Origin of the sequence: Acinetobacter sp. CIP 102637, from assembly GCF_000368425.1 — a bacterium.
Classification (GTDB): Bacteria; Pseudomonadota; Gammaproteobacteria; order Pseudomonadales; family Moraxellaceae; genus Acinetobacter; species Acinetobacter parvus.
In genome coordinates this window covers 878,774-936,444 of record NZ_KB849435.1, presented here as the reverse complement: position 1 = coordinate 936,444, position 57,671 = coordinate 878,774, and the positions used below count along the sequence as shown (strand labels likewise).

At 39.8% G+C, this 57,671-nt stretch carries 57 protein-coding genes, 1 tRNA gene and 5 pseudogenes (1 of these 63 cut by a window edge); 41 read left to right on the top strand and 22 right to left on the bottom strand.

Annotation, left to right across the window (positions count from 1 at the left end):
* The 5 genes and pseudogenes from F967_RS07510 to F967_RS14180 all read left to right on the top strand — a co-directional run.
* A protein-coding gene (locus F967_RS07510) for an AAA family ATPase (RefSeq protein WP_004799136.1) crosses the window boundary here: on the top strand, positions 1–803 show its 3' portion. The gene continues 157 nt to the left of window position 1, outside the view; the window shows 803 of its 960 coding nt (coding positions 158–960); its start codon lies beyond the left edge, outside the window; its stop codon occupies positions 801–803.
* A gap of 13 nt (positions 804–816) precedes the next feature.
* Positions 817–1,734, top strand: coding sequence for a DUF58 domain-containing protein (locus F967_RS07505; protein ID WP_004799135.1), 918 nt, complete (start codon positions 817–819; stop codon positions 1,732–1,734).
* Positions 1,735–1,736: 2 nt separating this feature from the next.
* Positions 1,737–3,740, top strand: coding sequence for a transglutaminase TgpA family protein (locus F967_RS07500; RefSeq protein WP_004799134.1), 2,004 nt, complete (start codon positions 1,737–1,739; stop codon positions 3,738–3,740).
* Positions 3,741–3,759: 19 nt separating this feature from the next.
* Positions 3,760–3,836, top strand: a tRNA-Val gene (locus F967_RS07495).
* Between the two features lie 286 nt (positions 3,837–4,122).
* Positions 4,123–4,248: pseudogene (locus tag F967_RS14180) on the top strand (IS4 family transposase); the annotation flags it as partial.
* An 83-nt stretch (positions 4,249–4,331) separates the two neighbouring features.
* On the opposite strand, the gene bioB reads toward F967_RS14180, so the two are convergent.
* Complete coding sequence (bioB, locus tag F967_RS07485; RefSeq protein WP_004799133.1) at positions 4,332–5,321, bottom strand: biotin synthase BioB; 990 nt, start codon at positions 5,319–5,321, stop codon at positions 4,332–4,334.
* Between the two features lie 87 nt (positions 5,322–5,408).
* Positions 5,409–6,524 (bottom strand): tRNA epoxyqueuosine(34) reductase QueG, encoded by a 1,116-nt coding sequence (gene queG, locus F967_RS07480; protein ID WP_004799132.1) that lies wholly within the window; start codon positions 6,522–6,524, stop codon positions 5,409–5,411.
* Between the two features lie 22 nt (positions 6,525–6,546).
* Between queG and F967_RS07475 the strand changes: the two genes are divergently transcribed.
* On the top strand, positions 6,547–8,037 hold the full coding sequence (locus tag F967_RS07475) for a bifunctional ADP-dependent NAD(P)H-hydrate dehydratase/NAD(P)H-hydrate epimerase (RefSeq protein WP_004769363.1): 1,491 nt from the start codon (positions 6,547–6,549) through the stop codon (positions 8,035–8,037).
* 87 nt (positions 8,038–8,124) lie between these two features.
* Here the strand turns inward: F967_RS07475 and F967_RS07470 are convergent.
* A pseudogene (locus tag F967_RS07470) lies at positions 8,125–8,376 on the bottom strand (transposase); the annotation flags it as partial.
* A gap of 220 nt (positions 8,377–8,596) precedes the next feature.
* Between F967_RS07470 and F967_RS07465 the strand changes: the two are divergent.
* From F967_RS07465 to F967_RS07455, 3 genes are all read left to right on the top strand, one after another.
* Complete coding sequence (locus F967_RS07465) at positions 8,597–9,589, top strand: DUF1852 domain-containing protein (protein ID WP_004799130.1); 993 nt, start codon at positions 8,597–8,599, stop codon at positions 9,587–9,589.
* A 31-nt stretch (positions 9,590–9,620) separates the two neighbouring features.
* The gene (locus tag F967_RS07460; protein WP_004682099.1) at positions 9,621–10,655 is read left to right on the top strand and encodes a methionine synthase; all 1,035 of its coding nucleotides are present in this window, start codon (positions 9,621–9,623) and stop codon (positions 10,653–10,655) included.
* A gap of 84 nt (positions 10,656–10,739) precedes the next feature.
* Positions 10,740–11,246: a flavin reductase family protein gene (locus tag F967_RS07455; protein WP_010589514.1), complete on the top strand. Its 507-nt coding sequence runs from the start codon at positions 10,740–10,742 to the stop codon at positions 11,244–11,246.
* A gap of 39 nt (positions 11,247–11,285) precedes the next feature.
* On the opposite strand, the pseudogene F967_RS14175 reads toward F967_RS07455, so the two are convergent.
* Positions 11,286–11,999, bottom strand: a pseudogene (locus F967_RS14175) (integrase core domain-containing protein); the annotation flags it as partial.
* Between the two features lie 173 nt (positions 12,000–12,172).
* Here F967_RS14175 and F967_RS07445 point away from each other — a divergent pair.
* The 3 genes from F967_RS07445 (at position 12,173) to F967_RS07435 (ending at position 14,252) form a co-directional block, all read left to right on the top strand.
* Positions 12,173–12,769, top strand: a complete 597-nt coding sequence (locus tag F967_RS07445) for a nitroreductase family protein (protein WP_004682094.1) — start codon at positions 12,173–12,175, stop codon at positions 12,767–12,769.
* Between the two features lie 222 nt (positions 12,770–12,991).
* The gene (locus tag F967_RS07440; RefSeq protein ID WP_004682093.1) at positions 12,992–13,669 is read left to right on the top strand and encodes a YccT family protein; all 678 of its coding nucleotides are present in this window, start codon (positions 12,992–12,994) and stop codon (positions 13,667–13,669) included.
* A 118-nt stretch (positions 13,670–13,787) separates the two neighbouring features.
* Complete coding sequence (locus F967_RS07435) at positions 13,788–14,252, top strand: GNAT family N-acetyltransferase (RefSeq protein WP_228127279.1); 465 nt, start codon at positions 13,788–13,790, stop codon at positions 14,250–14,252.
* A 140-nt stretch (positions 14,253–14,392) separates the two neighbouring features.
* Here the strand turns inward: F967_RS07435 and F967_RS07430 are convergent, their stop codons facing one another.
* From F967_RS07430 to F967_RS07395, 8 genes are all read right to left on the bottom strand, one after another.
* The gene (locus F967_RS07430) at positions 14,393–14,689 is read right to left on the bottom strand and encodes a cyd operon YbgE family protein (RefSeq protein WP_004799128.1); all 297 of its coding nucleotides are present in this window, start codon (positions 14,687–14,689) and stop codon (positions 14,393–14,395) included.
* 3 nt (positions 14,690–14,692) lie between these two features.
* Positions 14,693–14,794 carry a cytochrome bd-I oxidase subunit CydX gene (gene cydX, locus F967_RS13765; RefSeq protein ID WP_004653762.1) on the bottom strand — a complete coding sequence of 34 codons (102 nt, stop codon included), beginning with the start codon at positions 14,792–14,794 and terminating at the stop codon, positions 14,693–14,695.
* 14 nt (positions 14,795–14,808) lie between these two features.
* Positions 14,809–15,954, bottom strand: coding sequence for a cytochrome d ubiquinol oxidase subunit II (cydB, locus tag F967_RS07420; protein WP_004799127.1), 1,146 nt, complete (start codon positions 15,952–15,954; stop codon positions 14,809–14,811).
* The gene (locus F967_RS07415; protein ID WP_004799126.1) at positions 15,951–17,528 is read right to left on the bottom strand and encodes a cytochrome ubiquinol oxidase subunit I; all 1,578 of its coding nucleotides are present in this window, start codon (positions 17,526–17,528) and stop codon (positions 15,951–15,953) included. The genes cydB and F967_RS07415 overlap by 4 nt, the downstream gene beginning before the upstream one ends.
* Complete coding sequence (cydP, locus tag F967_RS07410) at positions 17,528–17,719, bottom strand: cytochrome oxidase putative small subunit CydP (protein ID WP_004799125.1); 192 nt, start codon at positions 17,717–17,719, stop codon at positions 17,528–17,530. Before cydP ends, F967_RS07415 begins: the two co-directional genes overlap by 1 nt.
* 544 nt (positions 17,720–18,263) lie before the next feature.
* The gene (locus F967_RS07405) at positions 18,264–18,875 is read right to left on the bottom strand and encodes an OB-fold-containig protein (protein ID WP_171062621.1); all 612 of its coding nucleotides are present in this window, start codon (positions 18,873–18,875) and stop codon (positions 18,264–18,266) included.
* Positions 18,876–18,897: 22 nt separating this feature from the next.
* On the bottom strand, positions 18,898–19,203 hold the full coding sequence (locus tag F967_RS07400; protein WP_155756419.1) for a Rieske (2Fe-2S) protein: 306 nt from the start codon (positions 19,201–19,203) through the stop codon (positions 18,898–18,900).
* 16 nt (positions 19,204–19,219) lie between these two features.
* Positions 19,220–20,233, bottom strand: coding sequence for an adenosine kinase (locus tag F967_RS07395; RefSeq protein ID WP_004799123.1), 1,014 nt, complete (start codon positions 20,231–20,233; stop codon positions 19,220–19,222).
* 176 nt (positions 20,234–20,409) lie between these two features.
* Between F967_RS07395 and F967_RS07390 the strand changes: the two genes are divergently transcribed.
* Genes F967_RS07390 through F967_RS07380 form a run of 3 tightly spaced genes read left to right on the top strand, consistent with a single transcriptional unit; the run spans position 20,410 to position 25,061 of the window.
* Entirely contained in the window at positions 20,410–23,349 is a 2,940-nt protein-coding gene (locus F967_RS07390) for an insulinase family protein (RefSeq protein ID WP_004799122.1), read from the top strand.
* Between the two features lie 20 nt (positions 23,350–23,369).
* Entirely contained in the window at positions 23,370–24,539 is a 1,170-nt protein-coding gene (locus F967_RS07385) for a phospholipase A (protein ID WP_004799121.1), read from the top strand.
* Entirely contained in the window at positions 24,540–25,061 is a 522-nt protein-coding gene (locus F967_RS07380; protein ID WP_004799120.1) for a cysteine peptidase family C39 domain-containing protein, read from the top strand.
* Between the two features lie 22 nt (positions 25,062–25,083).
* Here F967_RS07380 and F967_RS07375 read toward each other — a convergent pair whose 3' ends face one another.
* The 3 genes from F967_RS07375 to ilvA form a co-directional block, all read right to left on the bottom strand.
* A complete protein-coding gene (locus F967_RS07375) occupies positions 25,084–26,421 on the bottom strand; it encodes a TrkH family potassium uptake protein (protein WP_004799118.1) in 1,338 nt (445 codons plus the stop codon).
* A gap of 1 nt (position 26,422) precedes the next feature.
* On the bottom strand, positions 26,423–27,073 hold the full coding sequence (locus tag F967_RS07370) for a potassium channel family protein (protein ID WP_004799117.1): 651 nt from the start codon (positions 27,071–27,073) through the stop codon (positions 26,423–26,425).
* A 165-nt stretch (positions 27,074–27,238) separates the two neighbouring features.
* A complete protein-coding gene (ilvA, locus tag F967_RS07365) occupies positions 27,239–28,783 on the bottom strand; it encodes a threonine ammonia-lyase, biosynthetic (RefSeq protein ID WP_171062102.1) in 1,545 nt (514 codons plus the stop codon).
* A gap of 98 nt (positions 28,784–28,881) precedes the next feature.
* On the opposite strand from ilvA, the gene rpiA reads away from it, so the two are divergent.
* Positions 28,882–29,553 carry a ribose-5-phosphate isomerase RpiA gene (gene rpiA, locus F967_RS07360; protein ID WP_004799115.1) on the top strand — a complete coding sequence of 224 codons (672 nt, stop codon included), beginning with the start codon at positions 28,882–28,884 and terminating at the stop codon, positions 29,551–29,553.
* On the top strand, positions 29,553–30,242 hold the full coding sequence (locus tag F967_RS07355) for a YgjP family zinc-dependent metalloprotease (protein WP_004799113.1): 690 nt from the start codon (positions 29,553–29,555) through the stop codon (positions 30,240–30,242). The genes rpiA and F967_RS07355 overlap by 1 nt, the downstream gene beginning before the upstream one ends.
* Here the strand turns inward: F967_RS07355 and F967_RS07350 are convergent.
* The gene (locus F967_RS07350) at positions 30,239–31,768 is read right to left on the bottom strand and encodes a hypothetical protein (protein ID WP_004799111.1); all 1,530 of its coding nucleotides are present in this window, start codon (positions 31,766–31,768) and stop codon (positions 30,239–30,241) included. The two genes, F967_RS07355 and F967_RS07350, sit on opposite strands and share 4 nt — an antisense overlap.
* 333 nt (positions 31,769–32,101) lie before the next feature.
* On the opposite strand from F967_RS07350, the gene argC reads away from it, so the two are divergent.
* From argC to F967_RS07320, 6 genes are all read left to right on the top strand, one after another.
* The gene (gene argC / locus F967_RS07345; RefSeq protein ID WP_004799110.1) at positions 32,102–33,151 is read left to right on the top strand and encodes an N-acetyl-gamma-glutamyl-phosphate reductase; all 1,050 of its coding nucleotides are present in this window, start codon (positions 32,102–32,104) and stop codon (positions 33,149–33,151) included.
* 81 nt (positions 33,152–33,232) lie between these two features.
* Positions 33,233–33,982: a DUF6776 family protein gene (locus tag F967_RS07340; protein ID WP_004677325.1), complete on the top strand. Its 750-nt coding sequence runs from the start codon at positions 33,233–33,235 to the stop codon at positions 33,980–33,982.
* A 22-nt stretch (positions 33,983–34,004) separates the two neighbouring features.
* Positions 34,005–34,418, top strand: a complete 414-nt coding sequence (clpS, locus tag F967_RS07335; protein WP_171062104.1) for an ATP-dependent Clp protease adapter ClpS — start codon at positions 34,005–34,007, stop codon at positions 34,416–34,418.
* A 558-nt stretch (positions 34,419–34,976) separates the two neighbouring features.
* Positions 34,977–37,262 carry an ATP-dependent Clp protease ATP-binding subunit ClpA gene (gene clpA / locus F967_RS07330; protein ID WP_004799109.1) on the top strand — a complete coding sequence of 762 codons (2,286 nt, stop codon included), beginning with the start codon at positions 34,977–34,979 and terminating at the stop codon, positions 37,260–37,262.
* Positions 37,262–37,624 (top strand): YnfA family protein, encoded by a 363-nt coding sequence (locus F967_RS07325; RefSeq protein ID WP_004761131.1) that lies wholly within the window; start codon positions 37,262–37,264, stop codon positions 37,622–37,624. Before clpA ends, F967_RS07325 begins: the two co-directional genes overlap by 1 nt.
* A gap of 470 nt (positions 37,625–38,094) precedes the next feature.
* Positions 38,095–39,135, top strand: coding sequence for a 3-deoxy-7-phosphoheptulonate synthase (locus F967_RS07320; RefSeq protein ID WP_004761128.1), 1,041 nt, complete (start codon positions 38,095–38,097; stop codon positions 39,133–39,135).
* Between the two features lie 24 nt (positions 39,136–39,159).
* Here the strand turns inward: F967_RS07320 and F967_RS07315 are convergent, their stop codons facing one another.
* From F967_RS07315 to F967_RS07300, 4 genes are all read right to left on the bottom strand, one after another.
* On the bottom strand, positions 39,160–39,654 hold the full coding sequence (locus F967_RS07315) for an IS630 family transposase (RefSeq protein ID WP_004760103.1): 495 nt from the start codon (positions 39,652–39,654) through the stop codon (positions 39,160–39,162).
* 47 nt (positions 39,655–39,701) lie between these two features.
* Positions 39,702–40,007, bottom strand: coding sequence for an IS630 transposase-related protein (locus F967_RS07310; RefSeq protein ID WP_000122230.1), 306 nt, complete (start codon positions 40,005–40,007; stop codon positions 39,702–39,704).
* A 217-nt stretch (positions 40,008–40,224) separates the two neighbouring features.
* On the bottom strand, positions 40,225–41,118 hold the full coding sequence (locus tag F967_RS07305; RefSeq protein WP_004799108.1) for an alpha/beta fold hydrolase: 894 nt from the start codon (positions 41,116–41,118) through the stop codon (positions 40,225–40,227).
* On the bottom strand, positions 41,118–41,678 hold the full coding sequence (locus F967_RS07300) for a PadR family transcriptional regulator (RefSeq protein ID WP_004760145.1): 561 nt from the start codon (positions 41,676–41,678) through the stop codon (positions 41,118–41,120). The genes F967_RS07305 and F967_RS07300 overlap by 1 nt, the downstream gene beginning before the upstream one ends.
* Positions 41,679–41,802: 124 nt before the next feature.
* Here F967_RS07300 and F967_RS07295 point away from each other — a divergent pair, with 124 nt between their 5' ends.
* The 4 genes from F967_RS07295 (at position 41,803) to F967_RS07280 (ending at position 46,172) form a co-directional block, all read left to right on the top strand.
* Positions 41,803–43,827, top strand: a complete 2,025-nt coding sequence (locus tag F967_RS07295; RefSeq protein WP_004799107.1) for an NADPH-dependent 2,4-dienoyl-CoA reductase — start codon at positions 41,803–41,805, stop codon at positions 43,825–43,827.
* Between the two features lie 73 nt (positions 43,828–43,900).
* The gene (locus F967_RS07290) at positions 43,901–44,308 is read left to right on the top strand and encodes a nuclear transport factor 2 family protein (RefSeq protein WP_004799106.1); all 408 of its coding nucleotides are present in this window, start codon (positions 43,901–43,903) and stop codon (positions 44,306–44,308) included.
* A gap of 39 nt (positions 44,309–44,347) precedes the next feature.
* On the top strand, positions 44,348–45,064 hold the full coding sequence (locus F967_RS07285) for an SGNH/GDSL hydrolase family protein (protein ID WP_004760142.1): 717 nt from the start codon (positions 44,348–44,350) through the stop codon (positions 45,062–45,064).
* Between the two features lie 19 nt (positions 45,065–45,083).
* Positions 45,084–46,172: a YheT family hydrolase gene (locus F967_RS07280; protein ID WP_004799105.1), complete on the top strand. Its 1,089-nt coding sequence runs from the start codon at positions 45,084–45,086 to the stop codon at positions 46,170–46,172.
* Positions 46,173–46,225: 53 nt separating this feature from the next.
* Here F967_RS07280 and F967_RS07275 read toward each other — a convergent pair whose 3' ends face one another.
* Positions 46,226–46,696 (bottom strand): hypothetical protein, encoded by a 471-nt coding sequence (locus F967_RS07275; protein WP_004677340.1) that lies wholly within the window; start codon positions 46,694–46,696, stop codon positions 46,226–46,228.
* 368 nt (positions 46,697–47,064) lie between these two features.
* Here F967_RS07275 and F967_RS07270 point away from each other — a divergent pair, with 368 nt between their 5' ends.
* The 14 genes and pseudogenes from F967_RS07270 to F967_RS07205 all read left to right on the top strand — a co-directional run.
* Positions 47,065–48,702 (top strand): CTP synthase, encoded by a 1,638-nt coding sequence (locus F967_RS07270; RefSeq protein ID WP_004799104.1) that lies wholly within the window; start codon positions 47,065–47,067, stop codon positions 48,700–48,702.
* Positions 48,703–48,732: 30 nt separating this feature from the next.
* On the top strand, positions 48,733–49,590 hold the full coding sequence (kdsA, locus tag F967_RS07265; protein ID WP_004677343.1) for a 3-deoxy-8-phosphooctulonate synthase: 858 nt from the start codon (positions 48,733–48,735) through the stop codon (positions 49,588–49,590).
* 45 nt (positions 49,591–49,635) lie between these two features.
* Positions 49,636–50,925 carry a phosphopyruvate hydratase gene (gene eno / locus F967_RS07260; RefSeq protein WP_004760137.1) on the top strand — a complete coding sequence of 430 codons (1,290 nt, stop codon included), beginning with the start codon at positions 49,636–49,638 and terminating at the stop codon, positions 50,923–50,925.
* Positions 50,926–51,053: 128 nt separating this feature from the next.
* On the top strand, positions 51,054–51,425 hold the full coding sequence (gene ftsB, locus F967_RS07255) for a cell division protein FtsB (RefSeq protein WP_004799103.1): 372 nt from the start codon (positions 51,054–51,056) through the stop codon (positions 51,423–51,425).
* A complete protein-coding gene (ispD, locus tag F967_RS07250; protein ID WP_004799102.1) occupies positions 51,409–52,113 on the top strand; it encodes a 2-C-methyl-D-erythritol 4-phosphate cytidylyltransferase in 705 nt (234 codons plus the stop codon). The genes ftsB and ispD overlap by 17 nt, the downstream gene beginning before the upstream one ends.
* A gap of 144 nt (positions 52,114–52,257) precedes the next feature.
* Positions 52,258–52,734, top strand: coding sequence for a DUF6438 domain-containing protein (locus tag F967_RS07245; RefSeq protein WP_004799101.1), 477 nt, complete (start codon positions 52,258–52,260; stop codon positions 52,732–52,734).
* Between the two features lie 77 nt (positions 52,735–52,811).
* Entirely contained in the window at positions 52,812–53,066 is a 255-nt protein-coding gene (locus tag F967_RS07240; protein WP_004760131.1) for a hypothetical protein, read from the top strand.
* 4 nt (positions 53,067–53,070) lie between these two features.
* Positions 53,071–53,814: an ATPase gene (locus F967_RS07235; RefSeq protein WP_004682029.1), complete on the top strand. Its 744-nt coding sequence runs from the start codon at positions 53,071–53,073 to the stop codon at positions 53,812–53,814.
* A 103-nt stretch (positions 53,815–53,917) separates the two neighbouring features.
* The gene (locus F967_RS07230; protein ID WP_004760129.1) at positions 53,918–54,337 is read left to right on the top strand and encodes a YeeE/YedE family protein; all 420 of its coding nucleotides are present in this window, start codon (positions 53,918–53,920) and stop codon (positions 54,335–54,337) included.
* Positions 54,334–54,744, top strand: coding sequence for a YeeE/YedE family protein (locus F967_RS07225; RefSeq protein ID WP_004799099.1), 411 nt, complete (start codon positions 54,334–54,336; stop codon positions 54,742–54,744). Before F967_RS07230 ends, F967_RS07225 begins: the two co-directional genes overlap by 4 nt.
* A gap of 11 nt (positions 54,745–54,755) precedes the next feature.
* Positions 54,756–55,628 carry an MBL fold metallo-hydrolase gene (locus F967_RS07220; RefSeq protein ID WP_004799098.1) on the top strand — a complete coding sequence of 291 codons (873 nt, stop codon included), beginning with the start codon at positions 54,756–54,758 and terminating at the stop codon, positions 55,626–55,628.
* 132 nt (positions 55,629–55,760) lie between these two features.
* Positions 55,761–56,105 carry a transposase gene (locus F967_RS07215; RefSeq protein WP_034431090.1) on the top strand — a complete coding sequence of 115 codons (345 nt, stop codon included), beginning with the start codon at positions 55,761–55,763 and terminating at the stop codon, positions 56,103–56,105.
* Between the two features lie 189 nt (positions 56,106–56,294).
* Positions 56,295–56,879, top strand: coding sequence for a uracil-DNA glycosylase family protein (locus tag F967_RS07210; protein ID WP_004758015.1), 585 nt, complete (start codon positions 56,295–56,297; stop codon positions 56,877–56,879).
* 104 nt (positions 56,880–56,983) lie between these two features.
* Positions 56,984–57,205: pseudogene (locus F967_RS07205) on the top strand (winged helix-turn-helix domain-containing protein); the annotation flags it as partial.
* Between the two features lie 105 nt (positions 57,206–57,310).
* On the opposite strand, the pseudogene F967_RS07200 reads toward F967_RS07205, so the two are convergent.
* A pseudogene (locus F967_RS07200) lies at positions 57,311–57,592 on the bottom strand (hypothetical protein); the annotation flags it as partial.
* Positions 57,593–57,671 lie beyond the last annotated feature (79 nt).

The window sequence follows — 57,671 nt, the reverse complement described above, 5'->3', positions numbered from 1 at the left end:
CCTGTTTATTGGCAGGAGGCCATGTATTGTTTGAAGACTTACCAGGTCTGGGAAAAACCACGTTGGCCAGTGCACTGGCGCGTTTAGCTGGACTGCATTTTCAGCGTATTCAGTTTACCAATGACATGCTGGCAAGTGATGTCATCGGGATCAATATCTTTAATCAAAAAGAACATTTATTTGAATTTAAGAAAGGTCCTATTTTTACCCAAATTTTGCTGGCTGATGAAATTAACCGTTGTAGCCCCAAAACACAGAGTGCCTTGCTTGAGGCAATGGAAGAGGGGGCAGTCACGGTAGATGGGATTCATTATGAATTGCCACAGCCATTCTGGGTGTTGGCGACCCAAAATCCGCTGTTTCAAAGTGGAACCTATGCCTTGCCTGAGTCGCAGCTTGACCGTTTCCTCATGCGTTTATCCTTGGGTTATCCATCACGGCAGGCAGAAAAATTACTATTACAACAAAGCTCACGTCAGGTTTTAATTCATCAGTTGGATGCTGTATTTAATCAGGCTGATATTCTGCATTTACGTGAATTGGCAAAACAGGTTTTTCTCAGTGATGCAGTGTTAAATTATATTCTTGATTTAGCGGCTGAAACCCGTAAGCAACGGCATGGACTTTCTACCCGTGGCGTATTGGCGCTCAAGGCGGCAGCCCAAGCCTATGCACTGGTTGAGGGGCGAAGCTTCGTCACAACCGATGATGTGCAAACGGTTTTTGTGGCGGTGGTTGCGCATCGTTTAAGTCTGGGAGAGGTTGAGGTGAGACAGCTTTTGCAGTCAGTTGATACCTTATAGTTGAGAGTGACTTATGCAGAATGGACTTAGGCAGCGAGTACAGCAGTGGATTGCAAAACGCTTTCAGGTGGATGGTACTAAAATACTGTTGCAGAAAGATGTTTTGGTTTTCATTTATAAACAGGGTTTTTTATATCTCATTCTGATCCTGATTACCTTCATTGCTGGGATTAACTATGCCAATAACCTGATTTTAGGATTCTGCTTTTTAATCAGTGCCATTTTATGTATTAGTTTTTACCTGACTTTTAAGCAGTTGCATGGCTTACACATTGAGGTTGTAACCCCAGAAATTGGACAGGTTGAACAGGCTTTAATGCTCAAGCTGCTGTTTAAACAGCCAGTAAATCATAGCCGATATTTGCGTGTGCAATGGCAGCAACAGGAACAGATTTTTTTTCTTGAGCAGGCTCAACAAACTTTAGAATTACCAGTTATTCCGCAAAAACGGGGTATCTACGATGTAGACTCAGTAAAAATCTATTCCACCTATCCTTTAGGGCTGGTACGCGCCTGGACTTACCTATATCCCAAACAAAAAGTCTGGATTGCACCCAAAGCCCATGACTGGCAGAAAGAGCATAAACACCAAACCACAAATGTGAATGACAGTCTGGATGAGTTTAAGGAATTGAGGGCTTTTCAGCAGGGCGATTCCTATCAAAATGTTGCATGGAAGCAGGTTGCACGTGGGCAGGGATTTTTTATCAAGATGTTTGAAGCCCAGGCCAACCATCAACATCTGGAAATTGATTATCAACAGATTCCAGCACAGGGGCATGAAGAAAAGCTCAGTTTCATGATGGGCTTGATTGAGCAATGTGAACAGTTGGGTGATGACTACGCGGTGATTTTGCCACATGCGCGATTGGAAAGTGGACAAGGGCAATCACAGCTCATCAAGGCTAAACTTTTACTGGCGCAGGCTTAATGATGACCAAGCAAATCTATTTCTGTATTTTGGCTGCACTGGCATTTGTCTTGATGGGGCAAGTCGCCTTTATTCCAGTCACCCTAAGTGGATTATGGGGTGTGGTTTGGTTAACACTGGTCTGGCGATATAGAAAACAAAAAATTTCACCATTTCCACGCTTATTTTTAGTTTTTTTCTCTTTATTGTCTTTAGGTCTTATTTATTTAAATTATCAAACTTTACTGGGAGTAGAAGCAGGAGTCGCATTTTTAAGCACCTGTTTATTTGCCAAAAGTCTGGAGGCTAAAAATACCCGTGATCTGCTGATCGTGTTCAACTTTGCCTTATTCGTCAGTGCGAGCTTACTGTTGCACAGTCAGGCATTCTGGATGGCGGTACTTGTATTTGCATCATTTGTGATGTGCCTGATGGGATTGTATCGGATTCAGACCAGCTCATTTAACAATAACACAATATCCTCAAACCAGTTGAAACAGGACATTAAACAGATTTTTAAGTTTGTGGGTATTGCAACGCCGTTCTTTATTTTACTGTTTATCTTCTTCCCACGTCTGCCTCCTCTGTGGTCAATTCCAATTCAGAAAGATCGGGCAACCACAGGGATTAGTGACCGCATGTCACCTGGGGATATTGCCGAGCTTTCGCAGTCCTCGGCATTGGCTTTTCGTGTGGTCGCGAATATGTATCAGTTGCCAAGTCGCAATGAATTATATTGGCGTGCTTTGGTGCTGGATGAATATGATGGCACCACCTGGACCAGTAGTTTTTTTAATCAGCAAGTCAAAAATATACAGTCTACCTCCCATAGTGTGCCATACCAATATTTGCCTGCAGATGAACAGGCAAACTGGATTATGGGTTTGGAATATTCAGTTCCTCAGGGACGTTATTTACAGCTTTATCAGGATGATAGTATTCGACCAACCCGATTGATTAAACGTAATCAACCCATTCAAATGCAATGGTTGGGAAGAACCTCAACAGAAGCTGTTTCTTTGTCACCACGTCAACTTGAATTCAGTATCAGGTTTAAAGAGGGCAGTGATAAAAAAGCCCAGCAATTGGCGCATGAGCTGTTTGAGCAGAGTCAGCAGCAATCTGAAAAATACATTGAATCAGTGCTGTCCTGGTATCGTAAAAATGGCTTTGTTTATACCCTGACACCAGGCACTTTAGGTGGTGATCGTATCGATCAATTCCTGTTTTCCAGCCGAAAAGGTTTTTGTGAACATTATGCCTCCAGTTTTGTCATGCTGATGCGTTATGTTGGAATACCTGCACGCGTGGTAACAGGTTATCAGGGTGGGCAACTTGCACCTGATGGTCAAAGCTGGGAGGTTCGTCAACTGGATGCGCATGCCTGGAGTGAGGTTTATCTGAATGGCAAATGGAAAAGAATTGATCCGACTGCAATGATTGCCCCACAACGAATTGATACTGGGATGCAGGATTATCTGGCAGAAGATCAAACAGTTTGGGGCGATAATCAAACACAGGCTTGGCGTGTTCAGCAGTTTAAATTATTAAAAAATATGCGTATCTGGAGCGATTATTTAAGTTATCAATGGCAAAGCAAAGTCGTAGGATATGATGCCGAAAAACAGAAAAACTGGTTGGCTCGACTGGGGCTGGATTCAAGCTATGGCTATGCTGTGGTTCTCATTTTAGGAATCGGTGGTGTTTTAATGCTTTACGTTGGTTTTTATTGGTGGAGACAAAGCAGACGTCAACAGCAATATCAACGTATCATTTTTAAATTTAAAAAACAGTTACCGAAACATTTGCAAAAATATCCTGCTGAAACTTTCCATAGCTGGATCAAACGTTTGTCGTTACTTGTTGAGGATCAACAACCATTTGAAAAAGTAATTGTGTTATATCAAAAAATCGTGTTTTTAGAACAAAAGAATGGTTCCGATATTCATCAATTCAGGAAGTTGCTTAAAGACTGCGCAATTGCACTCAAACAGTCCCAAAAAACTTGTGAACACGCTGAAAAATGAATATTATACTTCTCATTCTAGGTGTATAGCTCAGTTGGTTAGAGCGCTACGTTGACATCGTAGAGGTCTCCAGTTCGAGTCTGGATATACCTACCAAGATAAATCAAAGACTTACAAGCATTTCAAAGACTTGTAGGTCTTTTTTTATGCCTTTCGTTTGCTTTATTTGCTGCATTTAATTCTGCTAATAAAGATATATTTGTGTCAAAAATGGGTCAGAACGCTTTGAATAAAACGTTGTGGTCATTTTAACATAACTTTACAATAATGGTGACAGCAATGAAATTACCAAAACCTAGACAGCGTGGAAATAGTTGGTCCACATCAATTATGATAAATGGTAAAAGAGAGTATTGCACAAGGGATACTGAACAAGAGTGTATTCACTGGGCTAGACTATGTTCAAATGGCGATTCAGCGTTTAATTGGTTTTGGGAAAAAAGAAGAGCTTAAGGAAATTCTGGCAATTTTAAGAAAGCAGAAGCCTGATAGGATAAGGGTTCTGTGAAATTTGTCGTGTACAGAGACAATTTATAAATGCTGAACAAAATTAAAAAAAGCTGTTCCACTTTCATGAAACAGCTTTTTGATCTATGCGCTCATAGCATCTACAGAGAGTTCAGCAACAGTTGGTTTCGGTTTTTCTGCTGTTAAACCCAGTTTGGCAAACAAGACCTGATCTTTTCCTTCACCAGCATTTGGTGTGGTCAGAAGCTTATCGCCAGAGAACAGTGAATTTGCCCCAGCCATAAATGCCAATGCCTGATCAGAATCGCTGAGTGACTCACGACCCGCAGATAAACGAATGTAACTGTGCGGCATAATGATACGCGCAACCGCAATGGTACGAATCCATTCGGTCACATCCAGCTTTTCAACATCGGCAAGTGGTGTGCCTTCAATCGGAACCAGCATATTGATTGGCACAGATTCAGGGTGAACAGGCATGGTTGCAAGCTCATGCAGTAAACCAATACGGTCATTACGGCTTTCGCCTAAACCGACAATCCCGCCACTACAAACTTTCATACCCGCTTGACGTACATGATCTAATGTATCTAAACGATCATCAAAAGTACGCGTACTAATAATATGTGAATAGTATTCACGAGAGGTATCAAGGTTATGGTTATAATAATCTAAACCAGCATCTTTTAAGCGTTCAGCTTGTGACTGATTGAGCATACCTAAAGTCATACAAGTTTCTAAACCGAGTGCTTTTACTTCTCGAACCATTTCTAACACATAAGGCATATCTCGTTCGTGTGGATTGCGCCAAGCAGCGCCCATGCAGAAACGTGAAGAACCAGAATCTTTTGCTGTTTGTGCTTCACGAATGACTTTATCTACTGCAATACGCTTTTCTGCTTCTAGTTTTGAGTCGTAATGTGCAGATTGAGAACAATACTTACAATCTTCTGGGCATTTACCTGTTTTGATTGAAAGCAGTGTACTGACTTGAATGGTATTTGGCTGAAAATGCTCACGATGAACACTTTGTGCTTTGAATACTAAGTCTAGAAAAGGTTGATCATATAAAGCTTGGATTTCATCACGAGTCCAGTCATTACGTAAAGTCATTGTTATATCCATGATGATTGATTACAAACATTGAGATTAATCATACAGAAATCGTGCCAAAGCCAAAGGGCAAAAAACATCATTTTTCTATTCAGGTACGTTTATGTGCTGCAATTGTTGTTGAATTGCCCACTCAATATGTACATTGACAATCTCATCGTGTAGAGCTTTTGCTTCTTGCAATTGGCCCACGATTTCAGCCGAGTATGGAGCATTTCCTAAGCCGATTGCAATATTCCGTTTAAAGGATTGATAGCCTGTGCGGCGAATTGGACTACCTTCTGTTTTTGCAAGAAAAGTCGCTTCATCCCATTGCCAGATCTCTAACAAGCTAATGTCATCTAAACTATGTCTTGGGTCAAAGTCTGGAATTAACGCGGTTTTAGCAAAGCCATTCCACGGGCAAATCAACTGACAATCATCACAACCAAAAATACGATTACCTATACCTGAGCGTAACTCTTCAGGAATGATTCCTTTATATTCAATAGTTAAGTAAGCAATACATTTCCTTGCATCCAACATATAAGGCTCAACAATGGCTTGTGTTGGGCAAATGTCGATGCAAGCAGTACATGAGCCACAATGGGCTGTTGCAGGTTGATCAAAAGGGAGGTCAAGCGAAGTAAATAGCTCACCCAAAACGAAGAATGAACCTGATTTTTTATGAATGAGTAAGGTGTGTTTTCCTGTCCATCCCATGCCTGCACTTTCGGCAAGTGATTTTTCAAAAATAGGTGCTGAGTCCGCAAAAGGGCGTGATTCGAAATCGGCCACTTTTTCTTTAATACGACTGGCTAAGGTTTTAAGTCGACCACGCATGACTTTATGATAGTCACGTCCACGCGCGTAGCGTGCAATAATGGCTGAATTTGGTTCAAATGGTACATAACGGGGCTTAGGTGATGCCACAAGATAGTTCATGCGCACACAAATAATGCTTTTAGTTCCAGGTACAAGCAATGTTGGATCAGCACGTTTTTCTAGATTTTCCTCTAAATAGTGCATATCTGCATGATAACCACGTTTTAAATATTCTTTAAAACGTGGCATTTGATCTTGAGCATCAGGTTTGGCAATGACACAATCAGAAAAGCCCAAGTCTAAAGCTTGAGTTTTTATCCATGTTTTAAGTTCTTGAGGATCAAACTGCTGAAGCTCAATTTTATCAAGTGATTTTCCAGAGGATGTGGTTGAAGCCATAAACCAATAATTAGGGGATAACATGCAACGTTCAGTTTACCATAGCCAAAGCATTCAAGCATGGGAGCAGCGTTGGTTTGCGCAGCAAAATTCATCTTTAGGACTGATGCAACAAGCAGCTTGGACAATCTCACAACAGTTAATTGAACCATTTAATAAAAATAAAATTCAAAAGATCGCAATTTGGTGCGGACAAGGCAATAACGCAGGTGACGGTTACTATATCGCTGCTTTTCTAAAGCAACATGGATTTCACATCACGGTTTATGCAGCTGAACTCGGTCAATCTTTAGATTTAAAACAAGCCGTACAATATGCACTGTTAAATCGAGTTGATATTCAAAGTATCGATTATTTATTGTCGGAAAATGCGAATCACCAAGAAATACCAACTTTTGATTGTCATATTGATGCTCTGTTTGGCATTGGTCTCAATCGAATGCTAGATCAAAAATGGCAATCGATCATCCATTTATTTAACTCACAGATTGGTTTAAAGATTGCTATTGATATTCCGAGCGGACTACATGCCAATACAGGTCGGGCTTTACCCTGTGCAATTCAGGCAGATCAAACCTTTACAATCTTAGGTTATAAGGCAGGGTTGTTTACTGGTCAAGGCAAGGAATATGTGGGAAAGCTGCATTTAGTTAGCTTGATCCCAATTGATACAGAATTAAAACCACTTGCATATCTATCATCTGAAAAAATTGTATTACCGAAACGGCAAGCTTTTGGACATAAAGGAAGTTATGGGCATGTGCTTGTCGTTGGTGGTCATACGGATATGGGCGGAGCGGTGATTATGTCTGCTGAAGCAGCGTTTCATGCTGGAGCAGGGAAAGTCAGTGTGGTCTGTCATGCCAAACATCATCAAGCTATTCTGGCGCGTTCACCGAATATTATGGTGCGAGATATTAATGCCTTAGATGAAAAAACGATCCAACACCTATTAACTCAAATTGATGCCGTATGTTTCGGGATGGGCTTAGGGCGAGATGAATGGGCAGAGCATGTTTATCTAGAGTGGTTCAATTTACTTAATCAAAATTCACATTTAGAAGTGGTATTAGATGCAGATGGGTTGTGGTTTTTGGCAAAACATCCGCAACAATTAAATCCTCATGTTTACGCAACTCCACATTCTGGTGAAGCAGCGACATTATTGGGTTGCAAGCCTGCTGATGTTGAACAAGATCGTATTGTTGCGATTCATAATTTACAACAAAAATATGCAGGGCAATGGGTGCTTAAAGGTGCAGGTAGCCTGATTTTAGAAGATGAATTATTTATCTGTACACAGGGTAATGCAGGGATGGGAACAGGGGGCATGGGTGATGTGCTGGCAGGGATGATTGCCACTTTAAAAGCACAATTTCATGAGCAAGTTGCATTGCATGAAATTGTGAGTTTGCATGCACAAGCAGGGGATTTACTGGCTGAAAATGGTATGAGGGGTTTGCAAGCACACGAAATGGGGAAAATGATTTATAAGGTGGTGAATAAAGAATAGAAAGATTAAGGTCTATTGACATTTCATAAAGATATCCAAATAAATATATAAGCTAGAGGGTGTAAATAATTCTGTGTAAATGCAATTTTAAAAATACTTGGTTACACGCTCTTCAAGCATGATACTAAAGCGATTCATGGCAGTTTTCCAATTCTGCATGGGCATCGTCCATTTTTTGCTTGCTGCCATAATTGCTAAATATACTACCTTTTTCACGGAATCATCGGTTGGGAAGATTTTTCTTTTCCTGGTTGCATGGCGGATAACGCTGTTCAATGATTCAATCGCATTGGTCGTGTAAATCGCTTTGCCAATATCCATAGGATAAGCGAAGAGTGAATATCTTAGCAATTTGGATCAGCCAAAAAGGGTGAATAAGCTGATATTTTCTCAGCCCAAGATGAAGTCATTTCATTTTACAAGGCTGAAAGCTATAGAATGGGTAAACATGAATTAAATTCACTTTTCTATGAAATTAACTCGTTTTTATTCATGTGATGCTTTCGGTATAAATCACATCATTCAAGTTTTATCGTAGAATTTAGAGTGGTGGATCACAATGAGCAATGAGTTTGCATTTTCGATTAAGCGTATTCGTTTCGATGAAAACTACCGTCCCTCAGACAATACACGTATCACAACCAACTTTGCGAATTTAGCTAGAGGCGAGCGTCGTGAGGAGAACTTGCGCAACACGCTAACAATGATTGACAATCGTTTCAATGCCTTGGCACATTGGGATAATCCTAAAGCGGATCGCTATTCGATTGAGCTTGACATCATCTCGGTTGATATTGATGTGGAAGGTAATGGTGAGACTTTCCCAACCATTGAAATATTGAAAACCAATATTGTTGATCATAAAACCAATAAACGTATTGAAGGCATTGTTGGCAACAATTTTTCCTCTTATGTGCGCGATTATGACTTTAGTGTCTTATTGCCAGAACATAACAAGGATCAAGCCAAATTTAGCCTGCCAGAAAACTATGGCGAGCTTCATGGTAAAATCTTTAAGTCTTTTTTAAATTCAAAATCTTATAAAGATAATTTCAGTAAACCACCTGTGATTTGTCTCAGTGTTTCAACCACCAAGACTTATCATCGCACTGCCAATCAGCATCCTATCTTGGGGGTGGAATATCAGCAGAATGATTATTCCTTAACTGATGAATATTTCGCAAAAATGGGCTTGCAGGTTCGCTATTTCATGCCACCGAACAGTGTTGCACCTTTGGCATTTTATCATCATGGTGATTTGCTGAGTGACTACACCGATCTTGAACTGATCGGCACGATTAGCACCATGGAAACCTTTCAGAAGATTTATCGCCCTGAAATTTACAATGCCAATTCGGTAGCAGCACAAAGCTATCAACCAAGCTTGAACTATCAGGATTTTTCACTGACGCAAATTGTCTATGACCGTGAAGAACGTAGCCGATTGGCGATTGAACAAGGCAAATGGACTGAAGAGCATTTTATCAAGCCATACCAAAATATCCTTGAGCAATGGGCTGCGAACTACACCGATAAAACCGAAGCCGCTTAAATTCACCAATTTATAGAAAAGATGATTGATCATGACGAAAATATTATTACCGACTTCAACTGCGGGTAGCTTGCCGAAACCATCTTGGATTGCAGAACCTGAGAAACTTTGGTCGCCTTGGAAATTAGAGGGCGATGACCTGATCCAAGGCAAACGTGATGCGTTGCTGGTATCCTTGCAGGAACAACTCCATGCAGGCATTGATATTGTTAGTGATGGTGAGCAGACCCGCCAGCACTTTGTCACCACCTTTATTGAACATCTGCATGGCGTTGATTTTGAAAAACGAGAAACGGTCAGAATCCGCAATCGTTATGATGCCAGTGTCCCGACTGTATTTGATGCTGTTTCTCGTCAAAAGCCAGTTTTTGTGGAAGATGCCAAGTTTTTACGTCAGCACACCACACAACCAATTAAATGGGCATTGCCAGGTCCAATGACCATGATTGATACGCTGTATGATGCCCATTATAAAAGCCGTGAAAAACTGGCGTGGGAATTTGCCAAAATCCTTAATGAAGAAGCTAAAGAGCTGGAAGCTGCGGGTGTGGATATTATCCAGTTTGATGAACCTGCATTTAATGTGTTCTTTGATGAGGTGAATGACTGGGGTGTTGCGACCCTTGAGCGAGCAATTGAAGGCCTGAAATGTGAAACAGCGGTACATATTTGTTACGGCTATGGCATCAAGGCCAATACCGACTGGAAAAAGACGCTGGGTTCAGAATGGCGACAATATGAAGAAGCTTTTCCAAAGCTGAAACAGTCTAAAATTGATATTGTCTCGCTGGAATGTCAGAACTCACGTGTGCCAATGGATTTAATTGAGCTGATCCGTGGCAAAAAGGTCATGGTCGGGGCCATTGATGTGGCAACCAACAGCATTGAAACACCTGAAGAAGTTGCAGATACCTTGCGTAAAGCACTTCAGTTTATTGATGCAGATAAGCTTTATCCATCAACCAACTGTGGTATGACACCATTATCTCGTGAAGTTGCCAGAGGCAAATTGCATGCGTTAAGCGCAGGTGCGGAAATCGTTCGAAAAGAAATTTTGGGCAAATAATTTAGAATTGAGAACATGATGTAAAAGTGACCTGTTTAATGGCTGGTTAGGATTAAACAGGTCATTTTTATTGGGAATAAAATGATGATTGAAGCAATAGACTTTAGAAATGCAATGTCTTTATTGGCAAGTGCGGTCAATGTCGTGACTACGGCAGGCATGTCTGGTCGTTATGGTTTTACTGCATCTGCGGTGTGTGGTGTATCGGATAGTCCTGCGACTTTATTGGTCTGTATGAATAGAGCTGCGAGTTCGCATATTCATTTTATCGAAAATAAAATCCTAAGTGTCAATGTATTGGCTGAACATCAGCAACATCTTTCTACTGCATTTTCCTCTAAAATTAGTCCAGAAGAGCGCTTTAAACAAGCCATTTGGACAGAACTGGAAACAGGTTCACCGATTTTAACAGATGCTTTAGTTAGCTTTGACTGTGAGATTGAGCAAATTCAGGAAGTGGGCACACATAGTATTTTTATCTGCCGTATTGTTGCAATTCAACAAAGTCAGCAGGAGCAGGGACTGGTTTATTTTAACCGTGTCTATCATCATGTGGGGCAAGTGGAAATAGAGGTGGTCCCACTTGTTTGAACAACTAAAAGCTTATTTATAAGTGATATTTTGCTCTAGTTAAGCTACCTTATTTTGTTGTGGTAGCTGGTCATAGGAAAACTCATCTGGAGTCATTTTGTCCAGACTCGAATGAGGTCGTTTCAAATTATAAAATTCAAAATATGCGTTTAATTGCTTCTTCGCATCCAAAACATTGCTGTAGGCTTTGAGATACACCTCTTCATATTTAACGCTTTTCCATAACCGTTCAACCATCACATTATCAATCCATGAGCAGTATACTGCGCAAGTTTACCATCCATGCTGATTTGGATGTCATTTGATTTCAATGCTTCAATAAATGCATCACTGGTAAATTGACTGCCTTGGTCTGTATTAAAGATTTCAGATCGATACCCTATGCACAAGCACCTTACGGCTGTGCCAATCAATCACAGCACATAAGTAGACAAAGCCTTTTGCCATAGGGATATATGTTATATTCGTTGCCCACACTTGATTACTCCGCTGAATACTCAATCCTTTGAGCAGATATGGATATTTACGCTGAGCTTGATTGGCCTGACTTGGATTTGGTTTACGATATAACGCATTAATGCCCATTTTCTTCATTAAAGTACGTGTATGACGTCGTCCTATAGGATGTCCTTGACGATTCAACAAATCACGCATCATACGGCTACCTGCAAAAGGGTATTGCATATGTAATTCATTCATACAACGCATCAGCTTCAGATCTGATGCACTCACAGGTTTTGGGCGATAGTAATAATGGAGTGAAAGAATATTTAAGTGAAATACTCGGTATATTTTTAGGTGCTGATAAGTGTTTCAAAAATAAAACGATCTGTCATGTTTTTTAGACTATTCCTAAAAAATGCATCGTTATACACTACATTTAATCCAAGATAACGCTTCAAAGAGCATAAAGTAGGAATAACAACATGAGTAACTTCTTAAATAGCATTAAATCGCGTCGTAGCATTTATGCAATTGGTAAAAATCTTACCGTTGACCAAGCAACGATTGAAGAAACAATTCGCGAAGCAGTAAAACACAGCCCATCATCATTCAACTCACAAACTTCACGTGTTGTAACTTTATATGGTGAATCACACCATAAATTTTGGGAAATTGTTCGCGAAACTTTACGTAAAATGGTTCCAGCAGAAGCATTTGCAAATACTAGCGCGAAAATTGATAGTTTCTCAGCAGGTTTTGGTACAGCGTTATTTTATGAAGATCAAGATGTTGTAAAAGGCTTACAAGAGCAATTCGCATTGTATGCGGATAACTTCCCAGTTTGGTCTGAACATTCAAGTGCCATTGCACAGTTCGCAACATGGACAGCATTATCTGAGATTGGTGTTGGTGCATCATTACAGCACTATAATCCCATCGTGGATGCCGAAGTGGCTGAAACTTTTGATATTCCATCAAACTGGAAGCTACGTGCGCAGTTAGTATTCGGTTCTATTGAGGCGGCTGCTGGTGAAAAAACCTATATGGATGACGCTGCACGTTTTAAAACTTTTAACTAAGTAAATATATGTACCATTAAAAAGAGCACTCAATGTGCTCTTTTTTTATTTAAGGTTTATATTCGCCAAAAGAACTATGGCGCTTAGCATTAGAATTGATGTATATATCTTAAAAAAGCCAATTTTTTGGAATAGACAGTTTTGTTTTATGTCATAAAATGGTCATAATCGCAGAGCATAGTGCTTACGATTTCATAAATTGTTTATATCGAGAAGAGTCTAATGTCTTTAAGAGTTGGTGTTGCTGCTTTCGGGTTATTATTGAGTAGTTCAGTTTTTTCAGCAGTCACAATCACTGCACCTGAAGAAATCGTGATTCTTGCGGTAAATGGTCAAGAAGTAAATAATGGTTTAATTCCTTCAAAGAAAAATAACTATCAAGTTGATCCTGGGAACTTAACGGTAAATGTTCGTTACCGTGAATATTTTGAACACTTAAATGGTGAACACGATATTGTGAAATCTGGTGTGGTAACAATTCAAACAACAGATCTTAAAGATAATCAAACTTATAATTTGGCACTCGTAAATGCTCCAAAAGACTTTAGTCAAGCAAAAAAATTTGCTGAACAGCCTACGGTTGCTTTATATGATCAAAGTAAAAAACTTGTAGTCCAGCAAACAGGTGCAAATAATGAAGCTCAACCGTGGTTTTCAGGTAATAGTTTATTAGCTCGTACCTTAGATTTAACCCAAAAAAATAAAAATAATGTTGTGAATCAACCTGCACCCGTCTATGCAGCTTCGACAACAAATGTAGCACCTGTTGCTGTAACAGCAACAACGGTAGTATCTGGCAATATAAAAACCACAGATCAGCAATTAGTAGAGTTGTGGCAAAAAGCATCGAAAGCTGAGCGTCAAAAATTTATGGCGTGGTTAGCAGGGCAAACGAACTAATTGCTCAACTGTAAAAGAACCGATGTTATCATCGGTTTTTTATTGAGCGTATAAAATAGAAATGTCTTTAAACATTAGAACTGCAAAAATTGATCATGTAGCGCAATTGGTTGAATGAATCAATTTGGCTGATCGGGCTCAATCTGAGCGAAGTTGGACCACTGAAAAAGCATTTGTAGATGGAATACGGATTACCAATGAGCAATTGAGTGGAGACTTGAGCCGATCAAATTTTAAACTGTTTATTGGCGAGAATGAACAAGGTTTGTTAGTTGCTTGTATTGGACTAAGTATTGATCATAACTCTGTTGAAATTGGAACTTTTACGATTGATTCATCGGTTCAAAACTTAGGATATGGCAAACAAATGCTCAATTATGTTGAAGCATATGTTGCACAGAGTTGTTCGGAAGTTCGAGATTTAATTATGTATGTCTTGGATGTCCGCTCTGAGTTAATCGCATATTATCAGCGTCGTGGTTATCAAATTACAGGTCATACAGCGCCTTATCCTGTAAATGCAAATGTAGGTCAGCCGTTGGTACCAATTCAGTTAATTGAAATGAAAAAGGCGATCATATAGTCTATTGATTATAAATTAAAAATTTTATTACTCAATATTTTAAATTACATTGTAATTACTTTGTGTATTATTAAATGATCATTCAAAACGACACAAATAAAGAGGAAGCCATGCTTCCTCTTTATTTGATTTGTTAAAGATTAATTACCAATCCAAATATAATAGCCTAAGATCATCAGAGGCCATGCAATATAGGGACTAAATAACCATTTCCATAACCAAAATCTTGGTATAAACCCAACACCATGAATAAAACCGCCAGAAATACCGACCATGACGAGCATCAGCATACTGTGGTTGTAGTGACCATTGGCATCCAGCATCAATGCAGGATGTACCAATAAAATGGCAGCAAGGGGCAATGCCAACAAAAAAGAAACGGTCATTGCAAGCACTTGTGCCTTACTATTCTTCGGTGTTGTCATTGCTTCAGCCATTACTTATTCCTCATCTAAATCTTGATGGTGTTCGATATAGAGCGCACTCAGTACACCTGCGAAGCACGCCATCAAAACGCCTAGAATCCATGCAAAATACCACATTTCACATCTCCTCATTAGTACAAACTATGTGAATTTTCTTCAATGTGTTTGTTAGTGATGACACCCCACATTTTGTAATAAGACCAAGAGGTATAGATCACAATGAGAGGAACAAAAATACAAGCAGCAACAGTCATTACACCAAGAGTTTTGTGACTAGAAACAGCATCCCACATCGTTAAACTTGATGTTGGATCGATACTTGATGGCAATAAGAATGGGAATAATGCAAAACCAGCAGTTAAGATCGCACCCACAATCATCAGACTCGTACCTGTAAAACTTGCAGCTGCCTTACGTTTTCCAGCACTAAGAATAACCAATAATGCACCTAGGATTGCAACAATTGGTGCAGCCATAGTAATTGGATAGGTTGAGTAGTTATTCAACCAACCATGGTTTGCATTTGTTACAACTTCTTTTGCAAGTGGGTTTAATGCAGCATTAGTATTCACAGCAGTAGCGTAACTATAGCCTGAAATATTTCCAAAGAATAACCAAGCGCCAGCTGCTAAGAAACATACAAGGAATACGATTGCCATAATTTGAGTTGCTTTAGCTGAACGGTTATGTAAATCACCATCAGTACGAAGCATTAACCATGCACCACCGTGAGCACATAACATCGACAAACTCACAATACCGCAAATCAGTGCAAACGGATTCAATAATGCAAAGAAGCTGCCTGTGTATTGAGAACGTAAGGTGTCGTCTAAGCTAAATGGTACGCCCAAAAATAAGTTACCAAATGCAACACCGAATACTAGTGCTGGTACAGCACCACCAATGCACAGACCCCAATCCCAAGAAGTACGCCATTGAGTATTTTCTAATTTCGAACGATAGTCAAATCCAACAGGTCTGAGGAATAGCGCAAATAGAACGAGTAGTAATGCCCAATACATTCCAGAGAAAGCGACAGCATAAACCATTGGCCATGCGGCAAAAAGTGCACCACCAGCGGTAATAAACCAGACTTGGTTGCCATCCCAGTGTGGTGCAATCGTATTGATTGCAGCACGTCTTTCAGAATCAGTTTTACCTACAAATGGCATCAGCGCCATTGAGCCCATATCAAAACCATCAGTGAGGGCAAAGCCAATCAGTAATACACCAACCAATACCCACCAAATAATTTTTAGGAGTTCATATTCGATCATGATTGAGCCTCCCCAGTTTTTGCAGCTAGTTTTTCAAAATGATATTTACCAGTGTGCAATGAACTTGGACCTAAACGAGCAAATTTGATCATTAAGTACATCTCAATAATAAGAAGTACGGTATAGAACGCGGCAAGTGCAATGATTGAACCCCATACATCACCCGTACTTACGCTTGAAGCAGATAGATGTGTTGGCAGGATTTCACCGATTGACCAAGGTTGACGACCACCTTCTGCGACATACCAACCCGTTTGTGCTGCAATCCAAGGTAGTGGTAAAGCAAATAATGCAAATTTAAGTAACCAAGGTTTATTCTCTGCATTACGTTTAGCCACAGCCCAAGTTGCAAGAATGAAGAGCAAGAGCATTAGGAAGCCTGAAGCAACCATTGCACGGAATGAGAAGAACAATGCAGCTACGTTTGGAATTGTATCTTTAGTTGCTGCCTGAATGTGTTCTTCAGTTGCATCGACCACATTTGGTGTATATTTTTTCAATAAAAGACCATAACCCAAGTCTTTCTGGTTTTTCTCAAATGAAGCAAGCAATTCAGGAGAACGATCCCCTGCACGAAGCTTTTCTAGCTCACTGTATGCAACCATACCATTACGGATACGAATTTCGTGTTCTTTCATCAAGTCATGGATACCAGTGACCTGTTTATCGGTAGAACGTGTTGCAATGATACCCATAACATATGGAATCTTGATTGCATAGTCGGTACGCATTTCTTTTTGGTTGGGGATACCAAACAGGGTAAATGCGGCTGGGGCAGGTTCTGTATGCCATTCAGCTTCAATTGCAGCAAGTTTGGTTTTTTGAACATCACCTAGCTCATAGCCCGATTCATCACCCAGTAAGATGACGCATAGGGTTGAAGCTAAGCCAAAAATTGCGGCGATTGCGAAAGAACGGCGTGCAAATGGTAAATCACGTTTCTTTAACAGGTAATAACTTGAGATCGCAAGTACAAAGATTGAACCTGTGACATAACCAGCGGAAACGGTATGAACGAATTTAACCTGCGCAACAGGGTTGAAAATCAACGCTCCGAAGTCTACAAGTTCCATACGCATGGTTTCATAGTTAAATGCGGCACCGACAGGGTTTTGCATCCAACCATTTGCGATGAGAATCCACAAGGCAGACATATTGGAGCCAATCGCAACTAGCCAAGTTACAGCTAAGTGTTGAACTTTAGAAAGACGATCCCAGCCAAAGAAGAATAGACCAATAAAAGTCGATTCTAGGAAGAAAGCCATTAAGCCTTCAATTGCAAGCGGTGCACCAAAGATGTCGCCTACATAGTGAGAATAATAAGCCCAATTGGTACCAAACTGGAATTCCATCGTTAGACCAGTAGTTACACCTAAGGCAAAGTTAATCCCGAAGAGTTTCCCCCAAAATTTGGTCATGTCTTTGTAAATTTCTTTACCAGAAATCACATAAGTGGTTTCCATAATGGCAAGTATAAACGCCAGACCTAGAGTGAGAGGAACGAAAAGAAAGTGATACATTGCGGTCATTGCGAATTGGAACCGCGAAAGATCGACCACGCTTTCAGAAATCATCAACGTGTCTCCTGATTGTTGGGTAGGTCACCAGCAATACGCTCGGCAACTTGATTGTTAAAATCTTTTGGAATGGTTGGGGCATCAAACCAGATATGTTTAATCAGCATAAGAATTGCAACTTTAATAATTAGAATAATTGCTATTTCCCAGATTAATCTTCGGTTTGGGTCTTGAGAACTTGTCTTCATCGAGCCAGCCTCATAATTTTAAAGATGTTACACATTATTAATTAAAATTTATTAAAAATAAACCTTTAAGGTCTTTAAAATGAATTAATTTAATATTATTTATAAAAATCAATTAATTATATAAATTTTGATCAAATTTTGAAATATTATTATTACCCAACTAAAATAATATGAATTAATTTAAAAAACTGATTAAAACAGTTGTATTTATATTTTTAAATCTGATTAAAAAGGTTTGGTTTATAATTAATTTAAGAAAATTAAACCAACTAAAATAGTATAGATATAAAAAATATAATATTTACAATCATTTAAGGAGTTGATTGCATAATTAAGTAATTTTTATAATGGATTCTGCACAAAACCTAGTGTATTGGTAGAGTTTGGTTTAAAAAATGTGTGAAATATCATCCTTCATTTTGGTCTCAAAGTTAGATCAATAGATTGATGAAAATGGAAGAGGGAATTGCAATATTTATAAATTTTCTTTTTGTAACATATTGTAATTTTGGGTGGGGTGCTCAAAATTTTAACGATATAGGTCTTACTCTGCGGTGAATAGCTTATTTGATATGGAGATTTTTTTAGCAATATAGTACGAATTAGATTTCTGACTGATTAACAACACTTGGGATTGTAACTCTAATTCACCATATTCTGGCTCTACTTGTACATAATACAGTTGACCAAATTCATTGCGAACACGTGCTTGCGCAGAGAAGCCTGGACGTGCATTTCCCGTTGAGATTGTTGCTAAGCGACCCACTAGATTGATATGTGAATGTGTGACTTTAGGTTTAATCACTTGGTCAAGACAATGAATCATAAACACAGTAAAAAAGATGTCGATAATCAAAGCAGGAACAAATAAGTAGTAAGGTGAGATGAAATAATGCTGTAAGGCAAAAAAAGAAAGCTCTAAGAAATAACCTGCAAAACTGAAATTGATCAGTAAAAAAACAAAGATGAGATACTTGGAGAATTTAACATCGAGTAGCGGTGAATTAAGTAACCATTCAGGTGTCAGCTTTTTAACCAGATGACTTGGGCGCAACCCAATAAAGATGCCAATTGTTTCCGCAATGCTGAGCAAAATCAAAGCCACCACGCTCATGTGAAATGGCATAAGGTAGTAATTTAAAAAAAACTCAGTCATCGCAGAATTCATGATTTAGGCACTAATCAATATAAATACCACCATCAGAGTGTACTTCCAAATTTACTTTTTCAAGGAATTCACCTAGACATGGTCCTGAAACACATTCACCTGTTTCTACAGAGAACAAGGCACCATGTGTAGAACATTGAATATATTCACCGTCCTGATCCAGAAATTGATTCTCCAGATATTCAAGCTCAGTTTGCAAATGCGGACAAAGATTATTGTAGGCATAAAATTGTCCGTCACGCTGGGTGATGAAGATAGTCTTTCCTTTCATGGTGTCATATGCACGTGCTTCACGTTCAGGAACTTCTTCAGTCATGCAAATCTTTTCCATATTATGCACATTCCTGTTGTGTGGATTTGAATTGTTCGAATAGCTTGGCGTAGTTTTCGACGGCCAAACGTGGGCCGAATTGAGCAACAACCTCACTGGAAATTAAAATGGCAAGCTGGGCAGCCGCTTCCAGACTGAGACCTGCATTGATGGCATATAAAAATGCACCCGCAAAGGCATCACCTGCACCATTGGTATCCACAGCATCAACATGCCGTCCAGCCACATGGAACTGTTGGGCTGGATCAATAATCACCGCACCATTGGCGCCTTGCGTGATGACGATATGCTGATTGTTTAATTTTAATGCTGCAATGGCATCATCAAGATTTTCTGTATTGGTAAACATCAACGCTTCCTGCTCATTACAGAACAGTAAGTCAACGCCATCATCCAGTAATTCTTCCAAACCTTGACGGGCATATTGCACCATTGCAGGATCAGACAGTGAGAGGGCGATTTTAACGCCATGTGATTTGGCAAGTTCACGTGCTTGCTTAACCGCGACACGCGCCGTATCACTGGTTGATAAGTAACCCTCGATATAGAGCCATTTTGCAGTTTTTAACGGTTCAAAATCGATTTGTTCAGCAGTTAATTCAGCGGTAATGCCTAAATATGTGTGCATAGTACGTTCTGAATCAGGACTGATCAGTACCATACAAGTTCCTGTTACGCCTTCACTGATTGATTGGGTTGTGGTCTGGATACCAGCATCATTTAAACCATTCAGATAAATTGAACCCAGTTCGTCGTTACCAACACGGCATCCATAAAAAGCTGTACCACCTAAAGCACTGAATGCAACCGTAGTATTCGCTGCTGAACCACCACTGGCTTGACCCTTGTAGCTTTGAGTATCTTGTAATTGCTGATATAAAGCGGCCTGAGTGTCGCCATCAGTCAACTGCATTGTGCCTTTTTGCAAAGCCTGCTGTGTTAAAAACTCATAAGAAACTTTAAATTCTTGGTCAATGAGTGCATTTCCAATTGCAAAAAGATCAACAGTTGCCATGTTTGTCATCACAGTAAAAATCAAAAGCTAAAGTTTACACCAATGCATTGACCATCACACCTTGCTTGCTGAATTTTTCTACAAAAACATACCAATTTACATGGATATCCGTGCATATTCTTCGGTAGACTCTCTATAATCAAGAATGTTAATTAAATAGATAAATTGGAGATCACATGACTGTCGATGTTTCTGAAAGCATTACTCAAACCATTCACCCTGCGTTTCAGCTATTACGTCAACACCATGTAGAAGCACTTGATATTCACGTTTCAGAATATAAACATAAAGTAACTGGTGCTGTTCACTACCATTTGGCCACAAATCACGATGAAAATGTATTTTTGGTGGCATTTAGAACGCAGCCGATGGATTCAAAGGGAACCGCACATATTTTAGAGCATACCGCTTTATGTGGTTCTGAGAAGTTTCCAGTCCGCGATCCATTCTTTTTAATGATTCGCCGTTCATTGAATACCTTTATGAATGCCTTTACCGCGGCAGACTGGACGGCTTATCCATTTGCAACGCAGAACAAGAAAGATTTTCAAAACCTGTTGTCGGTTTATTTAGATGCTGCCTTTGCCGCAAACCTGAATCCTCTGGATTTTGCCCAGGAGGGAATCCGTATTGAGTTAGAGAATGATCAGGCGGTTTATAAAGGTGTTGTATTTAATGAAATGAAAGGGGCTATGAGTTCGCCAACCGATCAGCTTTATCATCAACTAGCCTATCATTTATTCCCTGAAACCACCTATCACTACAACTCTGGCGGTGATCCAAAAGAAATTCCAGATTTAAGCTATGAGCAATTGGTTGAGTTCTATAAAACCCATTACCATCCAAGTAATGCGGTGTTTATGACTTTCGGCAATCAAAATGCTTATGATTTACAGGAACAGTTTGAAACATTGGCTTTACATAAGTTTTCCAAAGGAACGACTTTATATTCCACACCTGAGAAGCGTTTAACCGCTCCCATTGAGGTGACTGAATCCTATGCGGTGGATAGTGAAGACCTGAAAGACAAGACCTTTCATGTGATGTCATGGTTATTGCCTGAAACCAGCGATATTAAGCTGCGTTTAGGCATGCGTCTGGTTGAGGGGATTTTGCTGGAAAATTCAGCTTCGCCGTTGCGTCATTATCTGGAAACCTGTGGCTATGCACAGTCTACAGGGCCATTGATGGGTGTGGATGACAGTAATTTTGAAATGACATTCTATTGTGGCGTACAAGGTTCAAATGCAGAATATGCTGAAAACTTTAAGAATGGCGTATTAAACATTCTACAGGACGTTGCATCCAAGCCTGTTGATACCGATTTGGTCGATGCAATTCTGCATCAGATTGAATTGCATCAGCGTGAAATCAATGGCGATGGCACACCGTATGGCTTAAGCCTGATCCTAAATGGTTTGGGCAGTGCCATTCACCACAATGACCCGATTCATGTCTGGGATGTGGATTCTGCGATTGAACAGGTTAAGGAAGAATTGAAAGACCCAATGTGGTTGTCTAATTTAATTCAAATTCATTTGTTGGATAATCCGCACCGTGTACAAATGACTTTGGTTCCTGATGCAACTAAATCAGTGAAAGAGCAACAGGCTGAACAGGCTCGTTTGGCTGAGATTACCGCAAACCTAACCGAAGCCCAGAAAATCGAGATTCAGGAAAAAACTGAGGCATTGAAAAAGCGTCAAGATACGCCTGATGATCTTGAGCTATTGCCAAAAGTAGGACTGGAAGATGTGCCAGCAGACTTGCATATTGTGCAAGGTCAATTGCGTGAAATTATCTGTAATGGTCTGGATACACCATTAAATCTTTACCATGCAGGGACTAATGGCATTTATTACCAACAGGTCTTGATTCAAATTCCTGACGACATTGTGCAGTCACCGTATTTCAACTTACTTTCAATTTTGATGGGCGAAGTGGGTGCGGGTGAATATGACTATCTTGAATTGCAGCAACTCCAGACCGCAGTCAGTGGTGGACTGGGTATGGGGGCATCGCTACGCAGCAAGGTAGATAATAAGGATCGGATCAGTGCGTGGCTGACGCTAACTACCAAGTCATTAACGCAGAAGCTTGATGCCATTCAGTTATTAAAACTGGCATTTGAACAGCTTCGCTTTGATGAGAAAGACCGTATCATCGAATTATTGCAGCAGCGGAAAACCCGTTGGCAATCACGTTTGTCTGGTTCAGGACATAGCTATGCGATGCAGGCGGCTTCACGTCAAATGAGTGCCTTGGCTCGCCGTGACTATCACAATACAGGTTTGGGTGCGCTGAACTGGCTGAGTGATTTAGTCACTAAGATTGATCAGGATGAAGATGCCTATCATGCATTAATTGCTGAATTACAGGCAATTCATCGTAAACTATTGCAGGCTCCTAAACAGTTCCTATTGGTGTGTGAAGAGCATCACTCTGACCGTTTAGTGGAAGAGGTGCAAAACGTCTGGGATAAGTTACAAGTCAATAGAGAAACTGTCACTTTAACTCAAGTTGAACAAGTCAATACAAAAAATGATGAAGCATGGCTAATCCAGACTAATGTGCAGTTCTGTGCTTCCGCCTATCAGGCAGTTGATGTTGCCCATGCTGACGCTGCACCATTAATGGTGTTGGCTGCCTACCTGCGTAATGGCTTTTTGCATAGTGCCATCCGTGAAAAAGGTGGAGCCTATGGTGGTGGAGCCAGTTATGATGGCAATGCCTGCTCATTCCGTTTCTATAGCTACCGTGATCCACGATTGGCGGAAACATTTAATGATTTTGAAGCCAGCGTGCAATGGTTGCTGAATACAGAACAGCAGCCGCATCAACTTGAAGAGGCGATTTTAGGTCTGGTTGCCAGTATGGATAAGCCTGGTTCACCTGCTGGTGAGGCAATTACAGCGTGTTATGCGTTGCTGCATGCCCGTACACCGAAATTCCGTAAAATGCTACGTGAACGCCTGTTAAATGTGACTCTGGATGATTTAAACCGTGTGGCAAAACAGTATTTGTTGCAACAAAAACCTGTGAAAGCAGTGGTTGCACCATTTGCAAAACGTGAAGAACTACAGCAACTCGGATTTAGTATCCAACAGGTCAATTAAAATAAGAATCGGAGAAAAGTATGGCGTTCAAATCTTTTAATCGGGGTCATTTGGAGCTTAGTGTGGTGGCTATACTAAGCTCTATAACCACGTCATTTACCCATGCACAGGAAACGGCGCCAGCCAGTCCTGCAACAGTTGAAGCCTGTGTGGCATTGGCTTCAAATGCTGAACGTCTGGCTTGTTATGATGCGCTTTTTAAAGCACCGACCATTATTGAGCCACAGGTTCAGGTGGCTGAACCTGTGATTGCTGCCACATCTGTACCTGTTGCTGAAACCAATGAAAAAAACAAGCCTGAATCTTTAAAGGATAAAGTGGTTCAAAAACTCAGTGACCTACATTTGCTGGGTGCTGCGCCTAAGTTTGATCCGAATGTTTCCTTGCTGGATCGCCGTTGGGAGCTGTCAGAAGAAAGTAAGTTGGGCGTATGGAATATTCGTGCCTATCAACCTGTTTATTTACTGCCAGTGTTCTGGACCAGTGATAAGAATGAATTTCCAAGCAGCCCAAACCCACAAAATACCGTCAATGAGAAACAAGAATTAACCTCTAGTGAGGCAAAGTTCCAGATTTCCTTTAAGACCAAGGCGTGGGAAAACATCCTGGGTAATAATGGAGATTTATGGATAGGTTATACTCAGTCTTCGCGTTGGCAGGTTTACAACTCTGAGGAATCACGTCCATTTCGTGAGACCAATTATGAACCTGAAGCAAGTTTAATGTTTAGAACCAATTATGAAATTTTAGGTCTAAACGCACGTTTGCTCGGGGTTACCCTAAACCATCAATCCAATGGTCGTTCTGATCCATTGTCGCGTAGCTGGAACCGTGTAATTTTTAATTTAGGGTTTGAAAAAGATAATTTTGCGTTGATGTTACGCCCTTGGTACCGTGTCGAAGAAAATGCCAAAGATGATAATAATCCTGATATTAAGGATTATATTGGTCGTGGTGATTTAACCGCATTTTATCGCAAGGGAGAAAATGACTTTTCTCTTATGCTGCGTCATTCCCTTAAAGGTGGTGATAAATCACATGGCGCGGTGCAGTTTGACTGGGCATTTCCAATCAAGGGCAAACTGCGTGGTCATTTACAACTCTTTGATGGATATGGTGAAAGCCTGATTGACTATAACCATCGTGCGACCTATGCGGGTTTAGGCGTTTCTTTGATGAATTGGTATTAAATGAGTTTAAATATTCCTGAGTCATTGTTGCAGCTTGAAGCAAATTGTGGGGTGTTTGCGGTCTGGCTGATCTTAAAGCAATATCAAACCCATATTGATATTGCTGACCTGATTCAATTATGTCGCCATGATCAGGAAGAGGGAACATTTACCATTGCCTTGGCTGTGGCCCTGAAAAAATTGGGATTTGAAGTGTCGCTGTATACTGATCCTGACCCAAATATTGATGAGAAAGAACAGCAAAGCTATATTGATGCACGACGCCTACAGATTCCCATTCGGGCTGCCTTGACTTATACAGAGATTCAACAGGCATTTGAAGCGGGTAAATTTGTGATTGTATTTTATGACACTTTGGGCTGCGTTGGAAATCAGTCCTTGATTTATTCCATAGATGAACATGAAATCAGTTTTTGTGATCATTTTGACGTCATGTCTAAAACTGTATTTGAGCAGCAACGCCAAGCCGAGGGGATTTGTAGACAAGCCCTTGTGGTTGAGCAAAATATATCAATTTTCTAGCTCGCCTCAATTTTTGGACAATTTACCCAATCTGAATGTTGGCGATGGCATGTTTTAAACGGCTTTTCTTTGGCGTTGCAATTAAGTAGGCAAGGGTCAGTGGACCCAAACGGCCTGTATACATCAATAAACTTAAGACAAATAAACTGCCATCATGCAGTTCACTTGTTGCGCCACGCGACAGGCCCACAGTACATGCAGCCGAAACCACCTCAAACATCAGGTCAAGTGCATCCAGTTTAGGTTCAAGTAAGAAAATTGTAAAACAGCCGATAAACACTAACATACCTGTAATTGCGGTGACCGCAAGGGCTTTATAGGTAGTTTCCTGTGATACAGAATGGTTGAAAATGCGAATTTCCTCATTGCGTCTTAAAAATGAAATCACACATAACACCAGAATAACGAAAGTGCCCACTTTAATGCCGCCTGCTGTACTCAGGGAACCACCACCAATAAACATGAGCAACATGGTGAGTAAGGCGGTGCTATGCTCCATCGCACCTGTATCAATGGTATTGAAACCAGAAGAGCGGGGAACTGTGGCCTGAAACCAGGCATTCATGGCTTGTTCACCCAGACTCATAGAACCTAAAGTCAGTGGGTTATTGGATTCTAATAGCCAAATTAAAACAAAAGCCACTAGATTCAGGATGGCGATTGTACTGAGAATCAGTTTGCTGTTCGGTGTAAGTTTGCTCCAGCGTTTATTTTGCTTGATGTCAATTAAAACCAGAAAGCCAATTCCACCCAAGGTATATAGTAAACTGATGGTGAGGCAAATGAGGTAATGGCTCTGGAAGCTCATTAAGTTATTGTCAAATAATGAGAAACCCGCGTTGTTAAAAGCGGAAACACTGTAAAAAACTGCATAATATAGTCCACGTGCAAAACCGTAGATGGGCGTAAATGAGGCAGTTAATATAACCACGCCAATTAGTTCAAAAAACAGGGTATAAATCACTACACCTTTGGCGACAAAAGTCACTTTGGAGAGACTGGTTTGTCCTAAACTGTCCTGTGCCATCATTTGCTGTTTTAGACCAAGTTTTGGGGCAAGGCTTAATGCCGCCAAAATTGCAAAGGTCATAAAACCTAAACCACCAGACTGGATTAGTAACAAGATAATAAACTGCCCAAAATGGTTGAATGATTCACTTAGATTCACCACCGATAAACCTGTAATCGTTACCGCAGAAGTGGCAGTAAACAAGGCATCCATCCAGCTGACATTGCCATTATTGGCAAAAGGCAGTTTCAATAATATTGTCCCAAGCACAATAAAACTAAGAAAACCGATTGCCAACAGTGAGGGTGGACTCAGGTTGAATATCTTCTGGGAGTTTATTTTTATTGCCATTTTATAAGAAACATCCTGAGAGTTTTTTAAGATGATGCAGTGAACCCTCTAAAATCAGGATGTCACCTGCCTGTAAAGTAAAATTGCTATCGGTTTCATAAATCACCTGTTGATTCCGTTTCAATAACAATAACTTAATATGTGGCTCCTGTTGCAGAATGCCTGATAGGTTTACATTTTTGAGTTTATCCTGTACATGAAGCTTAACAATATAATGTTCGTCGCCTAAATCCATATAACGGCTGACCATCGGATAATTAAGTGCCTGAGCAACACGGATTCCCATATCTTCTTCAGGATGAATAATTTTACTGACGTGTAAATGTGACAGAATGGTGTGGTGAGCCTTAGTTTTAGCTTTTACCAATATTCTTTCTACGCCTAAATTTTTCAGGTTTAAAACACATAGAATGCTTGCTTCAATATCTTCACCAATTGCGACAACAACGGCATCACAATTTTGAATATTCAGTTCATCCAAGACGTGTTCATCAGTTGCATCTGCAATAACGGCATGGGTGATCTGATCCGATATATTTTCAACATTGCGCTTATTGGTATCAATACCGATGACATCATGTTTTAGTCGAGTGAGTTCTAGCGCAACAGTTGCACCGAAACTTCCTAAACCAATCACTGCAAATTGTGCCATATCTATCCTTAACTAAATGATAAAAATATCTTTTTATTTATTCTAAGATGGAACAGTTGGTCTGTTTGTAATGATTTTGTTGGCGTCAAAAAAAGTGAATATGAAAAGATCGTACTGTAATAAAAGTAAAGCCAACGCATGGTCGGCTTTAGCTGATGATCCGTTTTATTTAAGAAAGCGCTGATAACCGATATTGTTGCTGATTTCTGCATATGGATAGGTAATCTGTTCCAGTGTTTCAATCAGGCCATCAGGATTCTGTTTGGCATCAGTCGCCTGTAGCCCCACCAGTACACGTCCTTCAGCGGCACCGTGGTTACGATAATGAAACAGGGTGATGTTATGTGTTGGGCCTAAACGTTCAAGGAAAGTCAGCAAGGCACCTGGGCGTTCTGGAAACTCAACACGGAATAAACGTTCATTTTCAAGATTGGCATGACCACCAATCAAGTAACGAATATGTAGCTTTGCAACTTCATCATCCGATAAGTCATCAACATCATATTGTTGCTTGAGTAATTCATGGATTTCGTGACGTTCAGTTTCACCACCTTTCAGGCTAATCCCGACAAAAACCTGTGCCTGATTGCTGTCACTGGTCCGATAGTTAAACTCGGTGATGTTGCGGCCTTGCAGGGCACGGCAGAATTGCAGGAAAGCACCTTTTTGCTCAGGAATGGTAACCGCATAAATCGCTTCTTTACGCTCGCCCAATTCAGTTCGTTCTGCAATATAACGCAGACGATCAAAATTCATGTTGGCACCACAAACAATTGACACCATGTTCTTGTCTGTTAATTGATGTTCTGCCACATATTTCTTGATTCCAGCCAATGCCATTGCGCCTGATGGCTCAACAATACAGCGGTTTTCATCATATGTGTCTTTAATCGCCGCACAAATTTCATCTGTATCAACCGTGACAATAACAGGTTCAACAATCGGACCTGAGCTGTCTGATTTCATTAAGCGAATCATTTTAAATGGTAATTCACCAATCTGGGCTACCGCCGTACCATCCGCAAATAAACCCACATGCGGTAAAATCACACGTTCATTGCTTTCAAGTGCGGCTTTTAGACAGGCGGATTCCTCATATTCAACCCCGACCACTTTGACATGAGGTGCAACCTCACCTAAATAGGCGGCGACACCCGCAATCAGACCACCACCACCTACAGCAACAAACACATATTCCACGTCACGCCATTGACGCAGTAATTCATTGGCAATCGTGCCTTGACCAGCAATCACTAGTTCATCATCATAAGGAGGGATAAAGACTAGGCCCTCAGCTTCAGCACGTTGTTTGGCATATTTATTGGCAATATCAAAACTGTCACCGTGCAGGACAACCTGACCCCCCAGATTTTTTACTGCTTGTACCTTAATGTCTGGCGTGGTACTTGGCATAACAATAATGGCAGGGATGCCGAGTTTTTTTCCAGATAAAGCCACACCTTGCGCATGGTTACCCGCAGAGGCACAAATCACACCACGCTCTAATTGATCTTTGGGAAGTTGGCTGATACGGTTATAGGCACCGCGCAGTTTGAACGAAAATACAGGCTGTAAATCTTCACGTTTAAATCGAATGTTATTGTTAATTTTTTGACTAATTCGTGGAGCTGCTTCAAGCGGTGTTTCAATCGCAACATCATAAACCGTTGCTTGTAAAATTTGTCGTACCACACGAGACAGCATGTTCATCTTCCCTATAATAGTTTAAAATAGGTGAACATTGTAGCAAACCCCTGTGCATTTGCGCTGTTTTCTTGCAGCAAATGTCAAAATAGTTGAGTGAAGTCATGAGTCTATATGCAACCCAAGATGAAAAAAAACAGGCTGCGGCAAAAGCGGCATTGAAACATTTGCCCAAAGGCGGCATCTTGGGTGTAGGAACAGGAAGTACCGTCAATTTTTTAATTGATTTATTGCCTGAATTGCAGTTAGAAGCAGCTGTGGCGAGTTCCAATGCAACGGCTGAGCGGCTGAAAAAAATTGGGATTGAAGTGGTTGACATGAACTCGGTGGGTGGTTTGGATGCCTATGTCGATGGTGCAGACGAAATTGACCGTCATATGCATATGATCAAAGGCGGTGGCGCAGCCTTGACCCGTGAAAAAATTGTGGCCTCAATTGCCAAGAAGTTTGTATGTATTGTGGATGACTCAAAATGGGTGGGGCAATTGGGACGTGACTTTCCATTGCCTGTGGAAGTTATTCCAATGGCACGTTCTGCGGTTGCCCGCAAGATTGTTGCGCTGGGTGGGGATCCTGTATACCGTGAGGGTGTTGTCACTGAAAATGGTAATGTAATTCTGGATGTTTTTAATCTCAATATCTTAAATGCCATCGAATTGGAAAAAACGCTCAACAACATCCCAGGTGTGGTGACCAATGGTATTTTTGCACTAAACCCTGCCAGTATTGCCATTGTGGCAACCAATCAGGGTATTGAAGAACGCACAGCCCAGTAATGCCTCAGGTTTCATTAAAAGCTCAATTACCTGAAATTAAAATGATTCGACATGCCAGCGCGCGAAGTTTGCGCCTGTGTGTTGAACCGACAGGTATTCGTTTAACAGTTCCTTTATTTTGTACCAAGAAACAGATTCAGCAGTTTTTAAATCAATCAGAGCAATGGCTGATTGAAACCTGGGATAAACAGCAAAAACAATTGAATTTAACAGCTGCTTTTCCAGAACAGATTAAATTATTTTATCATTTACAGCCATTTCAAATTATTCATCAGCAACAACGCAATATTTTTAAGTTCGACTGGGTACAACATATTTTGTTCATTCGAAATGAACACCCTGGAAAGGCTTTACAGGCTGCAACACTTGCCTATGCAAAACAATTTTTACCTGAATATTTAACCCAAATTAGCCAGGAAATAGGTTTACCCTATCAAAGTTGTACAATTCGAAAGCCTAAAACACGGTGGGGAAGTTGTAGTTCAAGACAGGATATTATGCTTCATGCGGCATTGGTTCTTATGCCTGAGCAGAATGTCCGCGCAGTATGTGTGCATGAGCTGGTTCATACACGGCATTTTGATCATAGTCCTGCGTTCTGGAATAGCGTAAGTCAACATGATCCAGAATATTTACATCATCGCAGGCAATTGAAAAGTATCCAGTTGCCTGCGTGGTGGTATGTTTAGCTAAAACTACATTGTGCCTGAGTTTCTTGTAACTGTTCATCAGGTGCTTTACGGCTATCGAAACCTGCCTGTGCACTTAATACCTGATTGGCCTTAATGTGAACCTGTACAAATGCATATTTTAACGAATCATTATTTGGCTCAGGAGAACTACTGTTCAGTAAATATTCAGATTTTGTTGGATCTGGCAGCTGTAATAAATTATCCGTACTATCCGCATCCAAAACTGAGCGATACATTTTTGAATCCTTAATCAGCTCCAGTGCCCCATTGGCACGAATATTTAACTGACATCCATTCGATTTATCTTCGTAATGACCAATTAAGTACTCGATGGAGGGTAGATTGGGGTTGACTAGATTGATGCCAGTTATGCCTTGCTTACATGGATATTTTGAGTCATTGCAACTTCCAGTTGTGTCTACAAAACCAACAGCACGCCGATAGTCACCAGCACCAGCAACACGGAAAGAGGAGGTGGATTCAAGTATGGGGTCTTCACCTACGTAGCTTTTTTGCTGTAATAGGGCATAACCTGTCGGATTCAAGTTTTGCTGTTGGTAATTAGTTGCTAGTTCAAATACTGCTGCTTTTAATGAGATGCCATATTGATCTCGAATAACTTTTTGATTGGCTGTGATATTTAATAATGTATTTTTAGCTGGATCAATATTTTCAGGAGCAGCAGGGATAATTGAGCTTAAATTTGCTTGATCTCCACGAATTGTTTTCGCATCCAGATAGCCATCCCGTAAATCTATAGCCAGATTTTTGGTAAATTCCGTAAAGGTATTATTTGGAAATTGATTTGCCCATTGCTTTAAATAGCCAAAACTTAAATATGTAGTTGTATAGAGATTGGCTTGTTGAGCCAAATTCATATTTTGTGGAGTAAAAGCGCTTAATAAATAGGATGGTTCAAGATTGTGAATATCCATTCCACTAAAAGCATTTAATAAAGCAATGCTTACATCACCAGATGCCATTTTTAGATGTAGTGAACTAATGCGTGTTGGGTCTTCTGGCTCATTAGGTAGTTGTCCAGATCGGATTAATGCTCGTTGATAAATAGCTTCAGAACTTGGATTAATAAAAATTTTTTGAGTTAGATTACTAGTATCAACGTCAACGAGTGCGTGTAAGGTCATAGAAAAATTCTGATACTGACCACTGATAAAATCATAGATTAGTGAATTTGGAAGAGTTGATATCTCAACTCTATATAAATGACTACGATTAAGCACTATTGGTAATGTAAGGCTCAAGTTTGTTGTTGTACTTAACGTCTGTTCAAGAACGATGGAGTTATCGGTATTGTCGAGAACTTTAACAACGACATTACGCATTTCTACAGGAACTTTAATGTCAAAATTCTTTGGTTTTGGAACTGTAATAACAGGGGTATTCTCAATACGTGCCTTACTTTCACCACTACCACAGCTAATGAGTACCGAACTTAATATAAGTGTGCCTAAGCCTAAACCAATATGACGATATGTTCTTTGTTTTACACTCAAAGAAGGCATTCCCGCTCTCCAAAATTTGCATCCATGAAATTTATTATTACCGCATGGTTTTTATTCTATGCGAATACTTCAATGATTCAATAGTATTTTTTGACCAGTGGTAAAATCGGCATCAGTAAAACGATTTAAAAATATCTTTTACACTGTTTTTTGCTGAATAGCGAATCTTTTACAGTGATTAAATCCCGTATGTGCTGATTCCATGAATTTCTGGATTTGTTATATATAAAGCCATAAACATAACAAACACTATATAAGTTATAGGGTTGTGGATTGTGAAAATCCCATCAAACTGCCATACTAGTGGTACATATATCATTTGAGGTAGAGCACGTGATTTCTGTTGGAATTGTTGGGGGAACTGGATATACAGGCGTTGAATTATTGCGTCTATTATTAAGACATCCACAAGCTCAAGTGCGTGTTCTAACTTCCCGAACTGAAGCAGGAAAGCGTGTCGCGGATATGTTCCCAAGTTTACGTGGACATACTGATCTTGAGTTCTCCGATCTTAGTCTGGATCTGCTCAAGCAATGTGATGTTGTGTTTTTTGCAACACCTCATGGAGTTGCAATGCAACATGCTGAAGAACTCATTGCTGCTGGTACAAAGGTCATCGATCTTGCTGCTGATTTTCGTTTACAGGATTTAGCTCAATTCGAGAAGTGGTATGGTATGCAACATAGCTGTCCAATGGTATTGAAAGATTCAGTATATGGTTTGAGTGAACTTAATCGTGAAAAAATTAAAAATGCCAAGGTGATTGGTAATCCAGGTTGTTATCCAACCACAGTACAATTGGGTTTGGCGCCTTTGTTAAAAGCGCAAAATCAACTCATAAATACAAAAAGCATTATTGTTGATGCAAAATCAGGCGTATCTGGTGCAGGTCGCAAAGCCAGCCTGGGCATGATCTATAGTGAAAATGCGGATAATTTCAAGGCTTATGGGGTTGCGGGTCATCGTCATCATCCTGAGATTGTTGAGGCCCTAGAGAATATCTCAGGTCAACAGGGCCAGTTTGACCAGCTTATTTTTGTACCCCATTTAGTGCCCATGATTCGTGGCATGCTCAGTACCATTTATGTAGACCTGACAGAGCAAGGCCAGCAAACTGATTTGCAGGAACTTTACCAAAGTTTTTACCAGCATGAACGCTTTGTGGATGTGATGCCAGCCAATAGTTCGCCTGAAACCCGTAGTGTCCGTGGTGCCAATGAATTACGAATCGCTTTATATCGTCCTCAGCCAAATAAGTTGATTATTTTGGTTGCACAGGACAATTTGGTGAAAGGTGCCGCTGGCCAGGCAGTGCAAAATATGAACCTCATGTTTGGTTTTGATGAGGCTGCTGGTTTGAATGGTATCGGTTTATTACCATAAAAAACGCTTTTTTACTTCACACACATTTAAATATGGATTTAAATGTGTGCTTTGATGTAGTCCATAACGATAGAGATGATGATGGAAAACGCTGAACCGACCACTTTACCAGAGAGTTCCGTTAACAAAAATAAATTCCTCAAAACGAATTTACCTTTAGTCATTGCTGCAACTTTACTTATTGGCAGCAGTTTTATGCTTGGTTACACTGTCGGTCATCGTCAGGGATTAACCGTTGTGGGTTATGATGCGGACGCAGAACAACTTGTTGATGTTGTACAGAAGCAAAAAGCCGCGCTCGATTCTGTAAGCAAAAGCCTGAATGCCGCTGTGCAAGAACGAGATATGGCTGTTGGCAATGCAGAGGAATTATTCAAGGGAATTAATCAGGCCAATGCAGATAAAGCGCAATTTGCAAGCATGAATACCATTTATCGTGACATTCTTAGGCAGCGTGGCGGTCTAAGCTTAACGGTTCAGGATTTTGCGATTAAATCACTTCCTGAAAATGCTTTTGAATATCAGCTGGATCTGGTTCAGGTGAGTCCAAATAAACGCCGTGCAATGGGTACAGTTGAATTACGTTTGATTAAGGACACTGAAATACTGGATATACCGTTAGAGGATAAAAACTTTAATTTTGAAGACTTTGAGCGCTTGACTGGTCGATGGACCATGCCAAAGGGCTTTACACCCCAATTTATCGAAGTGCGTTTATCAGGTTCAGGTACACCTGTAATTAAACGTTTTAGCTGGCAGCGTGGCAAGCCTGTTGATGTAAGTTCTGCTTTCGTGTCGGAAATCCCTCAAGCTGAAGCAAATGCCCAGTAAATTTTTAGATTAAGAACTTAATATGCGAAGATACAGACGTCAAATGAATTTAAGTGAAGTGAAAAATTCCTTTCATCAATCGGGTTATGTTGACTGGCACTTGAATCCACGTTTAGGTGATTCGCAAGAGGATCATGAGGGTGAGGTGGTTGTGCAAACAGCCCCGCCAGAATTGAAGCGGCCACCGCTCTATGTTGTTGTTTTAATGAATGATGATTACACACCAATGGACTTCGTGATTGAGGTGTTGCAAAGCTACTTTGCAATGAGCTTTGAACAGGCAAATCAGGTGATGTTAACCGTTCATTACGAAGGTAAGGGCACTGCTGGTGTTTATCCAAGGGATATTGCCGAGACCAAAGCCAATCAGGTGAATAATTATGCGCGTTCTCAAGGACATCCATTATTGTGTCAGATCGAACCTGAGCAGCGTTAAAAAAAGCGAAGCTTTTTAGCTGCGCAAGACGAGCAACTGTGTTGGGAGTGAAAGCGTTAAAAAAAAGCAACGCTTTTTAGCTGCGCAAGACGAGGGTTATACCCGAGTGGTAGAGGATAAACAAAGTGAAGCTTTGTTCCGAGCGTAAGACGAGCAACTCTGTTCGAGTAACAGCGTTGGGAAAGTGACCTAAGGCGAGGCTGTGCTCGAGTGGCGAGTTAAGGAAAGCGAAGTAATTGCGGAATATATTCCTCTTAGAGTAAGTTTATCAAAAGTTAATATTAATCAGTGATTCTTTAAATAAATAATAAATCTGCTGTCTTTTTGAACGATTAGATAAGTCTTATTCTCTTTGTAATTGAATTTTTACAACAATACGATGTTTTGAATCTTGACCAAGATGCTCAACTAATGCTAACAGTAGATTATGAAGTCAAGAGCTTTGTAGGCATACATGAAATGGCAATTACAGAAGCTCTGGCGGATCAAGTTAATAATTCGCTTTTTCATTAAAAGAGAGGTCTTTTTTTGATGGAGCCCAAGATATAAGGGGGTTACATGCTCAGTCGTCAATTGGAAGTATCGTTACGTTTGGCTGTTAGCATGGCTCGTCAAAAGAGACATGAGTTTCTGACAGTTGAACATTTGTTGCTTGCCTTGCTTGATAATGATTCGGCCGTAAATGCGTTAAAGGCATGTGGCGCTGATATCGTTACTTTACGTAAGGAGTTAGAGGAATATGTAGAGCAACATACCCCGAAACTTGGTGACAACAGTGAACAGGCACCTCATCCAACGGAAAGTTTTGATCGGATTCTGCAACGTGCAATTTTCCATGTTCAATCCAGCGGTGGAGACCGTACAGTTGAAGGTGCAGATGTTTTGGTTGCGATGTACTCAGAGCGAGACTCTTTTGCGGTTTATTTGCTTAAACGTCATCAAATCAATCGTTTGACCTTAACTCAGTATCTTTCTCATGGTACCCGTAAAGATGAGATTCAGGTTGAGGAAGAAGTTGAGGATATTGAGGGTGAAAATGCAGCTTCTGCCAATGCGGGCCCATTAGAGCAATATACACTTAATTTAAATATCGAAGCGCAAAAGGGTAAAACAGATCCTCTGATTGGACGCGAAAAAGAAATTGAGCGTGCAGCACAAATTTTATGTCGACGTCGTAAAAATAATCCGTTGCTTGTCGGTGATCCAGGTGTAGGTAAAACCTCGATTGCAGAAGGCTTGGCGTGGTTGATTGTTAACGGCAAGGCCCCGAAACCACTTGCGAATGCTGAAGTCTATAGCTTAGACATTGGTGCTTTGGTTGCAGGGACTAAATATCGTGGTGACTTTGAGAAGCGTTTAAAGCAATTGCTCAATGCTTTGAAAAAGAATCCAAATGCGATTTTATTCATTGATGAAATTCATATGATTATTGGTGCAGGCTCAAGTATGGGCAGTACTATGGATGCATCGAATTTAATCAAACCTGCTTTGGCAAATGGTAGCTTACGTTGCATTGGTTCAACAACTTTCCAAGAGTATCGTCAGGTTTTTGAGAAAGACCATGCATTGTCACGTCGTTTCCAAAAGATTGATGTCAATGAACCAAGTATAAGCGAAACGATTGAAATTTTACGTGGCTTGAAAAGCAAGTTCGAAGATTTTCATCATGTTGAATACGATGATAAATCTCTCGTCGCTGCTGTTGAGTTGTCAGCTAAATTTATCAATGATCGTTTTTTACCAGATAAAGCCATCGATGTGATTGATGAGGCTGGTGCACAGCGCCGTTTAAAAGCTGAGGTTGATAGTTCAATGATTTCTGTAGAGAACATTGAAGATATCGTTTCCAAGATCGCCCGTATTCCACCCAAAACAGTATCTAAAGATGACAAGACTGTACTTGAGAATTTGGAACGTGACCTAAAACGTGTTGTGTTTGGTCAGGATGAAGCGATTACAGCACTTGCATCAGCGATCAAATTATCTCGTGCAGGCTTAAAAGCACCAGATAAACCAGTGGGTAGCTTTGTGTTTGCTGGTCCAACAGGCGTGGGTAAAACAGAAGTCACCAAGCAGCTAGCAAAACTACTGGGTGTGGAGCTAGTCCGTTTTGATATGTCTGAATATATGGAACGTCATGCGGTTTCCCGTTTGATTGGTGCGCCTCCAGGTTATGTTGGATATGATCAAGGCGGTTTGTTGACCGATGCAATCCATAAAAATCCGCACTGTGTTCTATTGCTGGACGAAATTGAAAAGGCGCATCCAGATGTATTTAACTTGTTACTACAGGTGATGGATCATGGTGCGTTGACAGATAACAATGGTCGCAAGTCTGATTTTAGAAATGTGATTATTGTTTTGACCACCAATATTGGCGCAGAAAGTATTGTACGTGCAAGTATTGGTTTCACTGAGCAAGATCACAGCGCAGATAACCAAGATGCCATGAAACGTGCATTCTCACCTGAATTCCGTAACCGTCTGGATGGCGTGATTCAATTTAAGGCACTTCCAACCACTGTCATTGATTCAGTGGTAGATAAGTTCTTAACAGAGTTACAGGCACAACTAGATGATAAACAAGTGGTACTTGAGGTTGATCAAAGTGCGCGTGACTGGTTATCAACCAATGGTTATGATCGTTTGATGGGCGCACGTCCAATGCAACGCCTGATTCAGGAACATTTGAAAAAGCCACTTGCTGAAATGATTCTATTTGGTGAGTTGGCTGAGCATGGCGGTAATGTTGCAGTATCTGTGAAAACAGAAGATGGCAAAGAGGTAGGTCTAAAACTGGAAGTGTTTGAAGATCATATTAACCCGAGTGCTGAACCTGCTTAATGTTTGAACTCTCTTTTTCGATAACCCAAGTACTTAAAGTATTTGGGTTATTTTTCGTCACAGCAATTGCTGAAATTTTAGGTTGTTATTTTCCTTATTTAATTTTGAATCAAGGAAAGTCGCATTGGTTATGGGTTCCTACGGCTTTAAGCTTAGCAGTCTTTGTTTGGTTACTGACTTTGCATCCTGCGGCATCAGGTCGTATTTATGCAGCCTATGGTGGAATTTATATTTTTACTGCCCTGATGTGGTTGCGTTATGTTGATCAAGTCATGCTAACGCGTTGGGATATTTTAGGTGGGATCGTTGTTGTTTGCGGTGCTTGCCTGATTATTTTACAACCGCAAGGTTTGGTTCGTTAAAGGCGTAATCTCGAATTGGTTTATTTTTCAACTATTCTATGGATGAAAATGTGAAAGGTCAAATTTTACTATTTTCCCATTTCGATTAAAAAAGATAAAAAGTGCTTGTCAAACACTGAAATAGTGCGTAATTTAGAACTTAGGAACAGTTTTTAGATATTTTAAAGAAACATGTTAAAGCATACTGTAAACACAAACGCATATTTTTATTTCTGGCACTATTAATGGTTGCCTGATGCGTTTCGGGCAGCAAAAAGGTTGCCCAAGCAGTTAATACCTGATCGGCAACCCCGATCAGGTTTTTTTATGCTTTAACAATCACGATTTTAGGAGAAATACCATGTATACATTTAACTATTCATATTTTAGCAAGATTTCTTGGTTTTACTTTGCAAAAAAATCAACATCACTTAGATCACACTTGCTCAAATAAATGATGGGACTGAACAACAGTCCAAAGGAAATCAATAATGAATGCTTTAAATACTGCTTTGACACAACCACACACTCATTCAAAAGAATCAATACTTAGCTTGCCATCACAACTCAAAGCACAGTATCCCTTGTCTGCAACTTTAGCGCAGCAAATTTCAAACCATCGTCAAACCATTCAGAATATTATATCAGGTCAGGATCATCGTTTAATGGTGATTACAGGGCCTTGCTCGATTCATGATCCTATCGCAGTACTCGAATATGCTGATCGCCTCCAACAACTACAAGAACAGGTAAAAGATCATATATTTTTGGTGATGCGTGCGTATATTGAAAAGCCACGTACTACAGTGGGTTGGAAAGGTTTTTTATACGATCCAAATTTAGATGGATCATCAGATTTACAATTGGGTTTAGAAAAATCCCGTGAACTTTATATTCAATTGATTGAAAAAGGCTTGCCGATTGCCAGCGAAATTTTAAGTCCAATGGCAACAGGTTATTTCGATGATTTATTGGCTTGGGGTGCAATAGGTGCACGTACCAGTGAATCACAAATTCATCGTGAAATTGCTAGCCATATGCCATATAGCATCGGTTTCAAAAATGGTACAGATGGTTCAATTCAAATTGCTTTGGATGCGATTCAGTCTGCACTGCATGGTCATCAATTCTTGGGGATGACTCAACAAGGTTTACCTGCAATTTTGCATAGTAATGGAAATCCATTACCACATTTGATTTTACGTGGTTCAAATCATGGAACTAATTATGATTTGGCTTCAATCCAAGCCATGCACTTTAAACATAAGCATTTACCTGCGTTAGTCATTGATTGTAGTCATGGGAATAGTGGTAAAGATCCATTACAGCAGCCGAATGTTTTAAAGCAAATCATTGCAGAACGTGCGGAATCCAAAGTACGTGGTGTGATGATTGAAAGTCATTTGGTGGATGGCAATCAAAAGATTTCTTGTGATATGAACTATGGCCAATCCGTCACAGATGGTTGTTTAGGTTGGGATAAAACTGAACAGTTATTGCTGGATGTTGCTGAGCAGATGAGAAGACATTAAATTGATTTAACAGCCAGTTTATAGTCAAACTACTTTATTATTCATACAGGATTCGAAAAAAACTCGAAATAACTCATCGACTGAGTCGATCAACCATTCTTTACGCTTACGTTTAACCCATGCCCACATCTGTTCTATAGGATTTAAATCAGGGCTGTATGCAGGAAGCCAAAGAATTTTATGCCCTTGTTGTTCCAATAATTCCTGAATATCTGCTCTTTTATGAAATGCTGCATTATCCATAACCACTACACTATTTTCAGGTAATGCTGGTATCAGGAATTGCTCAATCCAAAAATGAAAAACATCTGAATTGATTTTGCAATCAAATAAACCGACTGAAAATAAATCCCCTTTATGGATTGCTCCAATGGCATTGGTCTGATTCTTTAATTGCCAATTATATTGCCCTAAACAGGGTACTCCTTTTCGTGAATAGCCATGAGGTCTATAATCATGTGACTTAAAACCACTTTCATCCAGATAAATAATCGGGTGGTTTTTTTCTAATTCTTTCACTTGCTGAATAAATTTATCCCTAAGCCTTGTATCTGCTTTAGGATGGCTTAACGTCTTTTTTTAACTGTAATATTTAAGCGCTTTAATGCAGCACCAATAGATGAAACACCACAATTAAAACGTGCAGCACGTTCATATTGATAAGCATCAGGATACTTTTCAACATCTTCACGTAAAGCATCATCGTTAATTTTAGAAGGTTTACGTACACGAGTTTTTTTAATCTCTATACGTTTCTTCCATTCAACAATGGTATTTTTATTAATTTCAAATTGTGCAGCTACCGCTCGAATAGAATAACCTTCCTCAAGCTTAGCTAAAATTTTACGTCTAAAATGTTCTGAATAACTCATTGCACCATTGTATTAGTTTTATAATGATTTGACTATATGAATAAGCTGGCTATTTTTTGCGTAAAAATAGCCTAATTAACTATAGTCAAACTACTTTATTATCCATACAGGATTCAAAAAAACTCGAAATAATTCATCGACTGAGTTGTATTAGTTTTATAATGATTTGACTATAGGCTATCTAAAATCAATAAGGTAATCTACTGGCTTTGATTTTCTAAAAACTGCCAATTTCCTGACTAAATTTTCTAGGTTCAGTAATTAGTGGTGTATGCCCAGAACGTTCAAAATAAACCGCTTTGGCATTGCTCAGACTTTTAGCAATGATGGTTTGCCCCGTTTCAGGATAAAGTGTTGAACCACGCCCAATAAAGAAAGTGGTTGGACAGTTCACTCGGCTAATGGCTTCGCGATAATCCTCAGTATGATTTAAATAGTTTTCCACATACCAAAGCAGGTAATCCAAACGCTGGATAGGCAATAAATATTTTTGTAAAGAAGGGCGGTTGAGCGCTGCTTTAAATAGTTTGCCACTATAAGGATTGCTACTTTGTAACTCAAGAAAATTACTCCATGCGTTGACTAATTGATCACGAGCAGATGCAGCTAAATCTTCAAATTGGGTTGCCTGTCTATTTGCTGAGAGTACGTTTTGAATATCCAGTAGCAGCGATTTAAATTGCTCATGTTTTTGTCCAAATAAGCCATATTGCCATGAATCATCGACAGGAATTTTTGGTGTTTGATCAATATGCAGATAGGCTTTTAGTTTTTGTGCCAGACCGCCATGTTTAAACCCGTGCATGGCTGTGGTTGCACCCATTGAATAGCCAATCAGAATAAACTGCTCAAGTTTAAGTTGCTTAATCAATGTATCGACATCATTCCAGTGGCTTGAGATCGCATCCGTTTCAGGAATGGCACAATCTTTTGAACCACCAAAACCACGCCAGTCGGGAATGATAAATTCATATTTTTTACGGGTTGCAAATAAAAATGGAAGCCATAGCCAGCTTTGCATGCCCAATCCTGACAGGACGAGTACAGGTTTGCCCTCACCAACACGTCTGACAAACAATTTTTCCTGATCAGGCATGGTATAAAACGGCATTATTTTTCTCTAGCTCCGTTGGCTTTTTCAAACTTTTTAAGTTGTGGAATCATTTGTTCTAACCATCTTATCCATTCGATTTCTTTAATGATACCGAGTTCCAGAATCATTTTATGAATAAATAAGACACGATTAGTAGGTTCATTATTTTTAAAATCCTTATCATGGATGGTTTGATAAAGACTAAGTTTTTCTTTATGAAGTTCTAGATGTCGTTCAAGTTCAGGCAAAATATTATTGCCGCCAAGTTGTGCTTCGGCCCTTAATCTAACCATCAGGTCATCACGCAGCTGGGCAGGCTCGCTTTGTTGTTCAACCCATTCAGCAAGTTCTATTCTGCCTAGTGCTTCGACTTGATAGGTTTTTTTTCGGCTGTTTGCAGCCTGTTCTTCTAATGTAGAAATCCATCCTTTTTTCAGCATTCCATTGAGTTCGCGGTAAATTTGCTGATGAGTCGCGTTCCAAAAGAAGCCCATTGAACGGTCAAAACGACGAGCTAAATCAAAACCTGTACTTGGTTTCTCTAATAAGCTTGTCAATAAAACATGGGCAAGTGACATGATGATCCGTAATAAAAAATGACTCATCAGAATTATGCAATATGTTGCATAAAAATCAAATCTTGTTTATAAGTTTATGCAACAAGTTGCATTAGCAAGCAGATTGCTAGCCAAAGGAGAAAACATGTCAGCTTATCCACATTTATTACAACCACTTGACTTGGGTTTTACCACATTAAAGAACCGTGTGCTTATGGGCTCTATGCATATTGGTTTAGAGGAAGCACCTCAAGGCTATGAACGTATGGCTGCATTTTATGCAGAACGTGCCAAAGGTGGTGTAAGTCTGATTGTAACTGGCGGTGTTTCTCCAAATGATGATGGTGTTGTATTTGCACACGGTACAAAATTAGATACCGTCGAAGAAGCTGAAAAACATAAAGTTATTACTCAGGCTGTACATGAAGCTGGTGGAAAGATCGCAATGCAAATTTTGCATACGGGGCGTTATTCTTATCAGGCAAACAATGTTGCGCCATCAGCGATTCAAGCGCCCATTAATCCAATCAAACCTAAAGCATTAAGTTCGGCAGAAGTTCAACAAACGATTGATGACTTTGCCAACTGTGCCAAGCTTGCACAATATGCAGGGTATGATGGTGTTGAAATCATGGGTTCAGAAGGTTACTTGATCAATGAATTCATTGCTGCTCGTACCAACCACCGTGATGACGAATGGGGCGGTAGCTACGAAAATCGTATTCGTTTCCCAATTGAAATTGTAAAACGTACCCGTGCCACTGTTGGTGAAAATTTTATTATTATTTATCGTTTATCCATGCTGGATTTGGTTGAGGGCGGTTCAAGTCTGGAAGAAGTGATTCAACTTGCCAAAGAAATCGAAAAAGCAGGTGCAACTATTATCAATACAGGGATTGGCTGGCATGAAGCCCGTATTCCAACCATTGCCACTAAAGTACCGCGTGCAGCATTTACATGGGTCACAGAAAAGCTAAAAGGCTCAGTTTCAATTCCGTTAATCACATCGAACCGTATCAACACACCTGAAATGGCTGAACATGTACTGGCTTCAGGGCATGCAGACATGATTTCGATGGCTCGCCCAATGTTGGCTGATGCCGATTTTGTATTGAAAGCGAGTGAAGGTCGTAGTGATGAAATTAATACCTGTATTGGTTGTAACCAAGCATGTTTAGATCATATTTTCTCGATGAAGATTGCAACATGCTTAGTTAATCCACGTGCATGTTATGAAACTGAGCTGATTTTTAAAGAAACAAATGCAATAAAAAATATTGCAGTAATTGGTGCAGGTCCAGCGGGTCTAAGTTTTGCAACATATGCAGCGAGTCGTGGTCATAAAGTTAAAGTGTTTGATTCAAATAATCAGATTGGTGGTCAGTTTAATATTGCTAAGACCATTCCTGGTAAAGAAGAGTTTTACGAAACTTTACGCTATTTCAAACGTCAGATTGAGTTACAGCCGAATATTGAGCTGGTACTCAATCATACAGTGACTTATGAAGAACTCAGCCAGGCTAATTATGATGAGATTGTTGTTGCAACAGGGGTAACACCGCGTCAATTACAATTTGAAGGTATTGATCATCCAAAAGTATTGAGCTACATCCAAGTATTAAAAGAGCGTGTTCCAGTCGGTAAGCGTGTTGCGATTATTGGTGCTGGTGGTATTGGCTTTGATACAGCGGAGTATTTAACCCATGAAGGTGATAGCGGCAGTTTAAATCCTGAAAAATTCTATGCGGAGTGGGGTATTGATACAAGCTATGCGCATGTAGGTGGCTTAAAACAGCCTGAGCTAGAGAAATCTGAACGTGAGATTTACCTATTACAACGTAAAACAGCAGCTGTTGGTGCTGGATTAGGTAAAACGACTGGCTGGATTCATCGTACAGGCTTAAAACACCGCAATGTAAAAATGATTGCAGGCGCAAGCTATGACAAAGTGGATGATCAAGGTCTACATATCACCGTTGACGGACAAACTACTGTGCTTGAGGTTGACCATGTGGTGATCTGTGCTGGTCAGGAATCCTATACTGCGATGTATGAGCAACTCAAGGCGGATGGCAAAAATGTTCACCTGATTGGTGGCGCAAAAGAAGCAGGCGAACTGGATGCAAAACGCGCCATTCGTCAAGGTGCTGAACTGGCAGCCGTTTTATAAATACAATCAATCGGACATTTTCTCTAGGAGGAAATGTCCCTCATTTTAACATTTAAGGATAAAGGAAAATAAAATGACACTCGAAACAACAAAACAATCGCTGGAAAAATGGCATCAAATGATTCAAACAGGTGATATGTCCGCTTTAAATGAATTACTGGCAGATGATGTGGTTTTCCGTTCGCCTGTGGCATACAAACCTTATGAGGGCAAGCATGTGGTATTTTTTATCCTGACCAATGTAATTCAAGTTTTTCAGGATTTTACCTATCACCGTGAATTCTATACTGAAGATGGTGAAAACGTAGTATTAGAATTTAGCGCAAATGTGAGCGGAAAATTATTAAAAGGTATTGATATGATTCGCTTTAATGAACAAGGCAAAATTATTGATTTTGAAGTGATGATTCGCCCAATGAGTGGTTTGGCGGCATTGGCTGAACAGATGAGCGCAAGATTTGCTCAATATCAACCAAATTAATTAATACAAAATAGCCTAAGTAATATTAAGATCATTAGTATGTGGTTAAAACTTTCAACTTTCGGATTATTACCTGTATTGCTGATACAAGGCACAAAAGTTCGTAGGAATACACCACGTCTGCCAGAAGCAAGCGGTGATCGTGAGGGCAAGACTGGGCAGGGAAAACCCCTGTCACTTTTGATTCTGGGTGATTCAGCAGCAGCAGGTGTTGGTGTGGAAACACAACAGGAAGCTTTGTTAGGTGCAATTATTGCCGAGTTGCAGAATGAGTATGTGTTGCAATGGAAGCTGCATGCCAAAACAGGTGATACCACAAAACAGGTTTTACAGGCGATCCATGATTTAGAACCACAAAGCTATGATGTGGTGGTTACTTCCATAGGTGTGAATGATGTCACCAAATTAATTTCTGCTAAAACTTGGATAAAACAACAAAAACAATTATTTACTCAAATACAAAACCGTTTCCAGCCAAAACTGATTATTGTGTCAGGTGTGCCACCCATGCAACATTTTCCAGCACTACCTCAGCCATTGGCTTGGCTGTTTGGAAAATATGCCGAACAAATGAATGACGCATTAAAACAGTGGTTAGCTCCACAGCCACAATTTAGATTTATTCAATACGATATTAAAAATTTTCAGGCGATGAATTTACCTATGGCCAGTGATGGCTTTCATCCAAGTAAAGAAATTTATGCAATTTGGGGGCAACAGGTCGCAGCATTGGTGCGACAAACATTTAACGCATAGTCAGAGACGGTAATTGAACATGGGCGGATCTGTTTTAAACAAGCTTAAAGTTTTAGCTTTGGACGTACTGGATTCAGTCGTTGGTGCTGAGCAACCGAAAATGTATTATGACCCGCAAGGGAAAATTAAAGATGTTCTGGAAAGATTACCACAGTTAAAACAGAAATATCGCCCAACTTTTTGGCTCAGCAATAGCCATGTTCATCTTTTATATTTTGATTTAATCAAGAAGAAAACCAGCAAGCTTGAGTATGATCGTATTGATCAGTTGACCATGCAGGATGGTGGTGTTACTGCAATCGCATGGTATGGCTATGATTTGCCAGTCGATACCCCAACTGTTGTGATCATGCATACTATTACAGGTACACCTGAAAGTATGCGTGAACTTGTTAAAGACTTACATGCATATACGGGTTGGCGGATTGCACTTTGTTTACGCCGTGGACATGCAGGGTTACCGATGCCTGTGCCACAAATTTCCCTGTTTGGTTCAACCCATGACTTAAAAGAACAACTTGGACATATTCAAAACCTATTTCCAGACTCAGACTTATATGCGGTGGGTTCATCGGCTGGGACTGGATTATTGGTCCGCTATTTGGGCGAACAAGGCGAAGATACGCCATTTAAGGCCGCTTTTGCCATGTGTCCAGGTTATAACACTGAACTTAGCTTTAAAAATGTACATCCTTTTTATAGCAAAATGATGACCAAAAAATTATTTAAGTATTTTATTCATCCTTATCAAAATACATGGAGCAACATTGCTTCTCTTAAAAAAGTGCTCACCACGACCAGTTTGGAAGAATTTGAAAAAGAATATTTTGAAATGGCAGGCTTTCAGGATTATCAAAGTTATTGCCAAGCCATTAACCCGATTTATGTGTTTGAGAATGTTAAAATTCCATTGATGATTTTGAATGCTGAAGATGATCCTGTCTGTTCCATTAAAAATCTGGAACCTTATAAAGAGACTATTCAGCAGATGGAAAATGTTGTGGTAGTGACTACCAAAAAGGGCAGTCATTGTGGTTTTTATGAAAGCTTAGCAGTGAAATCATGGGCATCACGCTTGATGTCAGATTTTTTTAAGAGTTATTCATAAAGTTTAGCTGTAAAAAAGCCAGTTGAATTCAACTGGCTTTTGACTACAATCAATTAATTGTTCAGTGCAGGGGTTGCAGCGGCAATTGCGGCAGCAACAGCATCATCTTCACTTTGGGCTGGTGTCGATGGCTTTGGTGCTTTTACAGGTTCAGTTTTTGGTTGTTCTGTTTTAGCAGGCTTTTGCTCAGCCTGAACTGCTGGTTTAGGCTGTTCAGTACGTGGCGTTTCAGGTTGAGTGCTTGTATCTGTAGAAGTTTGTGCCTGAGTAGGGCGTGTTTCACCACGAATTTCAGTGGTCGTATTTGGTGTTTCCTCACGGCTTGTTTCAATCACTGGCTCAGGTGCGGGTTCCGCACTTTCTAGAGACTCAAATTCCTGAATTTTTTCAGGTTCAGGCTGAGTCGTTTGTGTCTCGGTTGCCTGTTCTTGCTGCTCTTCTTTCGGTTCTTCTTTTTTCACACAAGCAGTTAATAAAAGACCAGTCGCAAGTGCTGCACAAATTAAAAGTTTTTTATTTGCCATTGCTAAAACAACATATTGAATAAGGACAGCACGGATTATAGCAATAAAACCAGGTGAAGAAATCCCTACGGTTATCGGCTTTGATGATATTTTATAAATGTTTGCTGAGAGAGCGCTATTTTAAAATAAAATCACAGTAAATCTGGGGAAAAATTGCGGTATTTGTTCCATGCTATTGATCAGCCAAATATCATGTATGGATGAAAAATCCACAAATCCCATAAATTTTTATCGAAAATGCTGATAGAATAGTCGATTGTTTATAGTTCTTTGAATTGGTGCGGTTTGACTTTGCTTTCTTGGTGCAGAGTACAGTAAAATTGCCCAACATTGTAGGCCGATTTCGGCTCGATTGTACGAGAAACTCAATGACCCATTTTATTTTTGTCACTGGTGGTGTGGTTTCATCACTAGGTAAAGGTATTTCTGCTGCTTCTGTTGCCGCACTTTTGGAAGCTCGTGGCTTAAAAGTCACGATGGTAAAGATGGATCCATATATTAATGTCGATCCAGGTACCATGAGCCCATTCCAGCACGGTGAAGTTTTCGTCACAGAGGATGGTGCTGAAACTGACTTAGATTTGGGCTATTACGAACGTTTCCTGCGTCGCGCCAAAATGACCAAGCTGAACAACTTCACCAGTGGTCGTGTTTATCAGGACGTACTCAATAAAGAACGTCGTGGTGACTACTTGGGCGGTACAGTTCAGGTGATTCCACACATTACCGATAATATTAAGGAACGTGTACTTCGCGCAGGCGAGGGTTATGACGTTGCAATTGTTGAGATTGGCGGTACAGTGGGTGATATTGAATCACTTCCATTTATGGAATCGGTACGTCAGCTTATGGTTGAGCTGGGTCATAAACGTACCATGCTGATGCACTTAACCTTATTGCCATATATTAAGTCTGCGGCTGAACTAAAAACCAAGCCAACCCAGCACTCTGTTAAGGAACTGCTTTCGATTGGTATCCAGCCAGACATCCTGATCTGCCGTACTGAACATGAAGTTGATGCGGACACCATTCGTAAAATTGCACTATTTACCAATGTAGAAGCACGTGCAGTTATTGCATGTCCAGATGCAAAAACCATTTATCAAATTCCACGCAATTTCTACGAACAAAATGTCGATGATTTAATCTGTGAACGTTTTGGTTTTAATAACTTGCCAGAAGCCAATCTTGAAGACTGGGATAATGTGGTTGAAGCATTACTCAATCCAGAATACACCGTTCGCGTGGCAATGGTTGGTAAATATGTTGAGTTACCCGATGCCTATAAATCTGTCAATGAAGCACTTTTACATGCAGGCATTAAAAACCGCGTTAAAGTACAGATTGACTATGTTGATGCTGAATCTCTAGAGGGTCAGGATATTTCGGTTCTTGAAACGGCTGACGCAATCCTTGTTCCAGGTGGTTTTGGTGAGCGTGGTACTGAGGGTAAAATGCGTGCGATTCAATATGCACGTGAAAATAAGGTTCCTTTCCTGGGTATTTGTTTAGGTATGCAATTGGCGGTGATTGAATATGCACGTCATGTCGCAGGGTTGCCTGAAGCAACTTCAACTGAATTTAACCGTTCCACCAAATATCCACTCATTGGCTTAATTACTGAATGGCTGGATGAGCGTGGCGAATTACAACACCGTAGTCTTGAATCAGACTTAGGCGGCACCATGCGTTTGGGTGCACAAAAGTCTGAATTGGTTGATGGTGCAAAAATTCGTACAATTTATGGTCAATCAGAAATTATTGAGCGTCATCGCCATCGTTATGAAATGAATGATCGTTTTATTGAGACCATAGAACAGGCAGGTATGAAGATTTCAGGCTATTCTTCAGTACAACATTTGGTTGAAACTGTAGAAATTCCTGAACATCCTTGGTTTATTGCGGTACAATTCCATCCAGAATTTACAAGCTCACCACGTGATGGTCATCCATTATTTGCCAGTTTTATTGACGCTGCAAAGAAACAGCATCAAAAGAGTAAATAATATAGACTTAGATAAACTGGGAAAGTTTAAATGTCACAATTAAAACCACAAGAAGTTGTACGTTTAGGCGATATACAAATGGCAAATCATTTGCCATTTGTATTATTTGGCGGAATGAATGTACTTGAGTCAAAAGATTTAGCGTTTGAGATTGCTGAAACCTATATTGATATTTGTAAACGCCTTAACATTCCTTATGTGTTCAAGGCAAGTTTTGACAAGGCCAACCGTTCCAGCCTGAACTCGTTTCGTGGACCTGGCCTGGAAAAAGGCATCGAATGGCTGGGGGAGATTAAAAAACAGTTTAATGTCCCAATCATTACTGATGTGCATGAACCGTATCAGGCAGCACCCGTTGCCGAAGTTGCCGACATTATTCAGCTTCCTGCATTCCTCAGTCGCCAGACTGATCTCGTTGAAGCAATGGCAAAAACCCAAGCCATTATCAATATCAAAAAAGCACAGTTTCTTGCCCCACATGAAATGCGCCATATCCTGCATAAATGTCTAGAAGCGGGAAATGACAAACTTATCCTTTGTGAACGTGGTTCAGCATTTGGCTATAACAACCTTGTTGTTGATATGCTGGGCTTTGACATCATGAAAGAAATGAATGTACCCGTATTCTTTGATGTGACCCACGCTTTACAAACACCAGGTGGACGTGCTGATTCCGCTGGTGGTCGCCGTGCCCAAATCACGACTTTAGCGCGTTCAGGTATGGCAACGGGCTTGGCAGGATTATTTCTTGAAGCACATCCAGACCCTGAACATGCAAAATGCGATGGACCATGTGCGTTGCGTTTATCACAGCTTGAGCCATTCTTGGCGCAATTAAAAGAATTGGATACTTTAGTTAAAGGATTCAAAAAGTTAGATACCCATTGATGCATTCAGTTGCATCTTTTTATTCATTCAACAGAGGAATTGTTCATGAGCCAAATCGTTGACATTCGTGCACGTGAAATTTTGGACTCTCGTGGTAACCCAACCATCGAAGCAGACGTAATTTTGGAATCTGGGGTTGTTGGTCGTGCATGTGCACCATCTGGTGCTTCAACTGGTTCTCGTGAAGCTTTGGAACTGCGTGATGGTGACAAGTCGCGTTACTTGGGTAAAGGTGTTAAAAATGCGGTTAATAACGTAAACACTTTAATCCGTGATGCTTTAGTGGGTAAATCAGTATTTGAACAAAAAGACATCGATAACACGATGATCGAGCTTGATGGTACTGAAAACAAAGAAAAACTAGGTGCTAACGCAACTCTAGCTGTTTCTTTGGCTGCTGCTCGCGCTGCTGCTACTGAAAAGAAAATTCCTCTTTTCCAATACATCGCAGACTTGCGTGGTCAAACAACTTTGAGCATGCCTGTGCCAATGATGAACATCATCAATGGTGGTTCACATGCAGACAACAATGTGGATATTCAAGAGTTCATGATTGAGCCAGTAGGCTTCACTTCATTCTCTGAAGCATTACGTGCGGGTGCTGAAATCTTCCATTCTCTAAAATCAGTTTTAAACAAAAAGGGTTTAAATACTGCTGTGGGTGATGAAGGTGGTTTTGCTCCGAACTTGCGTTCAAATGAAGAAGCAATCACTGTTATTCTTGAAGCGATTGGTCAAACTGGTTACAAAGCGGGTTCTGAAATTATGTTAGCACTTGACTGTGCATCTTCAGAATTTTACAAAAATGGTCAATATATTCTTGCAGGTGAAGGTAATAAAGCATTCACAAGCAATCAATTCTCTGATTATTTAGCTGGTCTTGTAAATCAATATCCAATCATTTCGATTGAAGATGGTCTCGATGAGTCTGACTGGGAAGGCTGGAGCTATCTGACTTCAATTCTTGGTGATAAAATCCAGTTGGTGGGTGACGATTTATTTGTAACCAATCCTAAGATTTTACAACGTGGTATTGATGAGAAAGTAGGTAACTCTATTCTGATCAAGTACAACCAGATCGGTACATTAAGTGAAACTCTGGATGCAATCTACCTTGCGAAAGCGAATGGTTACAGCACTGTAATCTCACACCGTTCAGGTGAAACTGAAGATTCAACCATTGCTGACTTGGCAGTCGGTACAGCAGCAGGTCAAATCAAGACAGGTTCACTTTGCCGTTCTGACCGTGTTGCGAAATACAACCAATTGCTTCGTATTGAAGAATTAACCTATGCCGCTTATCGTGGTAAGGCTGAGTTCAAAGGTCTAAAATAAGGTCAAGCTTTAGCCATGTTAAAACTTCTTGAGAGCCTTTCTTTACAAAAGAGAAAAACTTCACGAATTCAGAATCCTATAGAATTTGTGACAGGTTTTCCTTTCAAGAGGGATGTGGGGAGTTTTTCATGCTAGATGTGTTTCGATCGACTTCGAGTAAATTGATTCTGTTGCTTGTGCTTGCTTTGGTTGCAAGCCTACAGTATCAATTTTGGCTGGGTGAGGGAGGCTACCTCCCTCATCAGGCTTTAACTCAACAAATTAAGCAGCAAGCAGAAGTAAATACGGAGCTTAAAGAGCGCAATCGTATTTTAGCGGCCGAAGTTTTCGACTTAAAAAATGGAACGGAAGCGATTGAAGAACATGCACGCTTAGATTTAGGTTTAATCAAGCCAAATGAAACTTTTGTGCAAATGAGTACCATCAGTACCCATTACAAACCAATTTATATCGATCCAAATGCAAAAGTAGATGTCGCAACCAATGAAAACCCCGACTAGGCTATGGGCGGTTGTGCCAGCAGCAGGTTCGGGCAGTCGTTTTTCAAAAACTGAATTAAAACAATATCAATATATTCAAAACCATACTGTACTTGAACATACTGTAAATCGTCTTAATAGCTTGGATTTAGCAGGATGTGTGCTTGCAATTGGCGAACAGGATCATTTTGCCAAAACACTTCCTTTTCAGCATAAAGATAAGTTACATTTTTGCTTAGGTGGTGCAGAGCGTGTTCATTCTGTACTGAATGCCCTCATTTATTTATCTGAAATTACCGATGAAGATGATTGGGTATTGGTGCATGATGCAGCACGCCCATGTGTGACGCAGGAAAATTTACAGCTATTGGTGAATACTGCAATAGCGCATAACCAAAGTGCAATTTTAGCAATCCCAGTTCGTGATACCTTAAAACTGGTGCACACTGAAAATCAGATTGAGAAAACAGTCAGCCGTGAATTGTTGTGGCAGGCACAAACCCCGCAGATGGCAAAATTAAAGATATTAAAAAATGCGCTTGAAACAGCATTAGCTAATCACATTGTAATTACTGATGAGGCAAGTGCTTTAGAATATATCAATCAGCCTGTACAAGTGGTGCAAGGTCGTTCAGACAACATCAAAATTACCTATGCCGATGATCTGGAACTTGCCCGATTAATTCTGCAATCACAAAATTCTCACTAGTTTTAATCCGTTTTGCTTTACATAATTTATAGTTAAATAGCCTAAGTAAAATTAGTGGAATATTAATATTTTAACATCAATATAAATCACAACAATTTCACTATTTGTTAAATTTGAACCACATACTTTATAACGGATCAACAAATGAAAAAATTATTAATCGCGGGTGTTTTTACATTTACATTAGTGGGCTGTGCATCTACACCACCGCAAGCTCAGGGTATGATGCAGGAAACTATTCGTTATTCATCTAGCCCATGTTTTGGTGCCTGTCCAATTTACTCAGTGGAAATTTCTCCATCTGGAGCGGTGCATTTTGATGGGAAACAATATACAAAAGTAACAGGAACCCAAGATTTAACAGTAAGCCCATCTGTTTATAAAAAACTTCAGCAAGAATTACAAAGCTATCGTCCTGAAACGGGAGCAAATGTAAAGACTACGGGATGTCAGCAAACAGCAACCGATCAACCAAGTGCATATTTCTGGTGGAAACGTCCTGATGGTACGGTAACACGTTTAAGTCACTATATAGGCTGTATTTCACCAGCAAATATTGAGTTAAATAAGCTGATTGAAAACATACCGAAATTAATTGGTATTGAGGATTTAGTACATTAATGCCAAGCTGTAAAAATGGACAAAATGAGCATTTATGTTAGTATAGTTATAAGCGCAATCATGCGGAGGAGTCATCAATGACAGCTTTTACAATCATGCAAATGAGTATACAAGAAGAAGATCATCTTCCTGACCTTGCTGTACAAGCGTTCCGCAATGCCTTTAAGCAGGCAAGTGAATGTTCTGAAGTTGTTTATGTAAAAGATCGTCAATTGTTAAAGCGGTTCCCTAATGGTGAGATCAAAGTACTACAAGATCTTTCAACATCGTATCAATCACTTGCAACTTCTCAACGTATCTTCAAACGTAAGAAAAAGTCTGTGACTGTTTAGAGATATGCGACAGCCACGTATTCGTATGTTTGCAGGACCAAATGGTTCTGGAAAAAGTACCATCAAGGACTATTTATTGCCCCGACATATTGGGGCATATTTAAATGCAGATGAGCTTGAAAAAGTTTTAAATCAAACACAAATTCTTGATCTGAATAGTTATCATGAGTTGCTGGATGTCGAAAAACTCATTGATTTTTTAAAGACCAAAAAGAAAAAGATAAATCAACAAATATGTGATTTATTGAGTCAGGAACCTGAATTATTTGCCGAGAGACAAATCCTTTTTGCAAAAGTTGATGTCGATTCTTATCTTGCAGCCCGAATCATTGATTTTATTCGTTTAGAATTTTTAAGATTAAAGATCAGTTTTACTTTTGAGACGGTAATGTCTCACATCAGTAAAGTTGAATTTTTAAAAGATGCACAAGAACAAGGGTTTAAAACATATTTATATTATGTTGCAACAGTGAATCCTGAAATTAATATCGCACGTGTCCACTATCGGGTAAGTATAGGTGGGCATCCTGTACCAGAACAAAAGATTCGTGATCGCTATTATCGTAGCCTGGATCTGCTTATGCAAGCAGTCGAAGTCACAGATCGAACTTATTTATTTGATAATTCATCTGATGGTGAAAAGGCTGCTTTTCTAGCGGAAATTGAACAAGCCGAAGTGTTAAAACTTAATGAGAATATGACTGAATTTCCACTTTGGTTTGTCGAAAAAGTTCTATCTGATTTTTAATAACATACTAATAATCAATTGGTTAAAAGATGCGTAAAAAATAACTTTGCTTTATCACCTAATTAACATAATATAAAAACATATAATATTATATGGTGTAATGATGTCTAGTATTCTCTTAGCATTGATCGGTGGTGGAGTTTTGGGCATTGCCGTTGTGGGCTATTTATATATCAATGGTCGTATTGCAGGTATGAGTGGTTTACTTGCCCAGTTATTACAACCAAAGTCTCTGAGTGGGAATCCAGCACTTTGGTTTTTACTTGGGTTATTTCTCACACCGTTTATTTACCAATTATTTGTAAAGCCTGAAATTATCATTGAATCCTCGCCATTCACTTTAATTGTAGCAGGGCTTTTGGTTGGCTTTGGAACACGTTTAGGTTCAGGCTGTACCAGTGGGCATGGTATTTGTGGTATCAGCCGATTGTCTCTACGCTCAATTATTGCAACGGTGACATTCATGCTTGCAGGAATGATCACCGTCTATATTGTGCGTCATGTCATAGGAGTCCATTCATGAAAAACCTGTTTGCTTTCCTGTTTGGTGGTTTATTCGCTTTAGGTTTAATGGTCTCAGGCATGTCAAACCCTGCAAAGGTATTGGGTTTTCTGGATGTGTTCGGCGATTGGGATATTAGCCTGATGTTTGTCATGATTGGTGCAATTGCGGTGGCAATCATTCCATTTCAAAAAGCCATTCGACATCCTAAAACTTTAAAGGGTGAAACGATGCTATTACCCAACAATAACCAAATTGACCAGAAACTGATGATTGGTGCTGTACTGTTCGGTATCGGCTGGGGAATTGCAGGTATTTGTCCAGCACCTGCAATTACTTTAATTGGACTGGGTTATTCACAAGCCTGGTATTTTATTGCTGCAATGATGTTTGGAATGTTTATACATCGCTTATGGGCTGAACGATAGGAGATATACTTATGCAACATCCTCAAGTCAAGGCTTTTTTTGATCAGAAGACTAATACGTTCAGTTATGTGGTCACTGATCCAGGTACACAGGTTTGCGCAATAATTGACAGTGTGTTGAATTATAATGCGGCATCTGCCTCAACATCGACTCAGGGTGCAGATGAAGTTATTCAATACATTGAAGAAAATCAGCTCAAGGTGGAGTGGATTTTAGAAACTCATGTTCATGCGGATCATTTAACCGCTTCGCAATATTTAAAAAGCAGGTTGGGTGGAAAAATTGCCATGAGTGAAAAGATTGCAATTGTGCAGGAAACTTTTAGTGCAATCTATCATATTGATCTTAAATATTTTAATACCCATCAAACCTTTGATTATTTGTTTAAGGATCATGAGCATTTTAAAATTGGTGAGTTGGATGCCTACAATATTCCAACACCAGGTCATACGCCAGCCTGTCTAAGTTATGTGGTTGGTGATGCAGTTTTTGTGGGTGATACGTTGTTTATGCCTGATTATGGGACAGCACGCTGTGACTTTCCAAAGGGGAGTGCGGAAGTCTTATATGATTCTGTGCAGCAGCTTTATAAGTTACATGAACAGACACGCGTTTTTCTTTGCCATGATTATAAGCCTGATGGGAGAACTGAGTTTGTGTGTGAAACCAGTATTCAAGCACAAAAGCAGGGAAATATTCATTTAAATGCAAAAACAGCTAAACAAGATTTTGTGCATATGCGTCAGGCGCGTGATGCGACATTAACAATGCCCAAATTGATTCTACCTTCCATACAAATCAATATGGATGCAGGACGTTTTCCTGAACCAGAATCCAATGGAATACGTTATTTGAAATTACCATTAAATTATTTCAAGTCCTAAGCTGATTCGCAAAGAAGCCTTATTTTTGCAATAAGGTTTCTTTTTAGTTTGATTATAAATAGCCTAAGTGTATTTAAGGAATTGAAGAAAAAATAACATCATATAAATTAATTTATAAAATTCAATTAGGAATTGTTGACATTTTCTGTAGATTTTGGTAATACAAATTCAATTGAAATTATGATCACAAATGGAACAACACATAATGTTAAGGTTGCGCCTGAGCTAGTCGCAAAATTAGATTTAGAAGAAACCGAAATTCTATGTGCAGACAAGGGTTATGACTCTGAACCATTACGAGAGCAAATAAGGGCGACAGATACTCAAGCCAAAATTCCACGAAAATCAAACACTCAGTCCAACAATAATCATATAGACTGGAATTTATATAAAATTAGGCACTTGGTGGAAAATGCCTTTGCGAGATTGAAGCACTTTAGTATCATGTTTGAAGAGCGTGTAACCAAGTATTTTTAAAATTGCATTTACACAGAATTATTTACACCTTCTTAAATCAGCCTAAACCTATAATGACTCTCCAATAATATAAAGCCATATTTAAAATGGTTATATTACTTGTATTCTTTTAAAATAGTCTTGAATTGATTAAAAAACAAAGTCACACTCAAGTTCAATTTATTTAAAAAATTAACTCTAAGCAGTACGATGATAGATATAGAAACACACCCTCTCACTCCTTTTTTGCCTGGCAATGCAAAACTGCTGATGCTGGGAAGCTTTCCACCGCCTCAGAATCGGTGGAAGATGAACTTTTATTATCCAAACTATCAGAACGATATGTGGAGAATTTTTGGCCTGATTTTTTTCAGTGATAAAAACCACTTTTTAGATTTACCCAATAAAAATTTTAAGGAAATTCAAATCCGTGAGTTTTTGTTCCAAATTGGAATTGGGATATTTGATACGGCCTATCAAATTAAACGCTTGCAGGGCAATGCCTCAGACAAGTTCTTGGAAATTGTGACTCCAACCGATTTGTCAGCTTTGCTTGAGCAAATACCAATGTGTAATACCATTATGACAACGGGAGACAAGGCTACAGATACGCTGATGCAGCATTTTCCAGATCAGCCTATCAAGCCCATGATCGGTCAATCGGTAAAGGTGGGTTATGATAATCGTGAGCTAAGCTTATATCGGTTGCCTTCATCATCACGGGCCTATCCATTGGCACTGGAAAAAAAAGCGGACATTTACAAACAGTTCTTTCAACAAATTGGCTTGGTTTAATTATAAAAAGAGGAGAAATGAATGATGTCGCTAGTCCAATCGACTTACACATATTATCGTGATTGCCCAACATCCAGTATATAGCTTTCGATTTTTCTGAGCGAAAATCCATGAATATGAATTACCGACGTGCTTGGCAACTGGTGGATACCATGAATCAATGTTTTCAGTCTGCTTTGGTCGAAACACAGACAGGTGGAACACATGGTGGTGGTGCGGTTATCCCTGAATTGGGGCAAGTGATTCTGAAAAAATTTAGGGCAATCGAACAGCAGGCAGCCAAAGCACTTGAACATAATTTTCAAGAATTATCCAGCTATAGCTGAATACGTAATTTATCATTACACCTAAAACCATAGGAAATCAGGTTTTACAAATGTTTCCATGTACTAATATTTTTAGAATTTAGCTATATTAGGACTTACGCACTATCATTTATAGACTCTCTGTGGTATCAGATGATTTTTATCGAGAATAAAGTCATCAATGAAGTTTTTGATCATTGGTCTAAATAATTTCTTCTGCCAACGATATACATTTTCAAAGATCCCCTCAAACTGGTTCTTTTGTATCTCAACGTACGGTACAAAGCCAAAATCTTTGAGCCAGACCACTTGACCCTGATGGAAATTCGGCAATAAACGCAGTTGAAACCATTGTCCTTTCTCTGGGGAAACCTTACGGTTACAGTCGATACCAAACATAAATCGAATACTGATGTGGTTCTAGGATTTTAGACCACGTCTATAAGTGATAATCTACTCCCCAATAAGCATGGGAAATGCTTGTTTT

What these genes read in the sequence shown, in the direction of transcription:
- F967_RS07505 (WP_004799135.1), top strand. Translation starts at nt 817, where the DNA reads ATGCAGAATGGACTTAGGCAGCGAGTACAGCAGTGGATTGCAAAACGC.
- F967_RS07500 (WP_004799134.1), top strand. Translation starts at nt 1,737, where the DNA reads ATGACCAAGCAAATCTATTTCTGTATTTTGGCTGCACTGGCATTTGTC.
- bioB (WP_004799133.1), bottom strand. Translation starts at nt 5,321, where the DNA reads ATGACTTTACGTAATGACTGGACTCGTGATGAAATCCAAGCTTTATAT.
- queG (WP_004799132.1), bottom strand. Translation starts at nt 6,524, where the DNA reads ATGGCTTCAACCACATCCTCTGGAAAATCACTTGATAAAATTGAGCTT.
- F967_RS07475 (WP_004769363.1), top strand. Translation starts at nt 6,547, where the DNA reads ATGCAACGTTCAGTTTACCATAGCCAAAGCATTCAAGCATGGGAGCAG.
- F967_RS07465 (WP_004799130.1), top strand. Translation starts at nt 8,597, where the DNA reads ATGAGCAATGAGTTTGCATTTTCGATTAAGCGTATTCGTTTCGATGAA.
- F967_RS07460 (WP_004682099.1), top strand. Translation starts at nt 9,621, where the DNA reads ATGACGAAAATATTATTACCGACTTCAACTGCGGGTAGCTTGCCGAAA.
- F967_RS07455 (WP_010589514.1), top strand. Translation starts at nt 10,740, where the DNA reads ATGATTGAAGCAATAGACTTTAGAAATGCAATGTCTTTATTGGCAAGT.
- F967_RS07445 (WP_004682094.1), top strand. Translation starts at nt 12,173, where the DNA reads ATGAGTAACTTCTTAAATAGCATTAAATCGCGTCGTAGCATTTATGCA.
- F967_RS07440 (WP_004682093.1), top strand. Translation starts at nt 12,992, where the DNA reads ATGTCTTTAAGAGTTGGTGTTGCTGCTTTCGGGTTATTATTGAGTAGT.
- F967_RS07430 (WP_004799128.1), bottom strand. Translation starts at nt 14,689, where the DNA reads ATGGCTGAAGCAATGACAACACCGAAGAATAGTAAGGCACAAGTGCTT.
- cydX (WP_004653762.1), bottom strand. Translation starts at nt 14,794, where the DNA reads ATGTGGTATTTTGCATGGATTCTAGGCGTTTTGATGGCGTGCTTCGCA.
- cydB (WP_004799127.1), bottom strand. Translation starts at nt 15,954, where the DNA reads ATGATCGAATATGAACTCCTAAAAATTATTTGGTGGGTATTGGTTGGT.
- F967_RS07415 (WP_004799126.1), bottom strand. Translation starts at nt 17,528, where the DNA reads ATGATTTCTGAAAGCGTGGTCGATCTTTCGCGGTTCCAATTCGCAATG.
- cydP (WP_004799125.1), bottom strand. Translation starts at nt 17,719, where the DNA reads ATGAAGACAAGTTCTCAAGACCCAAACCGAAGATTAATCTGGGAAATA.
- F967_RS07405 (WP_171062621.1), bottom strand. Translation starts at nt 18,875, where the DNA reads ATGACTGAGTTTTTTTTAAATTACTACCTTATGCCATTTCACATGAGC.
- F967_RS07400 (WP_155756419.1), bottom strand. Translation starts at nt 19,203, where the DNA reads ATGACTGAAGAAGTTCCTGAACGTGAAGCACGTGCATATGACACCATG.
- F967_RS07395 (WP_004799123.1), bottom strand. Translation starts at nt 20,233, where the DNA reads ATGGCAACTGTTGATCTTTTTGCAATTGGAAATGCACTCATTGACCAA.
- F967_RS07390 (WP_004799122.1), top strand. Translation starts at nt 20,410, where the DNA reads ATGACTGTCGATGTTTCTGAAAGCATTACTCAAACCATTCACCCTGCG.
- F967_RS07385 (WP_004799121.1), top strand. Translation starts at nt 23,370, where the DNA reads ATGGCGTTCAAATCTTTTAATCGGGGTCATTTGGAGCTTAGTGTGGTG.
- F967_RS07380 (WP_004799120.1), top strand. Translation starts at nt 24,540, where the DNA reads ATGAGTTTAAATATTCCTGAGTCATTGTTGCAGCTTGAAGCAAATTGT.
- F967_RS07375 (WP_004799118.1), bottom strand. Translation starts at nt 26,421, where the DNA reads ATGGCAATAAAAATAAACTCCCAGAAGATATTCAACCTGAGTCCACCC.
- F967_RS07370 (WP_004799117.1), bottom strand. Translation starts at nt 27,073, where the DNA reads ATGGCACAATTTGCAGTGATTGGTTTAGGAAGTTTCGGTGCAACTGTT.
- ilvA (WP_171062102.1), bottom strand. Translation starts at nt 28,783, where the DNA reads ATGAACATGCTGTCTCGTGTGGTACGACAAATTTTACAAGCAACGGTT.
- rpiA (WP_004799115.1), top strand. Translation starts at nt 28,882, where the DNA reads ATGAGTCTATATGCAACCCAAGATGAAAAAAAACAGGCTGCGGCAAAA.
- F967_RS07355 (WP_004799113.1), top strand. Translation starts at nt 29,553, where the DNA reads ATGCCTCAGGTTTCATTAAAAGCTCAATTACCTGAAATTAAAATGATT.
- F967_RS07350 (WP_004799111.1), bottom strand. Translation starts at nt 31,768, where the DNA reads ATGCCTTCTTTGAGTGTAAAACAAAGAACATATCGTCATATTGGTTTA.
- F967_RS07340 (WP_004677325.1), top strand. Translation starts at nt 33,233, where the DNA reads ATGGAAAACGCTGAACCGACCACTTTACCAGAGAGTTCCGTTAACAAA.
- clpS (WP_171062104.1), top strand. Translation starts at nt 34,005, where the DNA reads ATGCGAAGATACAGACGTCAAATGAATTTAAGTGAAGTGAAAAATTCC.
- clpA (WP_004799109.1), top strand. Translation starts at nt 34,977, where the DNA reads ATGCTCAGTCGTCAATTGGAAGTATCGTTACGTTTGGCTGTTAGCATG.
- F967_RS07325 (WP_004761131.1), top strand. Translation starts at nt 37,262, where the DNA reads ATGTTTGAACTCTCTTTTTCGATAACCCAAGTACTTAAAGTATTTGGG.
- F967_RS07320 (WP_004761128.1), top strand. Translation starts at nt 38,095, where the DNA reads ATGAATGCTTTAAATACTGCTTTGACACAACCACACACTCATTCAAAA.
- F967_RS07310 (WP_000122230.1), bottom strand. Translation starts at nt 40,007, where the DNA reads ATGAGTTATTCAGAACATTTTAGACGTAAAATTTTAGCTAAGCTTGAG.
- F967_RS07305 (WP_004799108.1), bottom strand. Translation starts at nt 41,118, where the DNA reads ATGCCGTTTTATACCATGCCTGATCAGGAAAAATTGTTTGTCAGACGT.
- F967_RS07300 (WP_004760145.1), bottom strand. Translation starts at nt 41,678, where the DNA reads ATGTCACTTGCCCATGTTTTATTGACAAGCTTATTAGAGAAACCAAGT.
- F967_RS07295 (WP_004799107.1), top strand. Translation starts at nt 41,803, where the DNA reads ATGTCAGCTTATCCACATTTATTACAACCACTTGACTTGGGTTTTACC.
- F967_RS07290 (WP_004799106.1), top strand. Translation starts at nt 43,901, where the DNA reads ATGACACTCGAAACAACAAAACAATCGCTGGAAAAATGGCATCAAATG.
- F967_RS07285 (WP_004760142.1), top strand. Translation starts at nt 44,348, where the DNA reads ATGTGGTTAAAACTTTCAACTTTCGGATTATTACCTGTATTGCTGATA.
- F967_RS07280 (WP_004799105.1), top strand. Translation starts at nt 45,084, where the DNA reads ATGGGCGGATCTGTTTTAAACAAGCTTAAAGTTTTAGCTTTGGACGTA.
- F967_RS07275 (WP_004677340.1), bottom strand. Translation starts at nt 46,696, where the DNA reads ATGGCAAATAAAAAACTTTTAATTTGTGCAGCACTTGCGACTGGTCTT.
- F967_RS07270 (WP_004799104.1), top strand. Translation starts at nt 47,065, where the DNA reads ATGACCCATTTTATTTTTGTCACTGGTGGTGTGGTTTCATCACTAGGT.
- kdsA (WP_004677343.1), top strand. Translation starts at nt 48,733, where the DNA reads ATGTCACAATTAAAACCACAAGAAGTTGTACGTTTAGGCGATATACAA.
- eno (WP_004760137.1), top strand. Translation starts at nt 49,636, where the DNA reads ATGAGCCAAATCGTTGACATTCGTGCACGTGAAATTTTGGACTCTCGT.
- ftsB (WP_004799103.1), top strand. Translation starts at nt 51,054, where the DNA reads ATGCTAGATGTGTTTCGATCGACTTCGAGTAAATTGATTCTGTTGCTT.
- ispD (WP_004799102.1), top strand. Translation starts at nt 51,409, where the DNA reads ATGAAAACCCCGACTAGGCTATGGGCGGTTGTGCCAGCAGCAGGTTCG.
- F967_RS07245 (WP_004799101.1), top strand. Translation starts at nt 52,258, where the DNA reads ATGAAAAAATTATTAATCGCGGGTGTTTTTACATTTACATTAGTGGGC.
- F967_RS07240 (WP_004760131.1), top strand. Translation starts at nt 52,812, where the DNA reads ATGACAGCTTTTACAATCATGCAAATGAGTATACAAGAAGAAGATCAT.
- F967_RS07235 (WP_004682029.1), top strand. Translation starts at nt 53,071, where the DNA reads ATGCGACAGCCACGTATTCGTATGTTTGCAGGACCAAATGGTTCTGGA.
- F967_RS07230 (WP_004760129.1), top strand. Translation starts at nt 53,918, where the DNA reads ATGTCTAGTATTCTCTTAGCATTGATCGGTGGTGGAGTTTTGGGCATT.
- F967_RS07225 (WP_004799099.1), top strand. Translation starts at nt 54,334, where the DNA reads ATGAAAAACCTGTTTGCTTTCCTGTTTGGTGGTTTATTCGCTTTAGGT.
- F967_RS07220 (WP_004799098.1), top strand. Translation starts at nt 54,756, where the DNA reads ATGCAACATCCTCAAGTCAAGGCTTTTTTTGATCAGAAGACTAATACG.
- F967_RS07210 (WP_004758015.1), top strand. Translation starts at nt 56,295, where the DNA reads ATGATAGATATAGAAACACACCCTCTCACTCCTTTTTTGCCTGGCAAT.